The sequence below is a fragment of the Candidatus Defluviilinea gracilis genome (assembly GCF_057138825.1).
On sequence record NZ_DBNHEF010000019.1, the window covers coordinates 1 to 57671 of the forward strand.

The following is a 57671-nucleotide window of genomic DNA, read 5'->3' on the forward strand; positions in this document are numbered from 1 at the left end:
CCCATGCGCCAACGCGATGATTTGTTGTTCGCGGAGGATGCACGGAAAGCAGTTCATAGTTTAGATAGTTTGTTAGTAGGATAGTTCGGTGGTCGAGTAGTCCTGAGCGGAGCGATAGCGAAGACGAAGGACGTATCGAGACCACCACGCCGTAAAGCAATTCTTGTAACAAGATTTTGTATGCATACCTGTTGGTCTCGACTGCTTGCGCTCGACCAACGAAGTATAAAACTCAAAGGCAAACAACTTATGACACCCTCCTCCCACAACATCGGCTTCATCTCCACTCGCTTCGCAGGCACCGACGGCGTCTCGCTCGAGACGGCGAAATGGGCAACTGTGCTCGAACGACTCGGACACAAGTGTTTTTATTTCGCGGGCGAATGCGATCGGGAGCCGAATCAGTCCCACGTCGTGCCTGAAGCGTTTTATCGTCATCCCGAAATTGACAAGTTGAATCAGCAAGCCTATTCGGGCAGTTGGACCGTCACGAAAGAGGCGCGCGCGGCGCATCCTGAAATGGCGCATTTGCACAAGGATTTTTTCTCCATCTATGTCCGCCCGCCCGCGATGACGCGCCGCGTGAACGAACTCAAGGATTATTTCAAAGATCATTTGTATGAATTCGCGCGGCGATTCGATCTCGAGATCCTCATCGTCGAAAACGCAGTGACGATTCCGCTCAACCTGCCGCTCGGGCTTGCCATCACCGAGTTCATCGCCGAGACGGGCTACCCTACCATCGCGCATCATCACGATTTTCATTGGGAGCGCCAGCGTTTTCAAGTCAATTGCGTCAACGATTATCTCGCCGCCGCGTTCCCGCCGACCCTGCCCTCAATCCGACACGTGGTTATCAATTCGATTCAGGCGCAACAGATCGCTTCGCGTTACGGATTGGCGGCGCGCGTGATCCCCAACGTGATGGACTTCGATTCCCCGCCGCCCGCTTCGGACTCCTACAGTGAAACTGTGCGCGCCGACTTCGACATTCGCGACGGGGAATATTTTTTCCTCCAACCGACGCGAGTCATCCAACGCAAGGGAATCGAACATGCCATCGAACTCATGCGCCGACTCGACCTGCCCGCCAAACTCATCATCTCGCACGCCGCGGACGATGAAGGCACAGCCTACGAACAACGCGTCCGCGAGTATGCCGACCTGCTCGATGTGACCGTGCGATTCGAATCGGATCAAGTGCAAGATGAACGCGGCACGACAGCCGACGGCAAAAAGATTTATACGCTCGGCGACGTGTACCCTCATGCGGACATGGTCACGTATCCCTCCGCCATCGAAGGCTTTGGCAATGCGTTCCTCGAAGCCGTGTATTATCGCCGCTTGATCCTCGTCAACAATTACTCCATCTACGAAGTGGACATCAAGCCGAAGGGATTCCGCACCATCTGGTTCGACGGCTTCATCAGCGACAACACGCTCGCCGCAACGCGTTATGCCTTGAAAAATCCAGACCAGACGCAGGAATGGGTGGAGACAAATTACCAACTCGCCAAACGATATTTCTCGTACACCGTTCTAGAGCGTCGGTTAGAGTCCATCGTGGCAGATTGTTTGGGGTATCAGGTATGAGCGCGCCCGTACCGCAAAGTTCACTTTGCGTTTTGCGTTACGAGAAATTCGTACAACAAAGTTCACTTTGCGCTTTTGTGTTGCAAGAATTAGGCGAGTCGCAAGATAAATCTTGCGGTACGGAGGAAAGGTATTCATGAACATCGCCCTCCTCCATTACTCCGTCCCTCCCATCGTCGGCGGCGTGGAAAGCGTCATCGCCCACCACGCGCGGCTGATGTCGAACGACGGACATTCCGTGCGTTTGATCGCGGCGCGCGGCGAATCGTTGAATGAGCATATTCCACTCGTGATGATGCCGCTTGCCGACTCGCGCCATGAACGCATCCTGCAAGTGAAAGAGGGATTGGATCGCGGCGAGGTGACCAAAGAATTTGCAGTGATCCGCGACAAACTGGCGATTGAACTGCAAAAGGCTCTTTCTGGCGTGGACGTGTTGATCGCGCACAACGTCTGTTCGTTGAACAAGAATCTCGCGCTGACCGCCGCGTTTCATCAACTTCACAAATCAAACAAACTGCCGCGCCTGATTCTCTGGCATCACGACCTCGCGTGGACAACGCCGCGCTATCAGCCTGAACTTCACGAAGGCTATCCATGGAACCTGTTGAAAACCGATTGGGGCAATCTCACGCATGTCGTCGTCTCAGAATTGCGCCGCGATGAATTATCTGAACTGATGAACATCGAACCCGCTTCGATACGAGTCGTGCCTAACGGCGTGAATGTGGAAGAGTTTTACAAACTCGAAGCGTTGACCGAGTCCCTGCTTGAAAGAACAAAATTGCTGGACGCCGCGCCGATATTGCTTTTGCCTGTCCGCATAACGCCGCGCAAGAACATCGAGCTCGCTTTGAACACACTCGCCGCGTTGAAAAAAGATTTTCCCCAAGTCGCGCTGGTGGTGACGGGTCCGCTCGGTCCGCACAATGGAAACAATGTCAAGTACTTTGAAATGCTCACGAGCCTGCGTAAACGACTTGGCTTGGAAGGTTCCGTTCATTTTTTGGCGGAACTTCACGAAGGATTCCTGCCCGATGAAGTCATCGCCGATTTCTACCGCGTGGCTGACACGCTCTTCTTCCCCAGCCGCGAAGAGGGCTTCGGAATCCCGTTGCTCGAAGCCGCGTTCAGTCATCTCCCCGCGTTCTGCGCGGACATCCCCCCGCTGAAAAAACTTGGCGGAGAAGATGCTATTTTCTTTTCACCCGATGAAAAGCCTGAAGCCGTTGCGAAGTTGATCGCGCATCATTTTCAAACATCCCTGCCCGCGCGGCTCGCCATGCGCGCGCGTCAGTCATACCGTTGGGAAGCGATCTATCGTCAACACATCGCGCCGTTAATTCGTACGGCAAGGTTCACCTTGCCCACCTAACACACAATCCCAAAGTGAACTTTGGGGTACGGCGCTTGCTCGCAAAGTGAACTTTGCAGTACAGCGCTTGCTCGCAAAGTGAACTTTGCGGTACGAAAGGACACGCAATGCAAAAACAAACTGGGTTTACTCCCATTCGCACAATTCTTATCCCGTTGGTTCACGAAGGTCCTGGCATCCACGCGCTTGATTCAGCGCGGCACTTCGACGCGGAGATCATCCTCGTCGGCGTTGTCGTTGTCCCGCCCGATCAATCGTTGAGCATGGGCGCGGCTTCGGCGCGCGCGCTGCGCAAGTTGCTCCGCATCTTCGGCAAAGATCCGCGCGTGACTGCCAAGTCGCAAGTCATCGTGGATTACGAGCCGTGGAATCGCCTTTCAAAACTTGTGCAGGATGAAAAGCCCGATCTTCTCCTGCTTGAATTTGATTCACATCTCAAGGCTCTTCGCGTCTCGGCGAGCGACGTGCTCGTGCGCCCTCCGTGCGACGTGGCGTTGATCCGCGGGAAAATTTCCAGCAAGCCGAAGCAGGTTCTAGTCCCAGTGCGAGGCGGTCCGCACGCGGAGTTGGCGTTCCGCGTGGGGCTGGGACTCGAATCGAAAGGCGTCACGACTCTTCACATCCGCAGACCAGATGAATCAAAAGAAAATATCGACGCGCCGTTCAAGGGTTTGGATCGGGTGCTGAGACAAATGCCCGAGGTGGCGAAGCAGGTCGAAGTCACGGATGACGCGGCGCAAGTCATCCTGAATCATGCCAAGCAAAAGGACGTCATCATTTTAGGGACGACATCGCAACCGATGACGAGTTCCGCTTCGCTGGGGTCGGTGGCGGATCGCATCCTGCATGAGGCGAAGTGCGCGGTGATCGCGGTGAAAAGCGGAAGGCCGTTTGCGTATGAAGTGTACGACGAGATCGCGGGCGTGGACGCGATCACAATTCTGGTGGACAAATGGTTCGGCGAAAAAACATTCCATGCTGATGAGTTCAGCCGCTTGCGCGAAGAAGTGGAGTTGAAAAAGAGTCAGGGACTCACCATCAGCCTGGCGTTGCCCGCGTTGAACGAGGAGGAGACGGTGGGCAATGTGATCCGCATGATGAAAAAAGAGTTGATGCAAAACATACCCCTGCTCGATGAGATCGTGCTGATCGATTCGAATTCGACAGATCGCACGCGCGAGATCGCCGAGAAGGAGGGCGTGCCTGTTTATATTCATCAACAATTGTTGGAACGATACGGCGCGCGGCGCGGCAAAGGCGACGCGTTGTGGAAAAGTTTGTTTGTTACAAAGGGTGACATTATTGTGTGGATTGACACCGATATTGTGAACATTCATCCGCGCTTTGTGTATGGGATTGTTGGTCCGTTGTTGCGAAACCCAGACATAAAATTTGTGAAGGGCTATTACCGCCGTCCGTTGAAAGTGGGCACGAAGATGCAAGCGGGCGGCGGCGGACGAGTCACCGAGTTGACGGCGCGTCCGTTGTTGAATTTGTTTTATCCTGAACTTTCGGGAGTCGTCCAACCGCTTTCGGGCGAATATGGCGGGCGGCGCGAAGCGTTGGAACAGGCAACGTTTTATTCGGGGTACGGCGTGGAGACAGGCTTGTTGATCGATGTCTACGAACGTTACGGCTTGAACGCCATCGCGCAAGTGGATCTCTTGGAGCGCATCCATCACAATCAACACTTGGAGGCGTTGAGTAAAATGTCGTTCGCCATCATCCAGACCGTGATGCACAAATTAGAAAAACGATTCGGGCGCGAGGTGTTGGAAGATGTAAACCGTTCGATGAAGTTGATCCGCCATGACAATCGCGGCTATTTTCTGGATGTGGAGGAGATCGCCGAGCGGGCGCGTCCGCCGATGGTTGAGGTGAGGGAGTATTTGGAAGTGTTCAAGAAAACGAACGCGGGGTGAATTGCCGACTATTCCTTTTTGTTTTAACCACTGAGACACGGAGACACAGAGATAAGCAAACAAAAAAACTCCGTGACTCTGTGTCTCCGTGGTAAAAAATTTGGGGTTTTCACAAGAGCGGGATAAGTATTCGTAGGACGGGTTTTTAACCCGCCGAATGCTAGGCAGGAGAGCGTCAGGCTAAAAGCCTGACCTACGGTTGACTATTCGGTTTGGTTTGGAGTGGAAGTGGAAGGCACTTCACCCAGCCGCCTCAACAGCGGAGTCATCGTCAGTCCCTGCGCGAAGATCGAGAACGCGACCACGCCGAACGCGGCGGTGATGATCTGCTCGCGGAATGGTATCCCTTCGGGCAGACCGAGCGCGAGAGCCAGAGCCAATGCGCCGCGCAGACCTCCCCAAAATAAAACGTGCTGGTGTTTCATCTCGATTCTCAATTTGGATTTATGGAATAACAAACTCAACGGATAGATCGCCAGCGCGCGCCCAAGCGTGACCACAATAACGGCGATGACGATGACCGCCAGCGCGCTCCATAAATTTTGACTTGCCTCGCGCACGCCGATGAGAAAGAAGATGATCGAGTTGGCAATGAACGCCATGAATTCCCAAAAATCCATGATGAAGGCGCGTCCTTTGTCTGAGTAGGCGCGGGGGAGACCAAAGTTCCCGATGAGGATGCCAGTTGTCAGCGTGGAAAGAACGCCCGAGGCGTGGAAGTCGTGCGCGATCAGGAACGATCCGTATGCCGCGACCGTGCTGAGCGCGAGTTCCACGAGATGATCGTCGGTGGTACTGGTGATGAACAACGCGACGCCCGCGCACAACGCGCCGATCAATAATCCGCCGACGATAGACCATGAGGCATCCAAGAGAGTCGTTTGAATCGAAATCCCCTCGCCTGAAACGAAAGCGACCACGACGGTGAATCCCACCACCGCCACCGCGTCGTTGAACAGACTCTCCGCCTCCACCAGCAAACGCAAACGTCCATGCACGCCCGCTTCTCGAAACGTGGCAATGACCGAAACGGGATCGGTCGCCGCGATGAGGATGCCGAACAACGACGCGGTTTGCCAAGTCCAGCCTGCGAGGTAGACCATCCCTGCGCTGGTGAGCGCCGCGGAAAGGATCACGCCGACGATGGCGAAGACGAGGATGACGGGCAGGTTCCGCATCAACTCGCGCCAACGGATGAACAGAGTCGCTTCGAAGATCAACGGAGGGAGCAGAACGGTGAAGATCAAATCCTTGCTCAATTCGATCTCAGGCGTGAAGGGGAGGAACGATACAACGATCCCCGCGATCACCAAACCCACCGTGTATGGAATATGTACGCGCTGAGTCGCAATCGCCACAAGCGTTGCGATGAACAATAAAAGATAAATGCTTTCGAGCGTGAGTCCCATGGGGCGAGTATACAGGGAAATATGTAAACTAGTAAACACGTAAACATGTACACAGGTAAATACGAAACACGCAATACGCAGTACGCAATACGTAACTTGTATCTCGCTTTCCTCTTTCACCACCCCTCTTTCACTCTTTCCTTTTATGGTATCCTTGCCTTACCTCAATTCTGGAGAGCCGCATGTACGTTGCCATCGAAGGGGTCATCGGAGTTGGTAAGACGACCCTCGCCCGCCTGCTTCAACCCGCGTTCGACGCAGAAATTATTTTGGAAGTCTTTGAAGAGAACCCGTTCCTGTCCGATTTTTATTCCGACCGCGAACGATACGCCTTCCAAACGCAGATCTTCTTTTTATTGAGCCGTTATCATCAACAGCGGCGCACCATCACAGACCTTGTGACGACGGGCAAGAACGTGATCGCCGATTACACCTTCGCCAAAGATTCGCTCTTCGCCCGCATCAACATCAAGGGCGATGAACTCGACATGTATTACAAAGTGCACGAAGCACTCGCCGAAAAAATTCAGAAGCCCGATCTGCTTGTCTATTTGCAAGCCACCACTGACACGCTCATGCAACGCATCGCCCTGCGGGACCGTCCGTATGAAAGACAAATGGAACGCGCGTACATCCATGAATTGAATCTCGCCTACGACGAATTTTTCTCGAAGCCATTTGACCACACGCCCGTTTTGACAATCGACTCGAACGACTTGAACATCATCCAGAACCCCGAGCATTTGAAGCAGGTGGAAGAACGCATCCGACAAAGCCTCAGCCTGCCTCCGTTTCAACAAGCGTTGCCCCTGCCTTGACCTTGTTCGGAATGCAGACTTCAGTCTGCTAATTTATGAAAGGGCGGACTGAAGTCCGCGCTCCGAAAGTAAACTAAAAAATTATGCGCGTCACCCGAGAATCCCTTATCCGAATCGCCAAAGAGACCGCGCAAGAGCGCGCCTTCAACGACCGCGACATCATCGCCGCGTATCTGACGGGTTCGCTCGTCTCGAAAGAACACGATCCCATGATCGGCGGCGCGGCGGATATTGACATCATCTTTGTTCACAAGGATGAACCGAAGCACAGGCGCGAATTCGTCAAGTTGACTCCCGACTTCCACGTGGACATCGGTCACCGCGCCAAGGCGGAGTTCAAACGTCCGCGCGAGTTGAGGTTGGATCCATGGCTGGGCTGGGAAATGTACGATCCGATGTTACTTTATGAACGCGAGAAATTTTTCGAGTTTGTGCAAGCGGGTCTGCGCGCAGGCTTTGAATTCAACGCGCCCGCGCCTGCGTTGCAACGTTCAAGAATTTTGTTGAAAGATGCGCGCGGCATGTGGAGGGGATTGCTTGAGATCGAAGATGTGGTCACGCCGAAAGACGTTTTGCAATACATGAATTCGTTGTATCACGCGGTCAACGCGGTGGCAGAGTTGTCGGGCCCGCCGCTGGCGGAGAGGCGCGTGATGTTGGACTTTGCCGCGCGGGCGGAGGCGGCTTCACGTCCCGGCATGGAGGCGGCGCTCATCGGCTTGATGGGCGCGTCGGCGTTGGACTCATCCAAATTGGAGGCGTGGGTGCCGGAGTGGAAATCCGCGTTTGAATTGGCGATGCAGAACAACCGCGCCGAGGTGAGCATCCATGCGACGCGCGTGAATTATTACGAGAAGGCGTTCGCGGCGATGCTCGGGAGCGAGAAACCCGTCTGCGCGTTGTGGCCCCTGTTCCACACGTGGACTCTCGCCGCGGAAGTGTTGCCTGATGACGCGCTGGAGGCGTGGCGTTCCGCGTGCGGCGAATTGGGGCTGGGCTGGGTCGGCTTCGACCAGCGCGTGAGCGGACTCGATCACTTCCTCGATGAAGTGGAAGCCCTGCTCGACGAACTTGCCGCGCAGCATGGGTTGGAAACTTCGACGAGTATTTGATTTTGTAGTAGCGACTTTAGTCGCTATATTTTCAACGAATACAAGACGACTGAAGTCGTCACTACGGCATAGGAAATTATGAATCGCAACGAAGCATTATCTCTTGTTCGTGAACACGTGAAAAACGAAGGACTTGTGCGCCACATGCTTTCGGTGGAAGCGGCGATGCGATTCTACGCGGAGAAGTTCAGCGAAGACCCCGAGGTGTGGGGATTGATCGGTCTGCTTCACGACTTCGATTGGGAGATCCATCCCACGCTGGAACAACATCCGCAAGACGGAGCGCCGATGTTGCGCGAGCGCGGCGTGCCAGAGGACATTATTCAGGACATTTTGAGTCACGCGGATCATTTGAACTTGCCGCGCGATACGATGCGACGTAAAGCCATCTGCGCGTGCGATGAGATCACGGGATTAATTACCGCCGTCGCGTTGGTGAGACCGTCGAAGTCGCTGTACGATCTCGAAGCGAGTTCCGTCAAAAAGAAATGGAAGGATAAAGCCTTCGCGGCGGGCACGTCACGCGCGGAAATGGAGCACGCCGCGCAAGAGTTCGGCATCGAGTTATGGGAACACGCGGGGAATGTGATTCAAGCCATGCGACGGATCGCGCCTGAGTTGGGATTGGTGGGGAACATTCAAAATTAAATTCGCAAGGACAGACCTGTGTATCTGCTTTTTTGTTGGAGAACCATGCATCGAAAAATCATTTTCCCCTTGTTGGTCGTATTGTTTGCCTCGTGCGCGCCTCCCGCCACATTTACACCCCAACCTCCTGTTGCATTTACCCCACCAGCCAATTACCTTCCGACGATCTTCGATATTGTTGTTGAATCGACTGCTTCGCAGGAACGGTTGAACGACTCGCGCCCGAATATCATCGTCATCATGACCGACGATCAGCCGTTTCACACCATGGCATACATGCCGACAGTGATCAACGAATTGATCCCTAACGGTGTCAACTTTACGAATGCGTTCGCTACCACGCCTCTGTGTTGCCCAAGCCGCGTCAGCATTCTCACGGGGGAATATGCGCACAATCATCAAGTGCTCACCAATCGAATGCCAATGGGCGGGGCGCTGAAGTTCGATGACGCGATCACTATTGCAACTTGGATGAAGGATGCGGGGTATCGCACGGCATATTATGGAAAATATTTGAACGGTTATGATGCTCTTGAACCCAGCGGTTATGTTCCGCCGGGTTGGGACGAGTGGGGAGTCTTTCTCGGCAAGAATCTCGGTGAAAATGAAGATGCGGGTAATCTACAATATTATTCCAACTTCAGCATGTCTGAGAACGGCTTGATTGTCGAGTATCAGGGTCAGCAAGTCAATTTCGGAACGGATGTGGTAACGCAAAAATCAGTTGATTTCATCAATACGGCGCGAAACGATCCGTTCTTCCTCTTTATCGGTTACTACAACCCGCACTCGCCTTATGTCGCCGCGCCTCGCCATACTGATACTTTCCGCTCCGGCTCAGGCTGGGGTTGGTTCCAGTATCGCCCGCCAAATTTCAACGAGGAGGATATTAGCGATAAGCCCGAGTACCTGAACGACATCTCGCCTCTTTCTCCGAGGGAATTAGATGCGGCACACAAGCGGATTCTACGCTCACTCCTCTCTGTGGACGACGGTATCGCGTCTGTGCTGAAGGCGTTGGATAAAGCGGGGTTGAAAGAGAAGACCATCATCGTGTTTTTCTCCGATAACGGAGCCACCCTCGGCGATCATCGCTTTGGGGTCTCGAAGAATTGCGTGTACGAGGCTTGTGTGAAGGTTCCCTTCGTTGTGTACGCGCCAGCCTTCTTTGAAGCGCGGAGCGAGGATCGCATCATCGCCAACATTGACCTCGCCCCCACATTCATTGACTTGGCAGGAGGTTCCATCCCTGAAAGCATTGACGGGTTGAGCCTGCTCCCGTTGCTCAACAACGATCCGGTTGATTGGCGCGAGGATATTTTGCTCGAGCATTGGCCCGCCGAAGAAGGCGTTGGTTCGATGATCCCCGAGTTTTACGCGGTACGAACAATGGAGTGGAAGTATGTGGAGTACGTGACGGGTGAGAAAGAATTGTATGACCTTGTGAACGACCCATATGAGTTGGTAAATCTTGCGGGGAAAAGGGATTATCGAGACATAGAAGCCGAACTGGCGGCGAGGCTGAAAGAATTGAAAGAGGAATGAATTATTGCCGTTTAAATTTGAAAACTTCAACGCGCGTTGGAGTGACGAAGCGCGTCCCAACCCGCGACACAACCTGTTTGAAAGATCATGTCTTGCGACATGGGTTGGTCGTTTTCGAATAACTTGCCCGCGGGGTATTCAGCTCTCAATGAATAAGCGATTTGCGGACCTGTAGAATCGGATGCGATGGTCAGTAGATAGAATTTGCCCAGCGATTGCCAATCGGGTTCAAATTGAATGGCGTACCAATCACCAACAGGGAGGGCGGAGTTGTTGACGAGTTGGTTGACGAGCTCGCGCCCCTGGTCAACATCTTGCAGGATGAATTGTGTCGTTCCAGATGGATCCGCTTCGCTGGCGGTCATCCACACGCGGACTTCGCTTGCGCCGTTACATTCCAGAACGATTTCTTGTTTGAGAGTCAGTTGAGTCGATACTGGCGACGAATAGCGTTCATCGGGCGCCCAATTTTTGTAATTGGGCTGGTAGCATAGACCCGATTGATAAAATTGCGAGCCGCAATTGACATGATAGGAGAGATACATCCCTGTTGTGTAAAAGAGGAGACTCAACACGGAGAGGACGACGGGGAGAGCGCTGGGGATGCGAATCCGCTGGAGGATGGGCAGACCAGCCAGCCCGACGAAAAGAAGCGGCATGACCGTCGTGAAGTAACGTCCTTGCACGCCCTCGATGGATTTGAATCCCACCGGATTGCCGGTGATGTAGAGCAGAATGTACGTCCCGACGTATGAAACAAGAAAGACGAGGAACAATCCAGCGCGGGCGCGAGTTGGAATCGAATCGTTGTTGAGAAACAAGGCGGCGATCAGTGCGGCGGTGAAGAAATAAAAAGTCCATGCGGGGACGGGCCAGTAGGCAAAGCCGTAGATGGCGAGAGAATCCAAAAGATAACTGAACCATCTGCCGCGAATCGTTTGCGTGAGGATGGATAAAAATTCAATCGGTTGTTGCAGGATGAACAGAACTTGCCCGCGAGGGTCTGTGCCATCGGGCAAAGCGTGGAGCTGTGAATAGGCGAGCAGATTCCAGCCGACGACTTCGATTGCAAAAAACACGACGGTTGTTAGAAGCAAGAACAAGTAGCCGTGTCGCATGGTGAAACGCGAGGGAGGAATGATGAGGAAGGGAAGGACAGCCAGAGGGACGATGTTGACTTTTCCGAAAAATAAAATGAAAAATAATAGCGCGAGCCAGCCCCATTCCTTCCAACGGATTTCTTTTTGATTTGCGATGGCGATCGTTCCGCCGATGAACAGAAACGCGATGCCGTTCGAGATCGCGTCCGCGCTGATGGTGGAGGCTTGCAAAATGGCGACAGGCGACGCGGCGAAGATGGCGAGAATCCATTTGCCGAACGGAATGAATCGCACCCCCAGCCATGCGAGCGCTGTGTAACTGATGAGTCCGATCAGACGAATGACATAATACACGGGCAGGGCGGGCAGTCTTTCGCTTCTTCCAAGAAAGCGCATGACCATGGCTTGCGGCAATAACAGCGGAGGCGAATAGACCGAGCGCGTCTCGACAGTTCCATACACATAATCGTACGCGTCCATCGGCAGGCTTCCAAATTTTCCCCAGAAGTCCGCTTCCACCGCGCGGACGATGAACTGCCTGCGATACGAAAGTTCCCAATAGACGGCGGGGAATGGCGTCTTCTCTTCGTTCGGCAAAAACGCGAAGTCGGACATTTGCCAGACGCGCATGAGATGCGTCTCTTCATCGTAGCCCGCGCTGATGGGAAGCAGAAGACAAACGGCAACGCCGAAGATCAGCAACACAGCGAGCAGATAAATTTCCGCGCTGTGCAAGTGTTTGATGGGTGAAAAAAACTGGGGACGTTGTGCTTTCACTGGATCATCTCGACGACGGGACGCACGCTTCGATTCGACGGGTGAGCGGGGTCGCGCTAGCGAGGCGCTCGCAACTCCGCCTTCTTGCAAGATTCGCTATCGGCGCATCTCAGAAAGAATTTCTACCGCGCTTTTCTCGCTTTGCCAGCCTTTTCCCAATTTGTCCCCTAATTTCAGCAATCTTTCCCAAGCGTCATCATCCGATTTAATAGGAGGGGAATACATGAAGATTATCGCGGAAATTGCCTGACCGTTTTCAACTTGATCGGCAACGACGCGTAAAGCCAAAGCCTGTACGCGGGCAATTGCGCTTTCGGCGTCATTGCCATACGCCAGCGTACCCGGCAATTCTTTCACTTCCGCCAGCCAGCGACCATCTTCTTCTTGTTCGTATTGGATCGTTAGATTCATCGGATCTTGCTTTCGTTTGCATCATTATACACGTCAACACTACTCCGTCCTACTGGCAAGGAGAGTAGGGCTACTGCGCTTGAAGTTCTCTTCCACTAATCTACGCTAATCTTAGCAATTTTTTTAGCGGAAATTCGTGAGGATTAGTGGATAATGCTTTTGAAGAGCTTCTCTAATGTGATTGCTCTTCTGGGAGAGGGCTAAACCCTACTTTTTGAGATTGATTCCGTTGGGTGTGATATCAAACGCCCAGGGCTGGGATGTATCAAGGCAGTGGGTTCCGTTCGTCACCATGAAATACTCTTTGGGGTCGGGGTTCCATGCCCACAGGGAATAACATCCTACGATGAGATCGCCGATGACCAGCGATTGACCACTCGTGAGAGTATAGGGGCGGTAACCGCACACACTTTGCGGACCGTTTTGCTGTAGATTCACTGAGACATTGATCGTTCCCTTCGTGGGGTTGTCAATGCGGATCTTGATCTTCTCTCCTTCCAATGAAGCAGGCAGGAGGGTATTAATGCACGGATCACCCGCATACGGATTCGGAACAGGGCTGGGGGTGAATGTTGCCCCCAGCGTTGGCATAGGCGGGAGGGTAGCCGTGAACGCGGGTGTATTCGTCAACGTGGCTGTCGGCGGGATCGTAGCGGTCGGGATGGCGGCTTGCGTCTCTGCCACCAGCGTGGAACCTGCCGCGACGATGGTGCCTTGCAGGTCTGCCAGATTGATCGTAGGTGTAGCCTGCGGTTCACCTGCGCCACACGCGCTGACGATGAGTGTGATTGCGATAAGCATTGATAATCGTTTCATGTGGAGATGTCCTTGATGGTTGAATTATAGTTGAAACCCTCGCAGGCATCTTCCAAACAAGAAAGACACTATTGACCTCAGCGTGTTCGGCACGTAGGCAAAATAACGTATAATGCAAACATGGCAACGCCAACGCTATTTCAGGGTCCGTCACTCAGGGAGCGCAAGCGCGTCCCCATGCAGACCATTCGCGCGATTGCGAAACATATTGCGGAAACGTTCGATCCCGAGAAGATCATTCTCTTCGGCTCTCACGCCTATGGAAAGCCGACCGCCTCCAGCGATGTGGACCTGCTGGTCGTGATAGATACGCCCAAAGGGGATGAATTCGAGAAGTCGCTTGAAATTAGAAAATCACTGCCGCCGCTGAACTTCGGGCTGGATGTTGTCGTTCGTTCACAGAAGGCTATCGAAAAACGCAAGAAGTTGGGAGACTGGTTTCTGGTTGACATCACCCAAAAAGGGAAAGTTCTGTATGAACGAAGTGGCTAAAGAGTGGGTGGACAAAGCCGAGGAAGATTTCGATAGCGCGGATTTGCTCCTCCATGCGGGCGAAGCGCCGTTGTCGAGCCCTGCCTGTTTCCACTGCCAGCAGTGCGCGGAGAAATACCTCAAAGCGTTTTTGACGGACCACTTGATCCGCTTTGAACGAACCCATCGATTGGCGGATTTGCTCGGGTTGTGTATCCCTGTTGACAAGGATTTTAGAAAACTTGCAAGCGATCTGAACAGCCTGGATGGATTTGCTGTCGCCATACGATACCCTGGCGCAACAGTTTCAGCGGACCTTGCGGAAGACGCATTCGAAGCGGCGAAAAGAGTGCGCGTTTTCGTAAGAAGCAAACTCAAACTCAAGTAAGGGGAGTACGCCATGCCCGCCTCTAATTCAAAAACCTACATCGTCAACGACCAGCCGACCGAAAGGGACGCGCTCGATTTCACGCCCTACGTCGAAACCCTCGCGGACATTATCCAGACAGGCAACACGCCGTTGACCATCGGCGTGTTCGGCGGGTGGGGTTCAGGCAAGACTTCGCTGATGCGAATGGTGAAGAACCAATTGCCGAAGAAGTTCACCGTCGCATGGTTCGACGCGTGGAAGTACGACAAGGAAGAAACTCTTTGGCGCGCTTTCTTGTTAAGCGTTTTGACAGCCCTTCGAAGAGAAATAAAAGAGGGACAACCTATTGAGGACTTAGAATATTTGGAAACAATGCTTTACCGAGGCATTGAAATTGAAAAAGCAGGGGGAGTCACAATCGATCTTGCAAAACTTGGGGGCGCAGTTGCAAAAGGAGGCGTCCAACTTGCGCTTTCGTTTATTCCGGGCGGCACAGTGCTAAGTGAGTTCGTCAAAAAAGTGCAACAACTCGGCGCTGAGGCTTTGACCGACGAGGCAACCGAAGCCATTCAACGCGAACGCACAAAGATACAAATTGAACAGGTCCGCTTTCTCGAACAATTTCAAGGTAAATTTCGCATACTTATTGAACAGCATGTTTCAAACAGCGACAAAAGGCTCGTTGTTTTTGTGGACGATCTCGACCGCTGTTTGCCCGAAAAAGCGATTCAAGTGCTGGAGGCAATCAAGTTGTTCCTCGATGTGCAGGATTGCGTGTTCGTGCTCGGCATTGACCAGGACGTGATCGCGCGCGGCATCGAGATGAAATACAAGGATGTCAAAGATAAAAAGGACGCGGAGGGCAAACCGCAGTTCACCATCGAAGGCATCAAGTATCTCGAAAAGATCATTCAACTGCCGTTCCAAATCCCGCCTGTGATTCAGGACGACATGGGCAAATTCGTTGAAGGATTAAGTAACGATTGGGCGCACGAAGACTGTCACAAAGTATTCGCCGAAGGATTGGGCGACAACCCGCGCAATATCAAGCGCACGGTCAACACCTTTTTGATGCTCTCGAAACTGGCGGAGAAACGCAAAGAAAAATTGAAAGAAGCCGTCAAGCCGATCCGTTTGGCAAAAGTGGTTGCGATTCAAGCCGCGCACCCCGACTTGTTCAATTTACTCTTGAAAGAAGAGCCGCGCTATCTGCGTGAGCTCGAAGAATACTACCTCGCCGAGACCAAACTTCCAAACACCTATAAGTCTATGTCATCGGTTCCTGAAAAAGTTTTAGAAGATGCAATAGAGGGAAAGGCCGAAATCCATATTGACGATGCGACAAAGGCCGAACCCCCGCCCGCACTTGTTCCCTTCCTCTCACAACGCGGAAGCGCGGCAGTGCGGCGAATCCTCACCATGAAACACAAACCCGAAACGCAGGATGCCACCTTTGCAGGCTTGTCGACCGATGAATTGAAACTGTATTTCACCCTCACACGCAGCGCCGAAGCGCCGCAAGCCGCGCCGCCTCCCGCCGAAGTTGCAAGGCTGGTGTTCGAGCCGCAGATGGTGCGAATCCCTACTGGAAAATTTTTGATGGGAACAACCAAGGAACAAGCCGCGCAGGTCATCAAAGAAGGAGGTGAAAACTGGAAGGAATGGGTCGAATGGGAACAACCTCAACACACGGTTGAACTGTCCGAATATTTCATCGGCAAGTACCCGATCACCAACCGCGAATATCAAGCATTCCTCCGCGACGTAAAAGATCAATCCCCGCCGCGCGGTTGGGATGGCGACCAGTTCCCCGTGGAAAAAGGAGGGCATCCTGTGGTGAATGTTTCGTGGGACGATGCCAACGCGTATTGCAAATGGTTAAGCGAGAAGACGAAAAAGAATTACCGCCTGCCCACCGAAGCCGAATGGGAGAAAGCCGCGCGCGGCGAGGATGGTCGCGTCTATCCGTGGGGTAATGCGTTTGACCCGAAGAAAGCCAACACAAGCGAATCGAAGATCGGAGATACAACCGATGTTGGCAAGTTTTCAAGCAACGATCCCGCTTTGAGCGGCGATTCGCCGTATGGATGCGCCGACATGGCTGGCAATGTGTGGGAGTGGTGCAATGATTGGTTTAGCGAAAAAGAGTACCAGCGTAGCAGTCCTGTGGATCAGGATAGAACAGGCAAAAATATAAAAGACCCGCAAGGTCCAGAAAACGGTACAACTCGCTGTCTGCGCGGCGGCTCGTGGACCAACGTTGAAGACAACGCGCGTGTTGCGATCCGCTACTACGTCCGCCCGAGCAACGGGTACGACAGTATCGGTTTTCGCGTGGCGCTCCTCCCCAGCGGGTGATCTTGAATCCTGTTCGCGAAGCGTGTTTTCTGCGTTCTGTTTTTTCCTCTCGCCGAAGGCGAGTCGATTTTGAAAAAACGACTTGCCGTCATTGCGAGCCACGAAGTGGCGAAGCAATTCCCAACATTGTTTGGATGATTTTTCGTCAGCCTTTCGGCAGCGCGGAGATCAACGCGCGCAAGGCGGTATTGACCTCTTCCGTTGTCTTGAATACCTTTGCCACATCGGGATCGATCACAGCCACGAGCGGCGCGTCCTTCATGCGGCTGGCAAAGCGATTCGGCTGGGCTTTCTTGTAATCGAAACGATACTCGGAAGCCATATCGGAGACTTTATACGATTTTTTTGCGGGCATTTTTTTCATAATCTTTTATTTCATCTTTCGTCGCGCGGCGGGCGCTGATCATTCGGATCGTATCATCCATCCGTTCGACAAAACACACAAGTATGAGCCTTCTCAGGGTGGAGTAGCCGATGATGATCTCGCGATGCTCCTCCGCCGAGTGTTCCATGTCGTCGAAGATCAACGCCAGCGGATCGCTGAAAACGGTAAGCGCTTCATCGAATGCAACTTCGTGTTTGCGGAAGTTGCTGTCCGCTTTGCGAGGATCCCACGAAAACCTCATGGCGCAAGTATAACCTTATTTCTTTTTCTTCCCCTTCGAGGATTTTGTCTTCGCCGTTCTTGCCTTCTTAACCGCCTTCTTCGCCTTCGCCGAAGATTTCTTCACCGCGACCTTCTTCTTTGAAGCCGCAGACTTCTTTGCAGTCTTCTTTCCTTCTTTCCTCTTTCCACTTTCTATTTTCCCCTCCCCTACAAACCTCCCCGCCTCCCACGCCACATTGACCGAGACCACTTCCTCGCCAGGCTTCACCTCCACCACCACATCACCCTTCGTGGCGGCGCGTTTGCGTAGACTTGCCGCATCTAAGCGAGTTGATTTCGGCGCGCCCTTGCTCAAGTGGATGGTCGCCATGTGGTTCGGTTTGCCCGTCACCACACCGACGAGTTTTTCTTTTTCAGGCAGTTCCCAGGCGATCACGCCCTTGCCGTAACGTCCTTGTGTGGGGAATTCTTTTTCTTCCACGCGCTTTGCCTTGCCGTCGTTCGTGAGCAGGAACACTTCACCTTCCGACGGTAATACTTCCGCGCCGATGACTTCATCTTTATCGTCCAACTTCATGCCGTTGACGCCTGCCGCGACGAGTCCCATCGGGCGCACGTCATCTTCCTTGAAGCGGATCGCCATGCCCTGCGCGGTGACGAGGAAGATATCTTTCTTCTTGCCGTCGGTTAATCCGACAGAAATTAATCGGTCGCCTTCGTTCACTTTGACCAAGACAAATGTTTGCGACGATGGTCCTGGCAATTCACTGATCAAACTTTTCTTGATCATGCCGAATCTTGTCGTGGTCAGCACACACGTCTCTTCGGACAATGTAGATTTTCGTGACGGCAACGCGAACACTGCCGCGAGCGAATCATTTTCCGTGAGCGGCGAGACTTTGTAGAACATCGAGCCTTGCGTCAACTTTTCGGCTTGCGGAATGATATGCGCGGCAACTGCGGCGGCGCGTCCAGATTTCGCCACAAAATAGATCGTGTCTGTCGTGGCGGCTTTCACCAGCCAGCGCGGCGCGTCGTTGCCCGAATGCTTCGGCTGTTTATCGTCGGCGGTGCGCGAGACCAAGCCATCGTCGGTCACGCCGATCCACACTTGTTGTTCAGGCAGAAGGTCGCGCGCGGTCAAGGCTTTCTTCGTCGTCTTGCCGTCTTTCGACTCGCCCAGAGTCACGATCTGCGTGCGGCGGCGGTCGCCATATTGCGCTTTCACTTTCAACAGTTCGTCCGCCACAACGCCGCGCATCAACTTCGGCGATTTCAACAACGTGGTCAACTCTTTGATCACCGCGCTCACTTCTTTATATTCGGTTTCGATCTTCTTGCGTTCGAGCGCGGCGAGTCGGCGCAGTTGCAGGTCAAGGATCGCCGTCGCCTGCAACTCCGTCAGTTTGTAGCGCTTCATCAGTTTGGCGCGCGCAGTCTCCACGTCCGAGGCGGAGCGGATGATGTTGATCACTTCATCCAGATTCTTCAAGGCGACTAAATATCCTTCCAGGATGTGCGCCCGCGCTTTGGCTTTTGCCAGATCGAATTCAGCGCGCCTCTTTATGACGGTCAGCCTGTGTTCCACGTAGACGCGGAGCGCCTGCTTCAACGTTAACGTGCGCGGCTCGCCGTCCACCAGCGCGAGCAGGTTGATGCTGAATGTGGTTTGCATCGGCGTGCGTTTGTAGAGGTCGCGCAAGACGACATCGGGATCGGCGTTCTTCGTCATCTCCAACACGATGCGCATGCCCTGACGATCCGACTCGTCGCGCAGATCGGACAAGCCTTCGAGATAGCCATCGCGCGCGAGATCGGCGATGCGCTCGATGAGACTCGACTTGTTGACCATGTACGGCAGTTCGGTAACGATGATGCGATTCTTGCCGCGCTCCATCTCTTCAACGTGCGCCTTCGCCTGCACGGTGACACGTCCGCGCCCCGAGCCGTACGCGGCTTCGATGCCCTCTTCGTCTTTTTCCTGCACGATGAGTCCGCCCGTCGGGAAGTCTGGTCCCTGCACGAACTTCATCAATTGCTCCACGTCAATGTCGTCGAGTTTCTCCCACTTTTCGATCATGTAGACGAGGGCGTCCACAACTTCACTCAGGTTATGAGGCGGGATCGAAGTCGCCATGCCCACCGCGATACCCGTCGCGCCGTTGACCAGCAGATTCGGAATCGCGGAAGGTAAAACGTTCGGTTCGGTTAATGTGTCGTCGAAGTTGGGAGTGAAGTTGACGGTCTCTTTGTTGAGGTCGAACAAAATATCGAGCGCGGCGTTGGTGAGACGCGCTTCGGTGTAACGCATCGCCGCGGGCGGGTCGCCGTCCACAGAACCAAAATTCCCCTGACCATCCACGAGCATGGTGCGCATCGAAAAATCCTGCGCCATGCGCGCCATCGCTTCGTACACCGCCGAGTCGCCGTGCGGATGATATTTACCCAACACTTCACCGACAATTCTCGCAGATTTTTTATACGCCGAGTCCGCGCGGATGCCCATATCGTACATCGCGTAAAGGATGCGGCGTTGCACAGGTTTGAGTCCATCGCGCGCGTCGGGCAGGGCGCGCGCCACGATCACGCTCATCGCATAATCGAGGTACGCCTGTTGCATTTCGGTGTCAATGTCTATTTTGCGGATTAGTCCAAGTTCCATAGTTGCTCCAAATTTTTAAACACGAAGGACACGAAGTACACAAAGGTTTTAACTTCGTGTCCTTTGTGCCCTTGGTGGTCGAGTCTCTTTGAAAGTATGTTCTATTGCGGGGACAATCTTACGGGGAAAGAGAGGATGCGTCAAGGAACGATGCTCATTGTTGAACGGAATCGCTCATGGGATGTAGGAGAGGGATTTGGTCACACACTGTCCGCGCAAATCTGAGTCGGTGCATAGGGTGATCGAAATGGACATGTTGTGCGAGTTCAGGTTGAACGGGAAGGTGGGCGTGCTGATGCGCACTGTGCCGCCCTGGATCAAATAATCGGCGGGTTCCTGCGCTCCGCCGCAACCGTCTACGAAAGTGAAATCGTTCGCGGTGGCAGAGCGGAAAGTGGTTGTGTCGAGGTCGCGCACGGTGAGGCTGACGGATTCGAAAAGCTGGTCGCTGATGCTCTTCAGGCGAATATCGGACCAGAAGTCGTTGGAGCATTTGCCCATGCCCAGATAAGTGATTTCGAAATCTGCGGGTCGAGCGAAGGGGGGCGTTTGCACAAGAAGCATTGCGTAGTTGCCGGTAACCGATGCGTATTCGCCGGACATCCAGCAAAATTCCGCGCCCACATCCGGGTTGCGCACGTACCAATATTTGCCGGTGGCGTGCCGACCGACGATCTCGGTGGTTTCGCCCACAAGCAAAATGCCCACTTTCTCATACTCTTTTCCCGGGCCCATCCTGCAAAACGTATCCACAACGACGGAAATCATGGGTTTCTCTGGCGTGGTTGTGAACTCGATCGTCGGCGTGAGAGTCGGCGTATCGGTCGGCGCGGGGCTGGGGCTTGCCCCGATCAACGGCAACGCGGATGCCGTATCTTGAATCTGGATCGCGGCAATCGTTTCGACGATGGCAGTCTGCGCCGCGTTCGGATCTGTGGTAGGGACAGATGGAACCGTTCCTCCGCAGGCGAGCGACGCCAGCAGTAGGGCTGTGATGAAAAGTTTGAAGGAGGAGTTCGTAGGCATGGGTTTCCTTTGGTTACCCCAATGATAATACCATTCCCGATTCAATTGAAAAGTTTGGCTATCCATCTTAAGAGTGTGGGAAATCCATGAGAGGCAAATGGGATGTGTGGCGTGTAATTTTGTTTGCCGCCAATTTGCCAACACCTGGGCGCTCTCGAAGATCGAGCGAGGTAGTTCGCGCTATAATTCAAGCGAGCGATCGAAATGAAAAAGACAAGACAGGATGCCGCCCCCATCTTCATCGGCGAATTGAACGGGACTCGCCTGGGAGACTTCCGCCTCGCCGCCTCCGACTTCGGCCTGGTCGCGGTTGAGTGGGCGGAATCGCAGGGGGAGTTTGATTCTTATCTAGCGCGATTCAGCCGTCCCGTCGTGGAAGATGCGAAACGCGTCCAGCCGTACGCGAAGGAACTCGCCGAATACATCGATGGGAAACGTCGCGCCTTCACCATCCCTGTGGATTGGACTCTCTTTACCCCGTTCCAGCGCGAGGCGTTGCAAGCCGTGTTCCGCATCCCCTATGGCGAAACGCGCACATATCTCGACATTGCCCAGCAGATCAACCGTCCGCATGCGTCTCGGGCGGTGGGAGGGGCGAACGCCATGAACCCGATGCCGCTGGTGATTCCCTGTCATCGCGTGATCGGCATGGATGGCAAACTTCGCGGCTATGGCGGCGGGCAGGGGTTGAAAACCAAAGAATGGCTGTTGCAAATGGAAGGCGCGGTGTTCGCGTAAGATCATCTTTTGATACAATCTTTTTGCAAAGACTTTATCGGTCATAAGACAAAACCTTCGTTGGACGCTGACCGCGAAGCGCGCAGAAGGCGCAGATTGTTTCTCTCTTTTCATCAGCGTGAATCAGCGTTCACCTGCGTCCTAAAAATTATTTCCGATGGCGTCTATACTACAACGATGAGGCAACCATGGCAAAACCAACCTTCAAATGGGACGATCCCTTTCTGCTCAACGACCAATTAACTAACGAGGAACGCGTGATCAGTGAAATCGCGCACAGGTATTGCCAGGAAAGATTACAGCCGCGCATCCTGGAGGCGAACCGCAAGGAGATCTTCCACCGCGAAATCATGGATGAGATGGGACAGTTGGGATTCCTAGGCTCAACCATTCCCGAAGAATACGGCGGCGCGGGGTTGAATCATGTGGCATACGGATTGATGGCGCGCGAAGTGGAGCGGGTGGACAGCGGCTACCGTTCCGCGATGTCGGTGCAGAGTTCGTTGGTGATGTATCCGATTCACACGTATGGGACCGATGAGCAAAAGAAAAAATATCTCCCGAATTTGGCAAGCGGAAAGTGGATCGGTTGCTTTGGCTTAACCGAACCGAATCACGGGAGCGACCCTGCCAGCATGGAGACCCGCGCCAAAAAAGTAGACGGCGGTTTCATTCTCCAAGGCAACAAGATGTGGATTACCAACTCGCCCATCGCAGATGTGTTCGTGGTGTGGGCAAAACTTGATGGCGAGATTCGCGGCTTCATTTTGGAAAAAGGGATGAAGGGACTCTCCGCGCCGAAGATCGAGGGCAAGTTCAGCCTGCGAGCGAGCGCGACAGGCGAGATCGTGATGAACGAAGTATTCGTGCCTGAGGAAAATATGTTCCCGAATGTGAAAGGCTTGGGAGGTCCGTTCGGGTGTTTGAACAAGGCGCGTTATGGAATTGCGTGGGGCGCGTTGGGCGCGGCGGAATTTTGCTGGCACGCGGCGCGGCAATACACGTTGGACCGTCCGCAGTTTGGGCGTCCGTTGGCGGCGAATCAGATCATTCAATTGAAGTTGGCGAACATGATGACGGAGATCACGCTGGGATTACAAGCCGCGTTGCGCGTGGGACGCTTGATTGACGAAGGCAAGTCCACGCCTGAGATGATCTCGCTGATCAAACGCAATTCATGCGGCAAAGCGCTGGATATTGCAAGAATGTCGCGCGATATGCACGGCGGCAACGGCGTCTCGGATGAGTTCCATGTGATTCGACATGCGATGAATCTTGAAGCGGTCAACACCTATGAGGGCACGCATGATATTCATGCGTTGATTTTAGGAAGAGCGCAGACGGGGATTCAGGCGTTTTCGTGATTGGACGATGGACGACTGACCATGGACAATGGTCTATCGTCTATCGTCTATCGTCCATGGTCTTTTTTCACTGCCGCGAAGCCCAGACCATTCGCCCCCAGATGTGTTCCGATCACGGCGGTGACATTCACAAACAAAATATCACGCGGAACAAATTCGGGTTGACGTTCCATCACGTTGTTCAATAATCCTTTTGCGCGCGCGGGGGCGTTGGTGTGCAGGATCGCCAGCCGTTCCATTTCTCCCATTTCTAAAAGCAAGTTCAACATCCGTTCATCGGATTGTTTTGTGGTTCGCGTCGCGCCGATGGGTTTGACGTGACCCTCTTTTATTTCGACCACTGGCTTGATGGATAACAATCCGCCCAAATGCGCGACCACGCCTGGGACGCGTCCACTGCGTTTGAGATTCTCCAGCGTGTCGAGCGCGGCGAAAACGGATAACCGCTTGCGAGTCGATTCGATGGCGTCGAGCGCGGCTGGCAGACCGAGTTCGGCTGATTCGGCGGCGGCGAGGACTTGAAAACCGAGTCCCAGCGAGAGCGAGCCGCTGTCTATGATGGTGATCTTGTTGGGGAAGTCAACCGCCGCCTGGCGCGCGGAGTTGAGGATGGCGGTCAACGTCCCTGCGGCGTGGATGGAGAGGATGTGCCCACAGCCGCGCGAGAGGAGGGAATCGTAGCGGGAGGCGAAATCGCCGATCGAAGGCGAGGCAGTTGTCGGGTAGGGGTGAAGCGAGGCGAGTCGGTTGTAAAAATCTTCGCGCGAGAGTCCAATTCCATCCGCGTATTCTTTTCCCTCGAGAATCAAAATGGAGGGGATGACTTCAAGTTCGTGTTGTTCGATGAGGTCATTGGGGAGGTCGCACGTTGAGTCGGTGACGATGCCGAGTTTCATTACAGCCCCCGATATTGACGGTTCCAGTCCATGAGAAAACGGTAGGCGATCACAAGCCCGCAAACGATGGCGATCCAAAATTCCGCGCCGCGCAGGTTGAGGAGCCAATACAGCGGCGCAAGGAATAAGCCGGCGATCAGGCTGGCGCGCGCGCGATGGCGGAGGATCGCCAGCATTGCCGCCAACAAGACGATGCCGGAAAAGAAGGCGAGCGCGTTCAGCGCGAGAACGGCGCCGCCGAAGGTTGCCAGCCCCATGCCGCCGCGGAATTGCGCAAAGAGGGGCCAGCAGTGACCAATGACCGCCAACGCGCCGGTGAGAGCGATGACCCAGGTTTCACCCGAATATCGATACGCCAGCCATGTTGGAATAAATCCTTTGGCGATATCGAGAACGAACACGAGCGCGCCCCAGCCGAAGCCCGCCTGCCGTGCTGTGTTCGTTGCCCCCGCGTGACCCGAGCCGCCGTCGCGCACATCTACCCCTTTGGCGAAGCGAGTGACCCACACGGCAAAAGGGAGGGAGCCGCAGAGATAACCGAGAATGGGGAGGAGAATCGAAAGGATGGGCATGCGCGCGAGTATAGCACACGCCTTTTGTCACTCAAGCGGGTTGTTCCGCGCTTGAGTATTGGAATATTTCACTCCGAAAACAGGGGCGGGTTTGGAGGCATGGTCGCCATGCTCCAGGTTGTGAAATGGGTGGGACCGTCCTTGGTGTAGGAGAACAAGAGCACCCATCCGCCGTTTTGTAATTGTCCCCACACATCCGAAGCGGAAGGATGATACTGGATGATGGTTGCCGTTTTGCCTTCCTCAAGACGGGTACTTGTCAGTTCGCTATCCGCTTTGGGTTCTTTGCGCACATCCTGTGTGATGACCACGCTCACGTTCATCGGCAGGATGGGGAACGGTTCGAGGCGCTCCATCTGCACCCACGCATCGTTCCGCGTCACGAACGGATAAAAGATATCGCCTTTTGGCGTGTTGGGCCAGATGGTGGTCTTGTTTTTGGTGTTCCAGGATACCAACACGAATTTATGCACGAGATCGGGGCGGGTGAAATAGTTCTCGACGCTGGCATTCCCAGGCGAGTTGAAATCCATGGTGTGTACCTTGCCCCAGCCGTTGGAGATCGCCTCCAGGGTGACGATGTTGCCGCCCATGGTCAGGCTTTCCATTTGAGGGAAGCCCGCCCCGTTGAACAATGCCGTGCCGGAGGATTTGAGGTACGTCAGTTTGCCGTTGTTGTTCCCGTTCAAGTCGTTGATGAATCGCTCCCAGGCGCCATCCACCGGGGTGCGGATTGTGCCTGTGCCCTCCTTGGGGATCGGAAACATTGGCAAAATTTCAGGGGTTTGCTTGGTGTATCCCCAATCGGGGCTGACCGTGCGCGAACGGAAGTTGTACAGCGCGAGTTGGTGATCGTGCTTGACGCGGAAATATTGCACGTGTTGCGACTGCGGGGGCGCGGCGAGAACAATCGTGCCCACCGGTGTGAAGGTGGGGTCAAGCGTGAATGTGGGACGCGGCGTGGGGGTGAGCGTTAGCGTTGGCGGCAGGGTGGGAATCGACGCCTGTGTTTGTGTGAACGCGGCTCCGGCGGTCTGTTGCATATACAGTTGGATCGCATTCGAGTCCGCCGGAACGACCACCGGCGTTGCCAGCCCGGACGGCACACACGCCAGCATCGCGCCCAGCGCGAGAATTCCAAATAGTATTTTTTTCTTCATTCCAAAACGATTTCCTTGACGCGCCCCACCTCTCCGCTCTGCAAACGGACTTTGATGCCGTGCGGATGGTTCGGCGATTTGGTCAATATATCTTTGACGATGCCTTTCGTCAACTTCCCCGTTCGCTGATCTTGTTTCTGGACGACAAGCACGATCATTCCGACCTTGAGGCTGGTTCGGTTATTCCCATTCATTTTTTCCACTCGTTCAAAAACACGGTGAAATCAAGTTCCCCGGGCGAGTGACCCAAGTCGGTGAGGATCGCGGCGGCTTCACTGCGGTGTTGCGTGCCGTGATTCACGAGATGGATGTGGCAATGCCAAATGATTCTATCGCGCTGAATACCCGAAGAGGCTGTATAGCGTAGATGGCTGTCCATATCTTCATCGCTCAGGCGATTGAGGTAGGCTCGCATCAATTCTTCCTCTTCGCGGAATTTTTGTTCAAGCGATTCAAAAGTTGGGAAGTCTGTTGCCACAAGATCTTGATCTTCGGTGACGATCTGTGTTTCAAATAACACGCGCCAGATACGTTCCGCATCCACGGTGTGGACCAACGTTCCGCGCAGACCGCCGAACGGAAAGGATGCGGGCGCGGTGAATTGTTCGGGAGTCACACCCGCGCTCGCGGCGAGGATCTTCTTGTTCGCCCAGTAGTTGTATTCGTAGAGGAAGAGGATGTCGGGGAGATTCATGGTTGTACCTATGGCATGTCACCCTGAGGGAGCGATAGCGACCGAAGGGTCTCTGCTCGTTGGGGAGGAGATGCTTCGCTATCGCTCAGCATGACACACCTACATGTCACCCTGAGGGAGCGATAGCGACCGAAGGGTCTCTTGCTCGGCGTGGAGGAGACCCTTCGCTATTGCTCAGGGTGACATAGCGTTAATTCATTTATACCATTCAAGGCTTATATCTTTCCATTCTGGATTTTCAGCCTCGATCAATGCAATCTTCTTGGCGCGGCGCCAGCCTTTGATTTGTTTCTCTCGCGCAAGCGCGGCGTGTACATTACTTGTTTCTTCGTAGTATACCAATTTGGTGATGTTGTACTTGCTTGTAAACCCCGCGACAAGTTTGTTCTTGTGTTCATACACGCGGCGTTCGAGATTGTTGGTGACGCCTGTGTAGAGAGTCTTTGATCTATTTGTCATGATGTAGACAAAGTAGGATTTCATAATTCACTTCTAGCCATGTCACCCTGAGGGAGTGGCGCCTCGCGCCACGACCGAAGGGTCTCTGCTCGCTGTGGAGGAGATGCTTCGCTGGCGCTCAGCATGACATGATTGGGATGGGTTTTGTGATCGAAGGGTCTCTGCATGGCGTGGAGGAGACCCTTCGCTATCGCTCAGGGTGACATGCGCAATTATGGTGTGGGAGTCAAACTCGGTGTGGGCGTGTCGGTGGGCGGGGCGAGGGTTGGGGTTTCGGAGGGAGTCGAAGTGGGCGCGTCGGTTGGGGGGAGCGGGGTGAGGCTGGGAGTGAGAGTCGGTTCGGGGGTTGGGGTAGGCAGGTTGAGGGTCAGAGTGACGCGTTTTTCGGCGTAGAATTCCTCTCCGTTTTGGAGATAGATCCGAAGCGTGATCTTGTTCGAGGTCACGTCTTTTAAATCCCATTTGAAGATGGTGTCCGATTCAATTTTGTTGTCGCCTTGCGCGAGAGTCGTCCAGTCGTTGGGATCGTCGCCGTCCCCGACTTCGAGACGCCAGCCAGTGAAACCGCCTTTGGTGACGTCGATCGTGCCTTTGATGACCAGATTCGAATCAGTGATGGTGTCATTATCATTGAAATTAGAGAATTCGAGAATGGGGCGCGGATCGTCGGCGGAACATTCGCGGTCGGGCGCGAAGAACGGGTTGCGCGGCATATCGTGCGACTCGAGCCAATCTTTGCCGTCGCCACTGCGAAGCCACTTGCGACCCCACTCATCTTTGACGTTCATCACGAGTTCTTCTTTGTCGAAATCGGGACAAGCGTTGCCCGCGATGAGACCCGTCCACGTGTCAAGTTCGGTTTGGCGGAGGAGGTCTTGCGACGCGGGCAGGGGCGGCTGGTCGCTTGCGTAGAATTCACTGCGTTGACCGCCCTTGCACCAGTTCGACGGCTCGGCGCCTGAAACCGCGCAGATGATTTTTTCGGTGATGCCTTGCGGGATAACGAATGAGGAGGGAGTGTTGTTGGGACTCACAAGCGGCACAGCGTATTGCATGAACGCAGACCAGATCGGCGCCGCGCCTGTTGTGCCAGACGTGTTGATCATCGGAGTGTAATCGGCATTGCCGACCCACACGCCAGTGGCGAGATCGGGAGTGTAGCCGAGAGTCCAGTTGTCGTAGACGTTGACACCGTCCGCGCCGCGCGGATCGCCCGCCGTCCCTGTTTTTGCCGCGGCTTGGAAGGGGAGATTCAACACGGAGTTGGGTCCGAACATCCACGAACGCGCTTGGTTGTCGGAGAGGATGGATGAAATGAGGAAGGCGTGTTCAGGGCGGATGACTTGTTCGGCTTGCGGCGGTTGGTATTCGTAGATGACGTTGCCTTCAAAATCAACGATCTTGAGGATCGCAACGGGCGGAAGTTTTTTTCCGCCATTCGCAAACACGGAAAAAGCGGAGGTCATTTCCAACAGACTCACTTCGCCGCCGCCGAGCGTGAGCGCGAGACCGTATTGATCGCCTGTGAGACTCGTGATGCCGAGTCTTTTTGCCATGGCGATCATGCCGTCTTCTTCGGGCGTGTTCGGGTTGTCGTACACGCCGACGAATTCCAACGCTTTCACAGCGGGGATGTTGAACGAGTTGGATAACGCAGTCCGCACGGTCATGGGACCGTGAAATTTTCCGTCGTAGTTGACGGGCGAGTACGGCGGATTCGCCCCGTCGGGGAAATCGGTCGGCACATCCCAGATGAGAGTCGAGGGCGTCCATCCTTTTTCAAACGCGGCGAGATACGTGATGGGCTTGATCGAAGAGCCTGGCTGACGCGTCGCGCTATCCGCCATGTTGATCTGTCCCGCGATCGCGTCGTTGTTGAAGTCGGGCGAGCCGACCATCGCAAGGATTTCTCCCGTCGAAGGTTTGATCGAGACGAGCGCGCCGTTCTTCGCGTTCTTGTCCACGAGACCCGCGAGTTGTTCGGTGACGAGTCTCTGCGCTTCATCTTGCAACTTCGGGTCGAGCGTGGTGTAAACGATGAAACCCGAGCGATAGATGGTCTGCGCGTCGTATTGTTTTTCCAACTCGGCGCGGACGAAGTTGACCCAATGCGGATATTTCGTGTTGATGTTCGGCGAGTTGAAGACGCGGCTCTTGATCTCGTCCGCCGCCTGCACCGCCGCCACTTGGTCCACGCAGATCGGTGTTTCGCTGTTGCTGACGGTGATGCAATCCTCCGATTGACTCAATCCGAACATCAGCACCAACACTTGTTGCTGGCGGACGAGCGTCGCATCGCGGTTTGAATAAATGTCGTAGACCGATGGCGATTGCGGCAATCCTGCAAGAAAAGACGCTTCGGCAAGAGTCAACTGATTCGCGGTCTTGCCAAAATATGTTTCGGACGCGGCTTCGATCCCGTAGGCGAGGTTGCCGTAATAAATTTCGTTGAGATACAACTCAAGGATTTCATCTTTGGAATAACGCCGCGTAATTTCGGCGGCAAGGATGATCTCGCGTACTTTGCGGCGATACGTCCGCTGGGCGCGTTCTTCGGGCGAAAGCAGTAACGCGCGCGCGAGTTGCTGTGTGATCGTGGACGCGCCTCCGCCCTGCCCGTCGGTCTGATAATTTTTCCACAATGCGCGGATGAGCGCCCACGGGTCGAAGCCGGGATGTGTGTAAAAGTCTTTGTCTTCGGTGGCGATCGTCGCGGCGACAAGCGCGGGGGAAATTTTGTCGAGCGTCACATACGTTCTGCGTCCCGCGGTGGGATCGAGAATCTCGTACAGCAAATTTCCGTTGCGGTCCAAGATGCGAGTCGTTTCAAATTGCGACGCGCGGTTCTTGAGATCGTCCACGCTGGGCAATGTCCGCGCGATGGAATAGTATGTGTAGATTCCGACCGAGCCGACGACGATGGCGAGGATGACGATGCCGAACAATGCCAACACGGCGGCGCGTCCCAAACATCCGCCAGTTTTTTTCCAGTTGATGGATCTCCAATCGAAGGATGTGGACGCGGCTTTGCGCGGTTGACTCGGCGGCGACACGCGTCGCGTCTCGGTCATTCCACGCGGACGGCTGGCACGCTCATACGCGACGGGCGATACGCGCGTCCCATCCATGTCCACTTCGTTGACGCGGCGCGGAAGCGGCATGTTATTTTCATCCAACGGGATGTGGCGCGGTTCGGAATTCTCATCTCCGAAGAGGAGCGTGTCCGCGGGGTCGAAGTAGGGCGGCGGCGTCTTCTTTGCCGCGCTTGCCTTCGTCGTCCCTTGCTCATCCACCTTCGGCTCGATGGGAGTCTCGGCGCGGGTCTCGGCTTCGGAGTCGAGTAATTTTTTTATTCGGCGTTTGTTTTCTTCATTTTCGGGAGGCATAGTCTTATTTTATTTCCAACTCAACTGTGAAATCTATTTTAGCTGGAACACCTAACATTTCTCTGGTTTCCAAGTATTCAGATTCGGTCATCGGACCATACACTTTATCATTCTTCATATCTACAATAAACCAGTTCGCTTTTGTTGTGTCGACATCAAAAGGACTTTTCTGGGAATATTGCTTCGCTAATATATATCTTTTGTTCCAACCATATGCAAAGACCATCGGTGGCACTTTACAAGACGCAGAATTTGAGTTTTCAATTTTCTTGACTACACACGCTTGTACAATATCATCGGCTGCCCATACCGCATAGTCATTATCTAAATCCTGTTCATAGAGCAATCCAATTCCGCCAGGGATGCAAGCTAACAGGATTAACAAGAATATAGAAAGAAAGGTAATCTGAATTGTTCGTGAGCAATTTTTCATTTACGCTTTGTTACACTTTATTTCAGTTTGCTCACCATCAACACCGTCCACCTGCCGCGGTGACAGACTTCGTCGTTTTGGTTTTTAATTTCCACGGCAATCGTCACCGAACCGCCGCCGATGCGTGGAAGCGCTTTGGCTTCGACAGTTTCCATCTCCACATAAATTGAATCGCCGATAAAAACGGGTTTGACGAACTTCCATTCGTTGATCTCGCGGAATGCGATGACCGTTCCATCCAACATCCCTGTTTGCCACGCGAGACCCAGAGCATACGACAATCCAAGCACGCCATGCGCGATCTGCTTCCCGAACGGAGTCGTCTTGCTGAATTCGGGATCGGTGTGGATGCGGTTATCGTCACCCGTCAACGCGGCGAACTGCATGATGTCGGCTTCGGTGATCGTCCGTTTATCTGTGACCGTCTTTTGCCCCACTTGGAATTCTTCAAAATATTTGCCCATGATTTCTCCTCTTTGATTCTTACTTCGGTGGTCGAGTGCGCCGAAGGCGCGTATCGAGACCACAGGTATTCAAGAATACATCTTGTAACAAAATTTGTTATGCCTAGCTGTGGTTTCGATACGACCTGCGACGATCGCGCAGGTCTACTCAACCACCGAATTTCTTTTGAAGCGGGTGGTCTCGATACGTCCCGCGATGCTTCGTCTTCGGGCTTAGCCCTCCGCTCAGCGCGCGGAACTACTTGACCATCAAACTACACAACTAACAAACTATCCAACTACCAAAACTACCCAACTAAATTATACCCTTTGACCTCCCGCCCTTCTCACACTACAATACCGCCCTATGCGCGATTGGTCACTTGCCACTGGCGACCCGCTTTGCCTCACCCTCGCGGCGGATTCACGTCTCTCCATCCCCGACTACCTCAACGATCACATCTGGGAACTCGAATTCGGCGGCGCAGAGCCAGCCTCGCTTGCGCTTCACACCACGTATGGCTTGCGCGCCAAAGCGATGCGCATCTTCCACCGATTCAGCGAAGGCAAAAAATCCGTCAGCGACCCGAAAGCGTTCGCGCTCCCGCCCACCGTTCGCCGTTTTTATCCAAACTTCCTCATCGTTGACTACTCGCCATTACCCAACATTGACGTATCCACCGAATACTGGGTTCCACAATCCAACGCGGTGTGTGGGCGCGTCACGGTTGCCAACAAATCCAACGCGAATCGAAAAATAAAACTCGAACTCTGCGCGGTGCTGGTCGCGATAGACGGGCAAAGCATGTCCGCCGCGCAGGCGCAGATGGTCAACATCCTCGGAGGACAAACAGGCGGACTCTTCCCCGTCCTCTTTATGACGGGCGGACCCGCTCACGGCGCGGGACCTCATCCCTCGCTTCTTCTCGACCTTGAGCTTGGTCCAGGCGCGACGCGTCAACTCACGTGGACTCAAGCCGCGACGGATCGGTTGCAGACCTCCTTTGAACTCGCGCGTCAAACGGCGGCGCGTCCGTGGGAAGCCGAACGCGCGCGGCTCGAACTGCTCAACGCGAGTCAGACAATTGACATCCGCACCGCCGACAAAGAATGGGACGCGGCGTTCGCGTTGAGTCAATCTACCGCGTTTGGATTATTCTTCCCTCCGAACGAACATTTGCCGAACCCTTCGTTCGTCTCTTCGCGCGGACCTGACAACGGCTACTCGCCCAAAGGCGACGGCACCGACTACCCCGCCTCGTGGAACGGACAATCTCCCTTCGACGCGTATTATCTTTCGGATGTTTTGCCCGCCTCGCAAGCCGCGCAGGATTTGTTGAAAAATTTTCTCGCGGTTCAAAATGACGACGGCGCGATAGACGGCAAGATCGGCTTGGCGGGTCAACGCGGACGGTATCTCTCCGCGCCGTTGTTTGCCAGCCTTGCATGGAAACTATATGAAAGAAATGAAGACAAAGATTTTCTAAAACACGTTTTCTCGCAATTGCAAAAATTTTTCTGGTCGTGGTTCTCGCCCGAATACGACGATGACCGCGACGGCATCCCGCAATGGAAACATGTTTTGCAAACGGGCTTTGAAGATAATCCGCTGTTCGATCAGTGGCATGAATGGTCGTTGGGAGTGAATATCTCGCAAGTCCACAGCCCCGCGCTGGAAGCGATGCTCTACAACGAAGCCGCGTGTTTGATCAAAATAGCAGAATTACTCGAAGAACATAACTCGCTCACGTTACTTCACGAGCAAGCCGCGAAACTGCGCGCGTCCATCGAGTCCACGTGGCAGGCGCGGACGGGTTTGTATCACTACCGCGAACGCGGCACGGGGTTGAGTCTCGCGGGGAAAGTTCTCGTCAGGCAACAAGGCTCGGGGACGGCGGTGACGAAGATCAAGTTCGAGGGACAGATCCGCTTGCTAGTGGAGATCCAGACCCAAAGCGCGGCGGCGAAGCGTCCGCAGATCCGCATTCATCAATTTTCCACGAAGCCCGCCGACGAGATCATCGAAAGCGGCGACTATCAATGGCGCAGTGGCGGCGCGGTGTACACCACGAAAAAAACATATTCGAAACTTGCGAAGGTTTCGGTGCGCGGACTCAGCGATGAGGACACGGTCATCATCAGCACGCTCGATTACACCACCGAAGATCACACGCTGTTCGCGCCGTTGTGGGCGGGAGCGCCAGACGAGGCGCGCGCGCAACACATGATCGGGCGCGCGCTGTTGGACGCGTCACGTTTTTATCGTCCGTATGGAGTGCCTGCCTGCCCTTCATTGACTCAACCCGAAGCGGAAACCGTTTCGCAATCGGTTCATCTCCCTTGGAATCTTTTTGTGTGCGAAGGCTTGCTGAGATACGGATTCCGCGCGGACGCGGCGCGGCTGTTCGCGCACAACATGACGGCGGTCATCCAAAGCCTGAAACTGAATCGCGCCTTCCACGCGCGCTACCACGCCGAGCGCGGCACAGGCATCGGCGAACGCAACGCCCTCAGCGGACTCGCGCCCGTCGGTTTATTTTTGAAAATTTTAGGAGTTGAAATCCATTCACCCACGCGCGTAAAACTCGAAGGCGAAAATCCCTTCCCCTGGGATGTGACGATCCAATTCAAAGGCTTGAAAGTAATTCGAGGTCAGAAGAAAACGGAAGTTGTATTCGCGAATGGCAAGTCTGTGACGGTGGAGGGAGGCGAGTCGGCGGTGGTGGAGGTGTAGGTGACTTGGATGGTTGGAGATCGGGAAGATATCATCCCAATCTTGATTCTTTTGGTATAAAATTGTATAAAACCCATCGACTGGGGAAATAAAAAATGACAAAACCAAACGAAACACTCTGGGAAATTGAGCCTCATACAAAAGCAAAGCATGAAATATTGCAAAGGTATTTGAGTGCATGGTTCCCAATTCTCGGGTCGAAAATTCCTCGTATTGTTTATATTGATGGTTTTTGTGGACCAGGAAAATATCTTGCGGGTGAGGATGGTTCCCCCATCATTGCGCTAAAAGAAGCATTGAAGCAACCTGTGTTAGCAAATTCAGAAGTGGTTTTTTTGTTCGTTGACGAGCGGGGGGATCGTATTCATCATCTAGAAAATGAAATATCGTTATTGAAGAAACCTGGTAACTTTCCAAGCAATTTTCATGTTTGGTGCAGGGTTAATGAGTTTGAAAATACACTCACAGAGATTCTTGATAAGATACAGCGAGATGGACATCGGCTAGCCCCGACTTTCGCTTTTATTGACCCTTTTGGATTCAAAGGGGCACCATTTGCTTTAGTAAAAAGGCTCTTAGCAAACCAAAGAACTGAAGTCTTCATAAACATAATGATTGACTACGTAAATCGATTTGCATTGCATCCTTCCCCCGTTGATCGTCAACATATCAAAGACCTGCTTGGAGCATCCGACTCGGAAATTGATCAGGTTGTTAATACTCAAGACCGTGTTTTAGCTTTTCGGCAACTTTATCAGGACAAACTTCATAAACACGCTAAATTTGTGCGATATTTTGAAATGCGTGATCATCGAAACAAAATCATTTATTATCTGTTCTTTGCAAGTAATCATCCTCTCGGACACGCGAAAATGAAAGAAGCATTTTGGAATGTGGATAATCAAAGCGGATATAGATTTTCTGATCGCACCGACCCAAATCAACCAGTTCTTTTTGAACTTGATCCGTCTGATAATTTAGCACAAGAATTAAAAAGGCGGTTCATTGGAACAACACAATCTGCTGGGAAAATCATCTCATTTGTTGAGGATGAAACACCTTATATTTCATCCCAAGCCCGAAAAGCGCTGAATAATTTAGAAAACGGGAATGAAATATCAGTTGATGCCATTAAAACTGATGGAACAAAGAGAAGAAAAGGTTCATTTCCCGAAGGCGTAATAATCCACTTTTAATGTTTTTTAGAACATTTATACTATAATTGAATTAAAATATTGTTTTTCACGGAGGTGAAATGGCTACCCAATCTCGGATCGAGTGGACAGAATCCACTTGGAATCCGCTAACTGGCTGTACGAAAATCAGTCCTGGCTGTAAGTACTGCTACGCCGAAAGAATGGCGAAACGTCTTCAAGCAATGAATCAACCCAACTATGTCAATGGTTTCAAGTTGACCATGCACGAGCATGTGCTTGAAAAGCCATTGGAATGGAAGACCCCTCAGGTTATTTTTGTCAATTCAATGAGCGACTTATTCCACAAGGACGTACCTTTGGAATTTATTCAGCGCGTCTTTGATACGATGAAACGCGCTCATTGGCACCAGTTTCAGGTCTTGACGAAACGCTCTGAACGTTTGGCTGAACTTAGCCCTTACCTAGAATGGACTGACAATATTTGGATGGGTGTTAGTGTTGAAAACGAAAAGTACACTTTTAGAATTGACGACTTGCGGAAAACTGGAGCAAAGATAAAGTTTCTATCTGTTGAGCCGTTGATTGGTCCGATATCGAAAATGAATTTGAAGGGAATAAATTGGGTCATTGTTGGCGGTGAATCGGGACCAGGCGCGCGTCCGCTGGAAAGAGAATGGGTTGTTAATATCCGCGACCAATGCTTGAAAGCAAAAGTACCTTTCTTCTTCAAACAATGGGGCGGGGTGCAGAAGAAAAAGACAGGCAGATTACTCGATGGAAGAACTTGGGATCAGATGCCTGTGGATATAAATTTGGCGAGGGCATAAAAGAAAAGGCGGTGATGAACCGCCTTTTTTCATTGGTCATTATTCGTTTATTTATCCTGTTACCCCGCTAAGGGCAGAAAAACTTCCTGACGGACAATATCCGCCGCGTAAGCAAGCGCCGCCTTCACCGATTCCTTGTTCAACTGCGGATATGAATCAATGATCTCATCGAAAGACATGCCGTCCGCAACACTTCCGACGATCATCGAAACGGGAATTCGCGTCCCTGTGATGCACGGTTCGCCGTGATGAATCTCAGGGTCAACGGAGATAAATTTGTGCCAGTCAATTCTCATGCGGTGCTCCTTGCGTTGTGGTGATTATACCTCTTTGTGCGAGGTGTAGTTTCTTGGGGGTATAATTTTCGAGAGACATGCAATGACCGAATTAGAGAAAATTATTTTGAGTGAAATCTCAACTCTGCCAGAGACGCGCTTACGCGATGTGTTGAGATATATTCGATTCATCAAACTGGGGTTGGCAGATAGCGATGAAATCAAAAAGCGTTTCGAACGATCTTTGAAACGCGTGCGCGCACGGGCGAAGAAACTCAACATTACACAAGAGGATATTGATGCTGAGGTTCGAGCGGTGCGCGAGGGTAGATAGAAAGTTCGTACTGAGGGCGGAGTTTCTGGAATTAGGGCTTAGATTCGGTGTTTCGTCTAGTTATTGCATTTCCGATGAATTTACCCACAAAGTAAATCACAGCACCAATAAGTAGAAATCCCAAAAGATCATCTTCAAAATTCATACCAAGCAGGATTCCTATAAAAGTCCCTGCTGCCATGGAAAGAAACGCCCAAAACTGACCTTTTAGAATGGCTACTAGAGCAAGTATTCCAAGTATTATGAATGGACCAGTCGAATCGTTCATATGTGCCTCCGTGGACTCAAAGGTATTGTTATGATTGTTGTGGAAGTTTAGCTAGAATTTGAAACTTTATTCGATTCACGGACTCCGAATATTCCTTGACTTCTCCTTTCACGCCTAAGCCTAGTGATGCGGCAAATATTCCTATTCCGCCTTGTGATTTATCATCTTCTCCTATGGTTAGGAGAATATCAAAGTCAATTTGTGTAACCAGCGGCTGCTCGTCTGTTTCATCATCACTTATGAAAGTTTTATATCCCTTTATGTCATCGTCCCATTGAAGATGTTGTGGATTAACAATCGCACCTTTTTTCTTCGCGAGTTCCTGTGCCTGTGACACCCCACTTATTATCTCTAAAATAGTTTGTGCGATGAAATCGCCTAATTTCATTTGATTCATTTTTCTACCTCCTTCCAATTTGGAAAGCCGTGATATAAACGCTGAATTTTTATGTCAACCGTAGTGAGTATAGCATGTTAATTTGTGCTGAAAATATCCCTGCAACATTATCCCCTTTTGCCACCATCTTAATGTGATTTCGGGTAACAATCGGCAAAACGCCAATAACGATTGGACACTTGCCATCTCACAACTATCCTGTATACTTTTGTAAAGCCATGTACTTCCTTGCTTGTCGTCTTCGCCGTTTAGAAGAAATAGGGTAACACCATGACAACTCCAACTACAAATTACGACGAAACCAGCGATACTTTGTATATTTCATTCGCCCCAAGCGAGAAGGCAACTGGCGTCGAACTGAATGAACACATTCTTCTCCGCATTGACAAGGAGAAGCGTAAGGCGGTTGGCGTCACCCTCCTGAATTATTCTGTCCTCGTTCAACGGGCGGATTTCGGTCCGCGCAGTTTTCCGCTCACGGGGCTGACGCAGTTATCCGATGAAACTCGCGAAATTGTTCTCTCTATTTTGGGAACTTCGCCAGTGAGGGAGATTCTGTCCCTCTCAACGTACACCCCATCTTTTACCGAATCGATTCCCATCACACTTCTTCATCTTCCAGCATCGCAAGCCGCGTAATTAGCAAAATTCCTTCAAAATGCCAATAAGGAAATCCCTTATTGGCATTTTAGGCTTATAATGCCAATAAGAAAGCCTTTTATTGGCATAAACCCGTGAATCCACAAGATTTCGTCTCCCCCGCCGCAGGACAGGCAATCCGAAGCCCAAAGGGATATTGGGCATTCATCCCCGCGTCTCTGCCTCCCGCCCTAAACTGGACCGCGGGACTCGTCTCGCTGGCTGGCGAAGCGGAACGCGCGCTGGCGGAACTTTCGACGGTCGGAAAATCCTTCCCCGCGCCGCACGTGCTGACCAGTTCATTCATCAGGCAGGAAGCGGTCATGTCCTCGCGCATCGAGGGGACACAAGCCACCTTGGAGGAAATCTATCAATACGAAGCGGGAGTCCCTGCCACACAACCCAAGTCTGATGCGAGAGAAGTCCATAATTATGTGTCCGCGCTCGATCATGGAATAGCGCGATTGAACACACTGCCCGTCAGCCTGCGATTGATCCGTGAATTGCACGAGCAATTGATGAATGGCGTGCGCGGCGACCTGTGGACGCCTGGCGAATTCCGCCGCTCACAAAACTGGATCGGCCCTGCGGGAAGCACGCTTGAGTCTGCTCCTTACGTGCCGCCTCCTGTGGATGAGATGCTCGAGTCGCTCAATCGACTGGAACGATACATCCACGCGCCTTCGGATATTCCGCCCATCGCGCGGGTTGGGTTGATTCACTATCAGTTCGAAGCGATTCATCCTTTCCTTGATGGCAATGGGCGCGTGGGGCGACTGCTCATCGTTCTTCTGTTATGCCAATGGGAATTGTTGCCTCAGCCTTTGCTGTATTTGAGCCATTACTTCGAGAGACATCGAAGCGAGTATTACGCCCGCCTGCTTGGGGTCAGTCAGCAGGGCAAATGGGAGGAATGGCTCACATTTTTTCTGGTCGGCGTGCGCGACCAATCGCGTGACGCGACCATCCGTATTCAGAGATTGCAAACCTTACGGGAAACATACTATTCGAAATTTGCGGCTGAACGCAAGACCGCTCAACTCCAACAATTGGTGGATTTTCTCATCGGGCATCCCATTGTCACCATCTCACAAGCGCAGACCGCGTTGAAAGTAAAAGATTTCAAAACCGCTCAAAGATATATCGCCAAAATGCAAGAGGCTAAGATATTAACCGAGATCACAGGCAAATCGCGCTATCGGCTGTTCCGCGCGAATGAACTATTGAGAGCGATTGAAGAGCCAGTCGGCTGAGTGTTCGGCTTGCCATCTCGCAACTATCCTGTATACTGTTGATATAGAACACCGCCCGCAGGTTTTTTCGCAGGATCAAGTTGAGTCAACCCAACCTGCGGAACGTTTCAGGATGTGGAGGTCCCCATGAACGACATCAAACATCTCATGCTTGCCGTTGTGCAGGAACAAGACCACGAAGCTGCCACACGCGCCCTCGAAAAATTGAACGTGCCTGTGGCGTTCTTCGCCAGCGCGGGCGGATTCCTCGGTCGGCGCAACGCGACCCTGCTCATCGGTCTGCACAAAGGACGCGAGGAAGAGGCGATCAAAGCGCTCGAGGACTCGTGCCGCCAGCGGATCGAATATCTCACTCTTCCGCTCGAAGGCTCGCCTCTGCCGATGCCCGCGCCCGTCCCCGTCACCGTCGGCGGCGCGACGATCTTCGCGTTACCTGTGGAACGATTTGAAGAAATATAGATGCGTAGGGCGCGTTCTCTAACGCGCCATCGGCGTTAGAGAACGCCGACTATACGCGATAGGAGTTATCCCATGAAAATGATCATCCTCATCATCAAAGACAGCGACTCGGACCACGTGACGCAAGCCCTCACCACGGCGGACTATCGCGTCACGCGCGTCGCCTCCACGGGCGGATTCCTCCGCAGTGGAGTCGTCACCCTGCTCCTCGGCGTGGACGACGACCGTGTCGACTCTGCCATCGCGCTGATCCGCGAGAAGATGGGCAAATCCACATCGGACGAAAAACGCGCCACGTTGTTCGTTGTCCCTGTAGAGAAGTTCGAGCAGGTATAAGAAGTTAAACCTAGCCACAGAGTTCTCAGAGAAAAATCTCAAATTCCCTGCGCGCTCTGTGGCTAATCCATGTTGAGGTTATCTATGAATAAACGCATACGCATTTTCACCGCGATCATCATTCTCGTATTATCCATCCTCGCGTGCGGAGTCCCCTCGAACGGCGCAGACAGCCCCCCGTCCGCGACGGAACCGCCTTCATCGAGCGATCAAGTCGCCACCGTAGTCGCATCCACCATGCAGGCGTTGACTCCCGTGTCTCCCGATTCTCCAACGCCGCAACCAGCAGGCTTACTTCCACACTCGCTTTATTTCGTCAACAATGACAACGCGGGCATCGCGCAAGTCTTTCGACTCGAAACCGACGGAAAGACAACCACGCAGATCACGTTCGAGCCGAGCGCCGTCGGTCATTATGACGTCTCTCGTATAGACGGAAGCGTTGTGTATGTGTCGAACAATCAATTACTGCTCATCAATGCCGATGGTTCAGGCCGGCGTGTGCTGGTAGATGGCGGACCCGTGGACCCGGATTACCGATATGCCGAGGGAATCAACAACCCCGCCTTTTCACCGGACGGGCAGACGATTGCCTTCGGGCATAGAGGCTTGGTTCTATATGCGGTGTCAACGGGCGTTTCCAATATGGTGTTGGAAAACGTGACCGGCGACATCAGCGGCGGTCTTGGACCCGGTCAAATGTACGTCCCGCAACGATACTCACCCGATGGAATGATGATCCTCATTACAGTCGCCATTCCAAACAGCGACGGCGTCTCGTCTGGAATCTATTACCCTGCCGCAGATTTGCTCCTGCCTGTGAATGGTGAAGACGGCGCGGCAGTCTGCTGTGGCGAACAAGGCTGGGCTTGGGATAGTTCGGCGTTATATGCGGGCGTCTCGTCTGTTGGGATGTTTGGCTCCGGTCTGTGGCGGATAGACGCGTCCAGCGGGAATATGATCACCCTTCTGCCTACCGAATCGGGCGGCAGTTATAACCTCGCTTCGAATCCGTATCTCGCGCCCGACGGTCAACTGTATTACTTTTTTGCCAATGCGCCTGCAACCGAGGAGTTCGTCAGCCGCGCGCCGTTGCAAATTGTCCGCTCGGCTCCCGATGGCGTAACGGGCAGAACGGTCTTATTGCCCGAAACCTTTGAACTCATGAACGAAGCCCTCTGGGCGCCCGACGCCAGTTTTGTCATCGCGGCAATCGCGCCCTCCGATCAAATTTATCAAGGCGGCGCGCTCGAACTTTTTTACACGCACGCCGAAGCGGGCTTCCTCACGCTCGCGCCGTTCGGTCAGCAACTCAAATGGGGTCCGTAAAACTTTTCGGCGGCATCGAGGGCGGCGGCACAAAATTCAACTGCGTCGTGGGAACCTCTCCCGACGACATTCGCCGCGAGGAGCGCTTCGCCACCACAACCCCAGACGCAACGCTGGATAAAGCGATTCGATTCTTCCAACAAGCCGAAGCGGATTTTGGCAGACTCTCTTCATTGGGGATTGCGTGCTTCGGTCCTGCCGACGTTCAGCCTGCCTCGCCCACCTTCGGCTTTATCCTCCCGACGACAAAACCCCACTGGTCGAATTTCAACGTAGTCGGCAAGATACGATCCGCATTCGACATTCCCATCGCCTTCGACACCGACGTCAACGGCGCGGCATTCGGCGAGTGGACATGGGGCGCCGCGCAAGGCTTGGACACGTTCATCTACTTGACGATTGGCACAGGCATCGGCGGAGGCGGACTCGTCAACGGCAAACTCCTGCACGGACTCCTCCACCCCGAAATGGGACACATCCGCATCCCGCATGACAAATCGCGTGATCCGTTTGAGGGAATCTGTCCGTTTCACAAAGATTGTTTCGAGGGGCTGGCGTCGGGTCCCGCCATCGAAAAACGTTGGGGTCAAAAAGGCGAAACGCTCCCGCCTGAACATCCCGCTTGGGATCTGGAAGCGCGCTACATCGCGCTGGCTCTCGCAAATTTCATCGTGACTCTTTCTCCTCAACGCATCATCATCGGCGGCGGAGTTTCAGGGCAAAAGTTTCTATTCCCCATGATCCGCGATCAGGTGAAAACAATCTTGAACAAATATGTACAATCATCGGCAGTCGCGGAAAATATTGACGCGTACATCGTCCCACCCGCGCTGGGGACTCGTTCGGGAGTGTTAGGCGCGATCGCGTTGGCGCAAAAGGCATGAACAAGAAACCTTGCGAAGGTTCACAACCTTCGCAAGGTTTTCTTCATTATGGAGCGCTAACTTCAGCAGGCAATAGCGAACAAACAAATTGATAGAATTCGCTCGCCGCTTTATATGCCTTTTGATATTCCTCCTCAGTTGGCTCCAGAGTTTCCCCAGGATAGCGATACGCTGTCGCGTATGGTGAGACTTGTTCAGCAACATCGAACCACGAAGTGAACTTTGGCTCCACTTCTGATGCCATCGTTACCAGTAAGCGCAAATCATGTGTCTTTTCAAAAGAGAGGTCGTGGTAAACAAGCCAGCCTTTGATGACCTTCTCCGCTGTTTGCTGGCAATGATAGATTGCCGTATCTAAATAGGAGTCTTTGCCGCGCGCAAGTTTTTTCGCGGACAGCAGATCGCGCCGCGCTTTCATCACCCATTTACGCGTGAGTGTGCGTTTCGCGTCCATACAGCAGTTTGCCTTCGCGCGTAATTTGCGCTTCTAACGAAGCCTTCACCGAAACAAATCGTTCGAATTCACTCCGCGTTTTCACCAACACATCCACAGGCGCCTTCACGCCCCGTAAGCTTCGCTGTGCCCGCACCGCCCGCTGGATGGGTTTTTGGCGGCTATTCTTTACGATCACAAGCAGATCCATGTCGCTACCCGATCGAGGTTCGCCCCAAGCGTGTGAACCAAAGAGGTAAATGGTTTCAGGTTGAAACTCATTCACCAAACGTTCCACCACTTCTTTTCGCAAAGCAACAGGTATCTTTTTCATGTTTTTTGAAATTATAGCACGCAAGGATATCCCGTAGTATAGATCATCCCGCAGTTCAACTGCGGGACAACATAACTTTCATCCTAACACAAAATTATCAATCAACCTTGTCTTGCCAATGAAGACTGCCATCGAGAGCAATGTCTTTCCTCGAATCACATCCAACTCTTCGAGCAAGTCGTAATCGGCGCAGGAGATGTATTGTGGTTCAGCCAGCGGCTCGCTCGCCAACACCTCTTTCATCTTTCCTCTTACTTTCTCTGCATCCCTCTCGCCTGCCTCATACAGTTCCTTCGCCGCGCTCAACGAACGGAATAACACCGTCGCGGCTTTGCGTTGGTCGGCGCCCAAGTACACGTTGCGGCTCGACATCGCCAAGCCGTCAGGTTCGCGCGTCGTTGGGCAAACGATAATCTCGACGGGGAAATTCAGATCGCGCACCATTCGGCGGATGACGGCAACTTGTTGCGCGTCCTTTTGACCGAAGTATGCCTTGTGCGGCTGGACGGCGTTGAACAACTTAGCCACAACGGTTGTCACACCTTTGAAGTGACCTGGTCGCATCGCCCCTTCGAGCGGACGGGTCATCGCTTCGACCTCCACCCACGTCTGGAAGCCCGTAGGATACATGCTCTCCGCTGACGGAGTCCACACAAGGTCGGTGAACGGCTCGATCAGGTGTAAATCACGCTCTAAATCACGGGGATACTTGGCGAGGTCTTCCTTCGGTCCGAACTGAGTCGGGTTGACGAAGATGGAGACCACGACGCGCTGGCACTCGTCCCTTGCGCGGCGGATGAGCGAGAGATGCCCGTCGTGGAGGAATCCCATCGTAGGGACCAGACCAACCGTCCCGTCGAAAGAGAGGCGGGTTTCCCTTAGTTCATCCAGTGTAGAGACTGTTCGCATATCCGTAACTTCCCTTGTTGACAGGAGTAGAAAATCTGTGCTAAACTTAGCCTACAAATCAGTCAAAGGAGACTCAAATGGCTTTTTCATACACCAACTCAAAAGGCAATACCTACTTCCTGCACACCAAGAAGTCGCTGACTTCGACAGGCAAGGAACGCACCCTCTTCTACTTCTCGAAGGAATTGAAGGAAGCCGAAGCGCTCGACGCCGTTCCCGCAGGCTACACCGTCGCTGAGATGAAGACGGGCATGCTCGTCCTCAAGAAGGCAACCGCCAGCTAGGAAGACGCAGGGTTCATCGAAGTATAACCCTGTTTATTCAACGCTCAGCCCGCGGGGTTGGGCGCACAACCAAATACTTTTAGATAAAAAAGGAGACTAACATGACACGCACACAAGCATCTAAAAGACCTACCACACAGAAAGTGAGGGAGACATGCCAGCGCTAAACCGAGTTCAGTTGATTGGCAACCTGGGGAAGGATCCCGAAAGCAAGTTCACCCCTACGGGGAAGAAAGTGGCTCATTTCAGCATCGCCGTCAATAACCGCTGGAAAGGCAAGGATGGCGAGAGCAAGGAATACACGGAATGGGTCAACGTGGAAGCATGGGGACGGCTCGGCGAGATCTGCCAGCAATACCTGAAGAAGGGAAGTCTCGTCTACATTGAAGGTCGCTTGAAGACCGACAAGTACGAAGACAAAGGCGAGACCAAGTACTTCACCAAGGTGGTTGCGCTCACGATGCAGATGCTCGACCGTAAACCCAGCGATGAACCCGTAATGACGGTGGAAGAAGAAGCCGCAGATTACGAGGCGTAAAACAAGAATTGACGACCTGAAAGGGTCGTCAATTTTTTTAACCGCTAAGCGCGCTAAGAACGCAAAGTTTAAAAGATTTCGGTTCTACCGTTTATAACGGGATAACTCTTTTCAAACACAAAGGACACGACGGTCACAAAGGAAAAACCTGTGAAATCAAGGCTCTTTCCCCCCTTTGTGTACTTGGTGTCCTTCGTGTTAAGGCTCTTTCCCGTTAATTACGGGAGAGCCAAGATTTCTTAGGGCGCCTTGCGCTCTTCGCGGTTCAATGGTTTTCTTTATTTCTTCGCCTTCGACTCAGCGGGAAAACCATGCATATGTGCCAGTAGATTGCAGGGTGATACGAGCATGGGTATCATCAACCAAAACCAATGGGATCATGGTCCATTCTGCGTCGCTGGTAGAAGGAACCTCTACCGTGTACGAAGCATTGCCATCAAAGCCAGCGGGAATTTCAAAGGTGAGTTCCACTTTGCTTCCAAAGGGAAGTTCATTCACGATCTTGCCCTGTTGCAACAAGGTGACGGAAACGCCTCCGAGGGGTGTGCCGAGGCTATCAACTCCGTTTTGCAATTGAGAAACATCTACGGGATTGAGCAGGACGGAATATCCGCATAATCCCGTAAAGCGGAGCCAATGTCCGTCTCTCGTGACAGCGTCAACAACGTTCGAGGCGCAGGGCAGGGTAAACTCTTGTCCCCATTCGATCAAGAGTATTTCAGAAGAATTTCCCTTGTCCGTTGTGTTGGATGATTTCTCGGTGTTCTGCTCTTCTGGCGCAGGTGTGGGGAGTCCGCTTTCGATGTTGGTATGCGAATCTTCGGCGTTGTAATTTTGCACGGTGTCAAAATCTGCTCCTCCGTCGAGGGAATCGGTTCCCGCTCCGCCATCGAGTTGATCGTCGCCGGCGTTGCCGTTCAATGCGTCGTTTCCGTTCCCGCCATTGAGAGTGTCGTTGCCGTTACCGCCGTCGAGGTTGTTATCCACATCGTTCCCGGTGATCTGATCGTCCGAGCCGGAGCCGATTACGTTCTTGAACCAACCGTTGAGCGTGAGCAACAAACCGCCGCCCACATCTTGTTGGCTGGAATTGCTCAAGTCAATGGTAACGGAGTTTCCAAACAGGCTGAAATCGAGGGTGTCTTCACCGTTGGAGGTCAGGCTCAGGATGCCGGTGGCGCCCACACTAAACTTGAACACGTTGACGCCCGCGCCCCCGTCAGCGGTATCGCCGGCTTCATTGGTCCCTGTGACGACGATCTCATCGTCGCCCGCTCCGGCATCAAGCGTGTCCACTCCGGACCCGGTCTTGAGCGTGTCATTCCCATCGCCGCCTGTGAGCGTATCGTTGCCCGCGCCGCCATCGAGGGTATCGTTTCCGTCTCCGCCGGTGAGCGTGTTGTTCGAGTTGTTGCCGGTCAACGTATCGTTGCCATTCCCGCCGGTGACATTTTCAACTTGCGCGGAAGTCATGTTAAGCGTCAGGTTGGAGTTGACCGTCTGATTGCCGGTCAATGCGAGATTTACCGCCATATCGTTGGTGGAACCGGTAAACGTGAGTAAATCTGTCCCGCCGCCGACGGCTTCAGTGAGCGTGTCGGCGCCGAGAGATGTATTGGTGTTGAAAGCATAGGTGTCGTTGCCTGTGCCGCCTATGAGCGTGTCGTTGCCTGCGCCGCCGGTCATGGTGTCGTTCCCAGTGCCTCCCGAAAGCGCATTATTGAGGGCGTTACCGGTCAAGGTGTCGTTGCCATTACCTGAGGTGATATTTTCAACTTGAGCGGCAGTGAGGTTGAGCGTCAGGTTTGAATTGACGGTCTGATTGCCGGTCGTTTCCAGGTTGACGGTTAAGTCATTGTTTGAGCCGGCGAAGTTGAGACGATCCGTCCCGCCGCCCGTTGATTCGCTGACCGTATCTGTGCCGAGGGCGGAATCAGTGTCGAAGGCGAAGGAATCGTTACCAGTTCCTCCGATGAGCGTATCATTGCCCGCGCCGCCGGTCAGCGCGTCATTTCCTGAGGCGCCGTTCAACGTATCGTTTCCATTCCCGCCGGAGAGGGTGTTGTTCAAGGTGTTGCCGGTGATGGTGTCGCCGTTGTTTCCGCCGGTGACATTTTCAACTTGCGCCGAAGTGAGGTTGAGCGTCAGGTTGGAGTTGACGGTTTGATTGCCCGTGGTCGCCAGATTAACCGTCACGGCGTTGTTGGAGCCGGTGAAATTAAGCGTGTCTGTCCCGCCGCCCGAGGCTTCGGTGACCGTATCCGTTCCCAGCGCGGTGTTGGTGTTGAAAGCATATGTATCGTTGCCGGAATCCCCAGTGAGCGAATCGTTTCCGGCATTGCCTGTCAGAGAATCGTTGCCCGCGCCGCCGGAGAGAGTGTCATTCCCGTTGCCACCCGCTAGAGTGTCATTCCCAGCATCGCCGGTCAGTGTATCGTTTCCATTTCCGCTGGAGAGGGAATTGTTCAATGTGTTGCCGGTGATGGCGTCGTTTCCATTCCCACCGGTGACATTTTCAACTTGTGTCGAAGTGAGGTTAAGCGTCAAGTTGGAATTGACGGTTTGGTTGCCCGTCGTGGCGAGGTTGACGGTCACATCGTTGTTAGAGCCGGAGAAGGTGAGCCGATCCGTCCCGCCACCTGAGGCTTCGGTGACGGCATCAGTTCCGAGGGCTGAATCGGTGTCGAAGGCGTAGGTGTCGTTGCCAGTTCCCCCGGCGAGAGAATCGTTTCCTGCGCCGCCGGTGAGGGTGTCGTTGCCCGCGCCGCCGACCAGCGAGTCGTTCCCGCCTCCGCCGTTGACGGTATCGTTGCCTGCGAGGGCATCCACCGTGTCATCGGCGCCATCGCAGGTGATGGTGTTATTGCCTGAGGTTGCGGAGGGCGAACAGATTGCGAGGACTGCCTGTTGCGCGGGGATCGCCACGAACAGGAGCGCGAGCGAGACCGAGATCAGCCCGCGCCAATAAAAAGACAAATGCTTCATGATAAGAAACTCTCCAAAACTGAAATAAAAAAAGATAAAGCAAACGCATGGATATAATTTATCATTTACCCGTCCCACGGTAGTTTACAGGGGCTTTGCCAGAACCTAACAATCCAGTCATTTTATTCATAGGCATACCTTGCAGAAGCGTTGCGGTCGCTTGTAAAGTGATGAATCAAAAAGGACAACCTTGCGGCTGTCCTTTTAATCCTTGTATTATCAGTATTTACGAAGGTTCAGGCGACAGTTCGATTTGCTTGGCAAATTATGCCGCCTGCCTAGACGCAGCGCAGACGCCGCAGATTACGAGGCGTAAAATAAAAATTGACGACCTGAAAGGGTCGTCAATTTTTTAACCGTAACTTTCAAAACACATCTCCCAACCTTTCCTGATTGAAAACAGATATAACAAGGGTGTAAATTCCAAAGTCAAGATTTACCAGTAGAATGCCGTCGCGCTTAAATCCATTTCACTCATTCAAGAGGGAAACCATGCACGGCAAGTCAAATTACATTCGCGTCACACCTGCCCTGGCGGGCGGTGCCAGGGAACGAAAACCATTCTTCTTTGTTCTTTTCATTTTCATACTCGCTCTCGCCACACCTGTTCTAGCAGACTATCTCGGACCGAATCGCACGGTTACTGAAACGACCAGCGTGTGCAAAGTGGTTTTGTATGAATGCCAATATGTGGCTTCCAAAGACCTGTGGAAGTACAAGAAAGTGGACGATTGGTCGTGCTCCAACGAAGGCAAACCATGGCAGGGAGTTGACAACTACGATGGTGAGTGCGGACCATTCAGCGATGGTCGCACACAATGGGGCAAAGAAGAAATACTTCAAACTGTTACCACCACCCATCCCGAAGCTACAATTGCTTCTGCGTTGCAAGGATGTAATCTCAACAATGGCTGGTGCAACACTACTTCCGAACTATCCTTGAATGGAACAGAACCCCTGTCAGGATACAGCATCCTCGCCGTCGAAGGCTCGTTGAATGGACAAACTTTTGCCTGTTCAGGAGACAATTGCAGTGTATCCTTGAACGAAGGGAATAACGATTTCACCTTTTGGGCTTTATCCTCATGGGGCGATAGTTCGAGCATGGGAACTTTCTCTGCGAAGGTGGATACGGTTCTTCCGACATTAGGTTTGAACATCACCACAACAAGCGGGTCAAACGGCTGGTATGTTTCTCCAACTTCTCTCACAGCAACAGGCTCTGACTCAACTTCTGGCTTATCAAGTGTCTTCCTTTCAGTCGACAATGGAGCGTGGATTCCTTCCACTACCCTCAATGAAGGTGTATACAATGTCCTTGTTCAAGCAGAAGATAACGCAGGGAACATCTCCTCTTCTTCAACGATTATTTCTGTGGATACGACCACCCCAACGGTTGATGTATCCGTAAATGGAACAATAGGAAGCAATGGGTGGTATAGTTCGGGGATGCAAGTCTCAGCGACTGCCAACGATGCAACTTCTGGAGTTGGTTCACTGGAAGCCAGTTTAGATGGCGGGGGTTATCAGGCTTATAACTCTCCCGTCTCGTTCGCGGATGGCTATCACACGGTTCAGTTCAAAGCAGTGGACAACGCAGGAAATGAAACGGAAACCTCCGCGCAAGAGTTTTATGTGGACACGATTGCCCCAGCCATTGATCTGCCCGCTGAATGGGAGGTAAATGACACGATTACCTACAAAGTGCAGGATGATGGCAGTGGGCTGTCTGCGCTGCGGGTTGTCATCGAAGATGAAGGTGAGAAGTTTGCTAAAGTTGCGTGGAACGAGACGGTTTCAGGGAACAAGTTCAAAGGGGAGATCATATGGAATGGGAAGTTCAAGGATGGAACGGTTGCCCCGCCTGGTGAATATCTGGTATGGGTCAAGGTAACCGATGTTGCGGGCAATGAACGTATTGGATTGGGAAGAGTCATTGTTCCCTCTTTGTTCAGTTTGCTTTCGCCCAGTCAATCGTCTACAGAAATTCCTACTCCGCCTGCAGATTTGTTTGATTCTGACAATTTATCTCCAACAATATCGAATCCTGATCCTTCGACTTCGCCCAGTACAAGCTTTGGCGGGTCGACAACTCCAACGAATTCTTCAAGCGTTCAATCGCTGACACTTTCCTCTGGAACAGCCTCCACTTCCACTACAACATCAACCAATGTATTGTGGGGAGCAACAGCCGCCGCATTGATTGGCTGGGCAACTGCCACTGCTTTGGAAGAACGCAAAAAACGTCAACAGCAGGAACAAGCCCAAGTCGGCGAAGCCTCGCTTCAGAGAGAGCAAGTCAAAGCCCACGCCAGTCGAGATGAATATCCACCGATGACCCGCCAGGAGAAGGAACTCGCCCAACAGCGCAAAGAATTGCAAAAGATATGGGACGCCAACGGCGCGGCGGTCTATGAGGCGAACCGGGAATATCAAGCGAAGCATGGCAAGGAAATGGATGCGGCAACCAGAAGCAAGGCGATCAAGGATGCGACTAGGAATGGCGTCTTTAATGCCGAGGCATATGTGTCCAATTTGGAAGCGGAGAAGACGAGGCGAGACGCGCAAAACGAACGCATGGCGGACAAGATGACGCGCTTTGAGAAGGAAGAGGAAGCCCGTTGGCAAGCGCAACAAAAAGCGGCAGAGGAGAAGCAGAAAGCCGAAGAGTTGCAGGCGGGTCTCACCGCGTACTATGCCGCCACCAAGCCCCCCAAGCAGAAAGAAAAGGAAGGTGAGCCAAAAGTCAGCGCTGCGCTTGCCTGGGACAACGATCCGCCCCCATCCAAGTGGAGTACCTTTTGGCAAGGAGTTACGAATTGGTGGAATAATCTATTTGTTATTAAGCAACCAACACCCACTCCAGATGTCAGCGCTATTCAGACTCAGGCGGCAAAAACTTTCATAGCTCAACTCACACAAACTGCTCAGGCGACACCGACTTCCACGCCTACAGCCATGCCGACTTTTACATTGACACCTACTCCAACACCTACGATCTTTCCATTAGGTTATATTACCGATAACAATGTCAGGTTTAGATCGGGTCCTAGTTTGAAAGACAGTTATATAGAGTTGCTATGCGGCACTGAAGTCAAGATTGATACCCAAAAGAAAGAAGCGGATGGGAAAGTGTGGCAACAAGTGACGTACAATGGTATTAATGGTTGGATTGCTAGTGATTATTTAAGTGATGAAACCCCAGTTTGTGCCAATTTTGCAGCCAAATATGCTAAATACCCTGGCGCAGGTGAAACTGTGCAAATCACACGCCTACCTTTCGAACACTCGAATCCAACCTTACTATCATCTTGGTGGGGCTTTGGAAATACGGAATTTGCTCGGGATCATAAATATGAATTTTATAAACATACAACTGGTCTCCATTCTGGACTGGACTGGGGTGTTCCCTTTGGAACTCCGCTTGTATGGAACGGCAATACGTATGGCACGATCGTAGATAACGGCACTAAAAAACAGTATGCCTATCTCAAAATAGACGATTACATAGTAGTAAGAGCTGAGGGGTTTGATTTCATATATGGGCACATCTCAGATCGTCAAGTTAATATTGGTGATGTTATAAAACCAGGCCAAGTTATCGGCAGTTCAGGAATAGCTACCGGCGGGGATGCACATTTGCATTACGAGATTCGGCCCGTACCGGATGCTAATGGCATGAAGAGCTCTTTTGTTATCAACCCATTAACCTTCTTCACTCAAGATTTACAAAACCAATGGATTGTATTATTCGCAAATGACTACTATCTTCCAGGTGATGATCCGTTGAGTCTTGGATACTATAGAAACGTACCTATCCAGCCATAAAAGTTCTTCAGGTAACAACTATGAATATTTACTTCAAGCCGATTTTGCTATGTAGCATAATTATCTTCTTGCTTTCATGTCAAAATCTAGGCAATAGCCAACAAGCAAAACCTACATTCACGCCTACAAACCAGAATTCCGTCTCCCAATCTAGTACCAGTTCGCCTTTCTTAGAGATTACTTCACAGATTTTGGTGTTACATGAAAATACTGTTGGTAATTCTTTTACAGATACTGTAGTAGATATGGGCTGGCTTCTCGATGGTCGAATATATTATGGAATTGGAGATCCAACTTTATACAACCTAAACCTAGTAAACAAACCTGCAGAAATCAATTGGTATTCCTATGACTCACAAAATAAACTGGGTCGGCAAATTGATAATCCGTACGGTTTATTTGCCAACGACTTCGTTAGTTCCATGGCGCAAAACAGAGTAGAACTGTTATCCATGACTGTTTCTCCTAGTAAAGCAAAAGCAATTTACACCCGACTACCAATTGGGTATTTGAGACCAACGCCTCTCCCTCATCACTACTTTGATCCATCGGAAATTTGGGTAGCGACAAATGATTTGCAAGAAACATCCCCATTGTTGGGTCAACCTGCAAATTGGTATGATTGTGGCATCGGGCTTTCTAATGCCAGTTCATGGTTTTATGATGAAACTTTGGCTATAGGATCATGCCAATTCAATTATGGTATTACAGGAGTTTACTTTATTGCAGACCTGATTGAAAGAAGCTTCCAGTTTCTCAACTTTACATTGCCAAGCGGTGAATATATTCCGACTGAACAAATCGCTATTGCTCACAGCAACCCAAGTCTAGCTTTCTCGGCATCTGGTCTTTGGGTAGTGCCTGCTGAACTAAATGAAAGAAAAATCAATACCGAATTGACTAACTTAAATTTAATTTTTAATGATCGACCTGCTGTTGCTCCTATGTGGTCTTTTGATGATAAGTGGATTTATTATTGGACATTCGATCCATTATCTAAAATTGACGAAGACGCACCAATAGAAAATCATTATTGGTGGTTGGAGAGGATTGACCCTGCTACCAAACAACAAGAAATAGTACTTAGTGTTGACGACCTTATTTCAGTCGTTGGTATTGAAAGGTACCGGTTGAGTACGCCTTTTGGGCTTGGAAATCCTTGGAAGATATCTCCTGATGGCGAACAATTATTACTATTCTTAAGCGAAACTTTTGATTCCCCAGCCACACTTTTTCTTTTTTCTTGGCAACAACAAGTAAGGTAATCCTATCTAGTCCAGCAAACCGCATAAGAAAGTGATTATGCATCTATGAAAAACTTCTCGAAAAGACGCTTGCTACCAATTTTATTTCTCTGTGTATTTGCCATCTCGTTATGGAAATTCGCGTTTGCTATACCATTGTTAGTCGTTCTCTTCGTCTGTTTCAGCCTTGTCATATCTATTTCATCCATTATCAAGAAACACAAGCAAAGTGAAAGCCCAAGCCTCGAAATCGTCAAAGAGATTCTGGTTTTGATTTTCACCCTTGCGCTTGCCATGTTGCTGGGCGGAATGGCGGGAATGTACGCGAATCATTATGCTGCCCAACGCTTTGGCATCATTCCAGGCATTCTCTCTGCGCTGGTAGCGAGTTTTGTGATTGGGTATATCGTCCGCTGGGGAATAGGGAAGACTATCTCAAGGAGCGAAAAACAATTTTCGCCGCGCTGATCGGCTAGGCAACCGCAGCAAGATCAGGACGCTAATAAAAAAAAATGGATGGGCAGGTAATTCACAAAAAACCTGCCCATCCATCGTTTAATGTGGATTTACTTCTTCGACTTCTTCTTTACAGTCTTTGTTTTCGCAACTTTCTTTTTGACAGTTGCCTTCTTTGCCTTTGATTTTTTCTCCACTGGCAGTTTCTCCAACTCGTCCACCATGCGGCTCAGCACATCGAAGCCGCCCTGCCAGAATTTTGGATCACGGATGTTCACACCCGCGTCGCCCAGGATCTTTGCAGGGGCTTCCGATCCGCCAGCGGACAGGATCTTGAGATACTTCGGCTTGAACGATTCACCTTCCGCTTTGTATTGTTCGTAGAGCGCGAACACCAGCAGTTGACCGAACGCATACGCATACACATAGAACGGGGTGTGATAGATGTGTGGAATCGAAACCCATTCCCATTTGAAATCGTCGCTCACCTCAACCGCATCGCCGAACTGTTCTTTGAGGTTCGCCAAATACGCGGCGGAGAGTTCGTCCACCGAGGCGTTCTTCTGCGCCATCTCATGCGCTTCGCGTTCGAAGAGGGCGAAATAGATCTGACGCAGGATGGTGGCAAAAGCGTCGTCCATTTGCTTGAACAAGATATCCCGTCGGACCGATTCGTCTTTTTCCTCCGAGAGCAATTTTTCGGTGAGCATCATCTCGCCGAAGGTGGAGGCGGTTTCAGCCAGCGGAAGAGACGAGTGGAAGGTAAACGTAGTGTGATGCGAGGCGAGCATCGCGTGGATGGCGTGCCCCAACTCGTGAGCGAGAGTCGCCACGTCGCGCGCGCGTCCCGTGTAATTCATCAGCACGAATGGCGTGTCTTCGGGGTTGATCGAAGCGCAGAACGCGCCTCCCTGCTTGCCCTTGCGGACCTCGCTATCGAGATGGTCTTTGTCGAAGACGCGCTTGGCGAGTTCGCCGATCTTCGGGTCGAACGCGCCGAACGATTCGATGACCATGTTCGCGGCGGCATTGAAATCGAATGCCTTGTCCGACTTGGCAACGGGCGCATAAATATCGTAACGGCGAAGTTTACCCACGCCGAGATGTTTCGCCTTCATCTTGAAATAGCGCTGGAAGACTTTCGCGTTCTTCTTCGTGACCTCGAGCAACGCGTTCACCGCTTCATCAGGCACATCGTTCGCCAAATTCCGCACCGACATCGCGCTCTTGAACTTGCGCATGTTGATGTTTTCATTATGCCAGTCGCGCGCGCGAGTCTGGTACATCTGCCCAAGGATCGGACCATCCTCGCCATAGACGCGATACATTTCTTGATACGCCGCCGCGCGCATTTTGGGGTCGCCACCCTGAATGAACGGTTGCAGTTGCGCGCGAGTCAATTCTTGAACCTTGCCGTTCACCCTCAACTTGAAGACGTATCGATTCGTGATCGCGTCATACAAGTTGATCAGCGCGTTCGAGCCTGTCACATCTTTGAGGTTGACAACCTTCTCTTCTGGCTCAGTCAATGTGTGCGGTTTGAAGTGGCGCATCTCTTCGAGATAATAACGATACGCGCCTGATGCGTTCATCAAGCGTTCGGCGTTCGCCTCGTCCACGTCTTTCCACCACAGATTGAAAAAGAGTATGCGGTTCTGCATCTCGGCAACAAATTGTTGCACGCGTCCCATCAGGCTTTGCGCGTTTTGGTTTTGTGTGTCTTCTGCAAATGACAGTCCCGCAAACGCATAGATTCGATTCACGATCTTCGATGTCGCTTCGGAGGCGCGCACTACTTCGAGAAATGTTTCGGGGTCAATTTCGGGATTGAGTTTGTTGCGCACGCCCTCGAACGACGTGACTTGTTCTTCCACGTTGTCGAACGCGGCGTTCAGTTCGGGGCTATCGAAGCCCGTGAAGAGTTCGTCCAGATTCCATTTTTTGATCTTGTATGCCATGAATTATTCTCCTTGATTTATGTCGTTGCGAGTCTTCGAGAAGCAATCTCCTCGCAATAAACTTTTTTGTTTTTACCATAAACTCGAATGTTTTCGTAGATGCTCTAGTAGCATCATTGCGAGTTTTTGAGAAGCACTCTTCTCTACGCTGAGGAGATTGCTTCGGGCATCCTTCGACTTCGCTACGCTCCGCTCAGGACGCCCTCGCAATGACATATCGTTTACAAACTCGACCTGATGTGCACGATATCCCCATCTTTCACGGGATATTCCTTCCCTTCGAGTCTCAACTTCCCCTTCGACTTCGCTTCATTCATCCCCCCGAGGCTGATGAGGTCGTCGTACGCCACCACCTCCGCCCGAACGAAACCCTTCGCCAGATCGGTGTGGATCTCGCCCGCCGACTCTTGCGCCGTCGCGCCGCGCTTCGTCTCCCACGCGCGGACCTCGTCCTCGCCGACGGTGAAGAACGATTGCACTTGGAGCAGATCATACGATAGCCAGATCATCTTGTTGAGGCTGAGTTCTTTGATGCCGTATTCCTGCATGAACATCTCGGCATCCTCCGCTGAAAGTTGCGCGATCTCCATTTCGAGTTTGCCCATCAACGCCACCGAAGGGACATCAAGTTGCATTTCAGGCGCGGACTGTCCCTCGCTCAAGTTGAACACGACCAACACGGGCTTGCGCGAGAGCAAACCGAACGATGAAAGTTCCTTCACATCCTCTTGCGAATATTCCAGCTTGCGGAGCGGTGTGCCGTTGTTCAACGCTTCATGCAGGCGAGTGAACAGCACAGTTTGTTTTTCGTTCAAGGCTTTATCGGTGCCGCCTTTTTTGCGTTCGTCAACCAATCGTTCCAGTTTGCGTTCGACGGCGATGAGATCGTTGAGCAACAATTCGCTCAGCATGGAATCCACATCGCGCTTGGCGTCCACGCTTCCGTTGGGGTGCATCACCAAGTCGCTTTCAAACGCGCGGACGACGAGCAGAAAGCCGTCCATCTGCGCGAGTTGATTCAGCAGTTGCCCGGAGATGCCGCTTTTGGCGGACCCAGTTTCAAGTCCCGCAATATCCGCGTACGTCATCTTGGCGTAGATCGTCTTCTTCGGGTTGAACATCTTCGAGAGCGCGTCCACGCGCGGGTCTGGCACATCCACTACCGAGGTGTGGACTTCGAAGCGTCCCGCCGAGGCGGTCGTCGGCGCGTTGCCGCGCGTCACCGCGTTGAAGATGGTTGTCTTTCCTGATTGAGGCAGTCCGATAATTCCGAGTTTCATCTTGTCCTTTATGTGGAGCAAGATGCCATCTTGCTCTACAGGTTATGAGTGGTATACTTGCGCTCGTCCCGCTAAAGCAGGAGCAACGAATTAGCCGAAGTGGCGGAATAGGCAGACGCGCACGACTCAAAATCGTGTTCCCTCCGGGAATGAGGGTTCGATTCCCTCCTTCGGCACTTGAATTATACCAACGCCCGTCATCCAATGGCGGGCGTTTCTCTTTCCGGCTTTAGGGTTGTATCCAATGGAAATCCCGCGCCGGGTTAATACATCTCATCGTTTCGAGCCGCTATGGAAATTACTACGATTACTTTGATCGTCCTGCAATTGATCTTTCTCGAAGGCATACTTTCAATTGATAATGCCGCCGTGTTAGGGGCGATGGTAACGCCCTTGCCCGATGACAAGCCGATCCCGTGGCCCCGCCGGCTGGCTCGTATCGGCGAGCGGTTGAATCCCATACTTGGTTACCAGCGTCTCGCCGCCCTGCGCGTGGGCTTGTTAGGCGCGTATGTGGGGCGCGGCGCAATGTTGTTCATCACAAGTTTTCTGATCGAAAACCCATGGGTGAGGATCGTCGGCGCGGCGTATCTGATCCGCCTGGCGTTTAACGAACTGGGGGATACCACACCCGGCGTCGAAACCGAAGAGGAAAAACAAGAAGCCATGCGAGGCGTGTCGTTTTGGGGCGTGGTGCTTACGGTCGAGCTGATGGATTTGGTCTTTAGCATTGACAATGTGATCGCCGCAGTTTCGCTTTCCGATGAGCTGTGGGTGGTGATGCTTGGTGTGGGGATCGGTATTCTCACCATGCGCTTCGCGGCAGGGTTGTTCAGTTTTGCCGTACAGCGATTTCCCGTGCTCAAGCCCGCCGCATACATTTTGATCCTCAATATTGGAATTCAATTGATCCTCGAACAGGTCTGGAAGATCGAGATCTCGGATTGGACCCGTTTCTTCATTTCGGTTGCGATCATCCTGATTTCTCTGCTGTATGCGCGGAGCGTCACCCTCCAGAAATTGCAATTCATCCTCGATTGGCTGTCGTTCTTAATGGGATGGATCAACAAACTGGTGGATTGGCTTCTGACGCCGTTCAACTGGTTCTTTCAAAAGGCGATCAACGGCTTTAGGGTTTCAAAAGTGGAAGGCGCAAAATAAATACTTGCTTGACATCCCCTTAACAGACGAATACACTTGGCTTGGTTGGGGAGTAGCCATGGCGTCTTTGACGCCACCGGGTCGTCGTCATGACATTGACGCGCAGCGCGCCATCGGCGACTCGAAACGTGCAGGCATGACGTTTGGCGAGACCATCACAAAATAGGTGTGATGGTCTCGTTTTAATTCTGGAGCATCACAGCG

Annotated in this window: 53 protein-coding genes, 1 tRNA gene and 1 pseudogene; 29 read left to right on the plus strand and 26 right to left on the minus strand. The window is 52.4% G+C overall.

Features of this window, described 5'->3' with window-relative positions:
- Positions 1–249: 249 nt before the first annotated feature.
- The 3 genes from AC16KF_RS01965 to AC16KF_RS01975 all read left to right on the plus strand — a co-directional run bounded on the left by AC16KF_RS01965 (position 250) and on the right by AC16KF_RS01975 (position 4890).
- On the plus strand, positions 250–1593 hold the full coding sequence (locus AC16KF_RS01965; RefSeq protein ID WP_484035605.1) for a glycosyltransferase family 1 protein: 1344 nt from the start codon (positions 250–252) through the stop codon (positions 1591–1593).
- Between the two features lie 136 nt (positions 1594–1729).
- Entirely contained in the window at positions 1730–2968 is a 1239-nt protein-coding gene (locus tag AC16KF_RS01970) for a glycosyltransferase family 4 protein (RefSeq protein WP_484035606.1), read from the plus strand.
- A gap of 107 nt (positions 2969–3075) precedes the next feature.
- Positions 3076–4890 (plus strand): glucosyl-3-phosphoglycerate synthase, encoded by a 1815-nt coding sequence (locus AC16KF_RS01975; protein ID WP_484035607.1) that lies wholly within the window; start codon positions 3076–3078, stop codon positions 4888–4890.
- 203 nt (positions 4891–5093) lie between these two features.
- Here AC16KF_RS01975 and AC16KF_RS01980 read toward each other — a convergent pair whose 3' ends face one another.
- Entirely contained in the window at positions 5094–6299 is a 1206-nt protein-coding gene (locus AC16KF_RS01980; RefSeq protein WP_484035608.1) for a cation:proton antiporter, read from the minus strand.
- Between the two features lie 182 nt (positions 6300–6481).
- On the opposite strand from AC16KF_RS01980, the gene AC16KF_RS01985 reads away from it, so the two are divergent.
- The 4 genes from AC16KF_RS01985 to AC16KF_RS02000 all read left to right on the plus strand — a co-directional run bounded on the left by AC16KF_RS01985 (position 6482) and on the right by AC16KF_RS02000 (position 10422).
- Positions 6482–7117: a deoxynucleoside kinase gene (locus AC16KF_RS01985; protein ID WP_484035609.1), complete on the plus strand. Its 636-nt coding sequence runs from the start codon at positions 6482–6484 to the stop codon at positions 7115–7117.
- Between the two features lie 83 nt (positions 7118–7200).
- Complete coding sequence (locus AC16KF_RS01990) at positions 7201–8229, plus strand: hypothetical protein (RefSeq protein WP_484035610.1); 1029 nt, start codon at positions 7201–7203, stop codon at positions 8227–8229.
- A gap of 78 nt (positions 8230–8307) precedes the next feature.
- Positions 8308–8877, plus strand: a complete 570-nt coding sequence (locus AC16KF_RS01995; RefSeq protein WP_484035611.1) for an HDIG domain-containing metalloprotein — start codon at positions 8308–8310, stop codon at positions 8875–8877.
- A gap of 45 nt (positions 8878–8922) precedes the next feature.
- Positions 8923–10422, plus strand: a complete 1500-nt coding sequence (locus tag AC16KF_RS02000) for a sulfatase family protein (RefSeq protein WP_484035612.1) — start codon at positions 8923–8925, stop codon at positions 10420–10422.
- A 26-nt stretch (positions 10423–10448) separates the two neighbouring features.
- Here AC16KF_RS02000 and AC16KF_RS02005 read toward each other — a convergent pair whose 3' ends face one another.
- The 3 genes and pseudogenes from AC16KF_RS02005 to AC16KF_RS02015 form a co-directional block, all read right to left on the minus strand.
- Positions 10449–12299 carry a DUF2142 domain-containing protein gene (locus AC16KF_RS02005; RefSeq protein WP_484035613.1) on the minus strand — a complete coding sequence of 617 codons (1851 nt, stop codon included), beginning with the start codon at positions 12297–12299 and terminating at the stop codon, positions 10449–10451.
- Positions 12300–12545: 246 nt separating this feature from the next.
- A pseudogene (locus AC16KF_RS02010) lies at positions 12546–12710 on the minus strand (type II toxin-antitoxin system HicB family antitoxin); the annotation flags it as partial.
- A gap of 207 nt (positions 12711–12917) precedes the next feature.
- On the minus strand, positions 12918–13526 hold the full coding sequence (locus AC16KF_RS02015) for a hypothetical protein (protein ID WP_484035614.1): 609 nt from the start codon (positions 13524–13526) through the stop codon (positions 12918–12920).
- 120 nt (positions 13527–13646) lie between these two features.
- Here AC16KF_RS02015 and AC16KF_RS02020 point away from each other — a divergent pair, with 120 nt between their 5' ends.
- The 3 genes from AC16KF_RS02020 to AC16KF_RS02030 are packed head-to-tail and all read left to right on the plus strand — an operon-like array spanning position 13647 to position 16725.
- On the plus strand, positions 13647–14018 hold the full coding sequence (locus AC16KF_RS02020; RefSeq protein ID WP_484035615.1) for a nucleotidyltransferase domain-containing protein: 372 nt from the start codon (positions 13647–13649) through the stop codon (positions 14016–14018).
- On the plus strand, positions 14002–14385 hold the full coding sequence (locus tag AC16KF_RS02025) for a HEPN domain-containing protein (protein ID WP_484035616.1): 384 nt from the start codon (positions 14002–14004) through the stop codon (positions 14383–14385). The genes AC16KF_RS02020 and AC16KF_RS02025 overlap by 17 nt, the downstream gene beginning before the upstream one ends.
- A gap of 12 nt (positions 14386–14397) precedes the next feature.
- Complete coding sequence (locus tag AC16KF_RS02030) at positions 14398–16725, plus strand: SUMF1/EgtB/PvdO family nonheme iron enzyme (protein WP_484035617.1); 2328 nt, start codon at positions 14398–14400, stop codon at positions 16723–16725.
- Between the two features lie 145 nt (positions 16726–16870).
- On the opposite strand, the gene AC16KF_RS02035 is transcribed toward AC16KF_RS02030, so the two are convergent.
- The 4 genes from AC16KF_RS02035 to AC16KF_RS02050 all read right to left on the minus strand — a co-directional run bounded on the left by AC16KF_RS02035 (position 16871) and on the right by AC16KF_RS02050 (position 21020).
- The gene (locus AC16KF_RS02035; protein WP_484035618.1) at positions 16871–17080 is read right to left on the minus strand and encodes a hypothetical protein; all 210 of its coding nucleotides are present in this window, start codon (positions 17078–17080) and stop codon (positions 16871–16873) included.
- Positions 17058–17351 carry a BrnT family toxin gene (locus AC16KF_RS02040; RefSeq protein ID WP_484035619.1) on the minus strand — a complete coding sequence of 98 codons (294 nt, stop codon included), beginning with the start codon at positions 17349–17351 and terminating at the stop codon, positions 17058–17060. The genes AC16KF_RS02035 and AC16KF_RS02040 overlap by 23 nt, the downstream gene beginning before the upstream one ends.
- Positions 17352–17366: 15 nt before the next feature.
- Complete coding sequence (gene gyrA, locus AC16KF_RS02045; RefSeq protein WP_484035620.1) at positions 17367–19994, minus strand: DNA gyrase subunit A; 2628 nt, start codon at positions 19992–19994, stop codon at positions 17367–17369.
- 174 nt (positions 19995–20168) lie between these two features.
- Positions 20169–21020, minus strand: a complete 852-nt coding sequence (locus tag AC16KF_RS02050) for an SH3 domain-containing protein (protein WP_484035621.1) — start codon at positions 21018–21020, stop codon at positions 20169–20171.
- A gap of 204 nt (positions 21021–21224) precedes the next feature.
- Here AC16KF_RS02050 and AC16KF_RS02055 point away from each other — a divergent pair, with 204 nt between their 5' ends.
- Entirely contained in the window at positions 21225–21758 is a 534-nt protein-coding gene (locus AC16KF_RS02055) for a methylated-DNA--[protein]-cysteine S-methyltransferase (RefSeq protein WP_484035622.1), read from the plus strand.
- A 188-nt stretch (positions 21759–21946) separates the two neighbouring features.
- Complete coding sequence (locus tag AC16KF_RS02060; protein WP_484035623.1) at positions 21947–23122, plus strand: acyl-CoA dehydrogenase; 1176 nt, start codon at positions 21947–21949, stop codon at positions 23120–23122.
- Positions 23123–23169: 47 nt separating this feature from the next.
- Here AC16KF_RS02060 and AC16KF_RS02065 read toward each other — a convergent pair whose 3' ends face one another.
- The 9 genes from AC16KF_RS02065 to AC16KF_RS02105 all read right to left on the minus strand — a co-directional run bounded on the left by AC16KF_RS02065 (position 23170) and on the right by AC16KF_RS02105 (position 31186).
- Positions 23170–24018 (minus strand): DegV family protein, encoded by an 849-nt coding sequence (locus AC16KF_RS02065; protein ID WP_484035624.1) that lies wholly within the window; start codon positions 24016–24018, stop codon positions 23170–23172.
- Positions 24018–24590 carry a glycerol-3-phosphate acyltransferase gene (locus AC16KF_RS02070; protein WP_484035625.1) on the minus strand — a complete coding sequence of 191 codons (573 nt, stop codon included), beginning with the start codon at positions 24588–24590 and terminating at the stop codon, positions 24018–24020. Before AC16KF_RS02070 ends, AC16KF_RS02065 begins: the two co-directional genes overlap by 1 nt.
- A 68-nt stretch (positions 24591–24658) precedes the next feature.
- Positions 24659–25750, minus strand: a complete 1092-nt coding sequence (locus tag AC16KF_RS02075; protein WP_484035626.1) for a hypothetical protein — start codon at positions 25748–25750, stop codon at positions 24659–24661.
- Positions 25747–25944 carry a YwbE family protein gene (locus tag AC16KF_RS02080; protein ID WP_484035627.1) on the minus strand — a complete coding sequence of 66 codons (198 nt, stop codon included), beginning with the start codon at positions 25942–25944 and terminating at the stop codon, positions 25747–25749. Before AC16KF_RS02080 ends, AC16KF_RS02075 begins: the two co-directional genes overlap by 4 nt.
- Entirely contained in the window at positions 25941–26444 is a 504-nt protein-coding gene (locus AC16KF_RS02085) for a DinB family protein (protein WP_484035628.1), read from the minus strand. Before AC16KF_RS02085 ends, AC16KF_RS02080 begins: the two co-directional genes overlap by 4 nt.
- Positions 26445–26639: 195 nt before the next feature.
- Entirely contained in the window at positions 26640–26927 is a 288-nt protein-coding gene (locus AC16KF_RS02090; protein WP_484035629.1) for a GIY-YIG nuclease family protein, read from the minus strand.
- 188 nt (positions 26928–27115) lie between these two features.
- Positions 27116–30289 carry a transglycosylase domain-containing protein gene (locus AC16KF_RS02095; RefSeq protein ID WP_484035630.1) on the minus strand — a complete coding sequence of 1058 codons (3174 nt, stop codon included), beginning with the start codon at positions 30287–30289 and terminating at the stop codon, positions 27116–27118.
- Positions 30290–30293: 4 nt separating this feature from the next.
- Complete coding sequence (locus AC16KF_RS02100) at positions 30294–30635, minus strand: DUF3997 domain-containing protein (protein WP_484035631.1); 342 nt, start codon at positions 30633–30635, stop codon at positions 30294–30296.
- A gap of 104 nt (positions 30636–30739) precedes the next feature.
- Positions 30740–31186 carry a MaoC/PaaZ C-terminal domain-containing protein gene (locus AC16KF_RS02105; protein ID WP_484035632.1) on the minus strand — a complete coding sequence of 149 codons (447 nt, stop codon included), beginning with the start codon at positions 31184–31186 and terminating at the stop codon, positions 30740–30742.
- Between the two features lie 346 nt (positions 31187–31532).
- Between AC16KF_RS02105 and AC16KF_RS02110 the strand changes: the two genes are divergently transcribed.
- The 3 genes from AC16KF_RS02110 to AC16KF_RS02120 all read left to right on the plus strand — a co-directional run bounded on the left by AC16KF_RS02110 (position 31533) and on the right by AC16KF_RS02120 (position 35883).
- Positions 31533–33899, plus strand: coding sequence for an MGH1-like glycoside hydrolase domain-containing protein (locus AC16KF_RS02110; RefSeq protein WP_484035633.1), 2367 nt, complete (start codon positions 31533–31535; stop codon positions 33897–33899).
- Positions 33900–33994: 95 nt separating this feature from the next.
- On the plus strand, positions 33995–35095 hold the full coding sequence (locus AC16KF_RS02115) for a three-Cys-motif partner protein TcmP (RefSeq protein WP_484035634.1): 1101 nt from the start codon (positions 33995–33997) through the stop codon (positions 35093–35095).
- A gap of 59 nt (positions 35096–35154) precedes the next feature.
- Positions 35155–35883, plus strand: coding sequence for a DUF5131 family protein (locus AC16KF_RS02120; RefSeq protein ID WP_484035635.1), 729 nt, complete (start codon positions 35155–35157; stop codon positions 35881–35883).
- A 59-nt stretch (positions 35884–35942) separates the two neighbouring features.
- On the opposite strand, the gene AC16KF_RS02125 is transcribed toward AC16KF_RS02120, so the two are convergent.
- On the minus strand, positions 35943–36179 hold the full coding sequence (locus AC16KF_RS02125) for a DUF433 domain-containing protein (RefSeq protein ID WP_484035636.1): 237 nt from the start codon (positions 36177–36179) through the stop codon (positions 35943–35945).
- An 82-nt stretch (positions 36180–36261) separates the two neighbouring features.
- On the opposite strand from AC16KF_RS02125, the gene AC16KF_RS02130 reads away from it, so the two are divergent.
- Positions 36262–36492, plus strand: a complete 231-nt coding sequence (locus AC16KF_RS02130; RefSeq protein ID WP_484035637.1) for a hypothetical protein — start codon at positions 36262–36264, stop codon at positions 36490–36492.
- A gap of 31 nt (positions 36493–36523) precedes the next feature.
- Here AC16KF_RS02130 and AC16KF_RS02135 read toward each other — a convergent pair whose 3' ends face one another.
- Positions 36524–36760, minus strand: a complete 237-nt coding sequence (locus AC16KF_RS02135; RefSeq protein WP_484035638.1) for a hypothetical protein — start codon at positions 36758–36760, stop codon at positions 36524–36526.
- A 28-nt stretch (positions 36761–36788) separates the two neighbouring features.
- Positions 36789–37157, minus strand: a complete 369-nt coding sequence (locus AC16KF_RS02140) for a hypothetical protein (protein ID WP_484035639.1) — start codon at positions 37155–37157, stop codon at positions 36789–36791.
- A gap of 270 nt (positions 37158–37427) precedes the next feature.
- Here AC16KF_RS02140 and AC16KF_RS02145 point away from each other — a divergent pair, with 270 nt between their 5' ends.
- The 6 genes from AC16KF_RS02145 (at position 37428) to AC16KF_RS02170 (ending at position 42057) form a co-directional block, all read left to right on the plus strand.
- Positions 37428–37796 (plus strand): DUF2283 domain-containing protein, encoded by a 369-nt coding sequence (locus AC16KF_RS02145; protein WP_484035640.1) that lies wholly within the window; start codon positions 37428–37430, stop codon positions 37794–37796.
- 95 nt (positions 37797–37891) lie between these two features.
- Positions 37892–39049: a Fic family protein gene (locus AC16KF_RS02150; protein ID WP_484035641.1), complete on the plus strand. Its 1158-nt coding sequence runs from the start codon at positions 37892–37894 to the stop codon at positions 39047–39049.
- 126 nt (positions 39050–39175) lie between these two features.
- Positions 39176–39508: a cyclic-di-AMP receptor gene (locus AC16KF_RS02155; RefSeq protein WP_484035642.1), complete on the plus strand. Its 333-nt coding sequence runs from the start codon at positions 39176–39178 to the stop codon at positions 39506–39508.
- A 72-nt stretch (positions 39509–39580) separates the two neighbouring features.
- Entirely contained in the window at positions 39581–39844 is a 264-nt protein-coding gene (locus AC16KF_RS02160; RefSeq protein WP_484035643.1) for a cyclic-di-AMP receptor, read from the plus strand.
- Positions 39845–39928: 84 nt separating this feature from the next.
- Positions 39929–41173 carry a TolB family protein gene (locus tag AC16KF_RS02165; protein ID WP_484035644.1) on the plus strand — a complete coding sequence of 415 codons (1245 nt, stop codon included), beginning with the start codon at positions 39929–39931 and terminating at the stop codon, positions 41171–41173.
- Positions 41161–42057, plus strand: coding sequence for an ROK family protein (locus AC16KF_RS02170; protein ID WP_484035645.1), 897 nt, complete (start codon positions 41161–41163; stop codon positions 42055–42057). Before AC16KF_RS02165 ends, AC16KF_RS02170 begins: the two co-directional genes overlap by 13 nt.
- A 46-nt stretch (positions 42058–42103) precedes the next feature.
- Here the strand turns inward: AC16KF_RS02170 and AC16KF_RS02175 are convergent, their stop codons facing one another.
- From AC16KF_RS02175 to panC, 3 genes are all read right to left on the minus strand, one after another.
- Positions 42104–42475, minus strand: a complete 372-nt coding sequence (locus AC16KF_RS02175; RefSeq protein ID WP_484035646.1) for a HEPN domain-containing protein — start codon at positions 42473–42475, stop codon at positions 42104–42106.
- Positions 42476–42482: 7 nt separating this feature from the next.
- Entirely contained in the window at positions 42483–42824 is a 342-nt protein-coding gene (locus AC16KF_RS02180; RefSeq protein WP_484035647.1) for a nucleotidyltransferase domain-containing protein, read from the minus strand.
- Between the two features lie 78 nt (positions 42825–42902).
- Positions 42903–43733, minus strand: coding sequence for a pantoate--beta-alanine ligase (gene panC / locus AC16KF_RS02185; RefSeq protein WP_484035648.1), 831 nt, complete (start codon positions 43731–43733; stop codon positions 42903–42905).
- Between the two features lie 77 nt (positions 43734–43810).
- On the opposite strand from panC, the gene AC16KF_RS02190 reads away from it, so the two are divergent.
- Positions 43811–44017: a hypothetical protein gene (locus tag AC16KF_RS02190; protein ID WP_484035649.1), complete on the plus strand. Its 207-nt coding sequence runs from the start codon at positions 43811–43813 to the stop codon at positions 44015–44017.
- A gap of 154 nt (positions 44018–44171) precedes the next feature.
- The gene (locus AC16KF_RS02195) at positions 44172–44555 is read left to right on the plus strand and encodes a single-stranded DNA-binding protein (RefSeq protein ID WP_484035650.1); all 384 of its coding nucleotides are present in this window, start codon (positions 44172–44174) and stop codon (positions 44553–44555) included.
- A 297-nt stretch (positions 44556–44852) separates the two neighbouring features.
- On the opposite strand, the gene AC16KF_RS02200 is transcribed toward AC16KF_RS02195, so the two are convergent.
- Positions 44853–47540, minus strand: coding sequence for a beta strand repeat-containing protein (locus AC16KF_RS02200; protein WP_484035651.1), 2688 nt, complete (start codon positions 47538–47540; stop codon positions 44853–44855).
- A gap of 492 nt (positions 47541–48032) precedes the next feature.
- On the opposite strand from AC16KF_RS02200, the gene AC16KF_RS02205 reads away from it, so the two are divergent.
- Genes AC16KF_RS02205 through AC16KF_RS02215 form a run of 3 tightly spaced genes read left to right on the plus strand, consistent with a single transcriptional unit; the run spans position 48033 to position 53080 of the window.
- Complete coding sequence (locus AC16KF_RS02205; RefSeq protein ID WP_484035652.1) at positions 48033–51368, plus strand: OmpL47-type beta-barrel domain-containing protein; 3336 nt, start codon at positions 48033–48035, stop codon at positions 51366–51368.
- A gap of 20 nt (positions 51369–51388) precedes the next feature.
- Positions 51389–52633 carry a hypothetical protein gene (locus AC16KF_RS02210; RefSeq protein WP_484035653.1) on the plus strand — a complete coding sequence of 415 codons (1245 nt, stop codon included), beginning with the start codon at positions 51389–51391 and terminating at the stop codon, positions 52631–52633.
- A 45-nt stretch (positions 52634–52678) separates the two neighbouring features.
- On the plus strand, positions 52679–53080 hold the full coding sequence (locus AC16KF_RS02215; protein ID WP_484035654.1) for a hypothetical protein: 402 nt from the start codon (positions 52679–52681) through the stop codon (positions 53078–53080).
- 98 nt (positions 53081–53178) lie between these two features.
- Here the strand turns inward: AC16KF_RS02215 and AC16KF_RS02220 are convergent, their stop codons facing one another.
- The gene (locus AC16KF_RS02220; RefSeq protein ID WP_484035655.1) at positions 53179–55026 is read right to left on the minus strand and encodes a M3 family oligoendopeptidase; all 1848 of its coding nucleotides are present in this window, start codon (positions 55024–55026) and stop codon (positions 53179–53181) included.
- Positions 55027–55247: 221 nt separating this feature from the next.
- Positions 55248–56306 (minus strand): redox-regulated ATPase YchF, encoded by a 1059-nt coding sequence (gene ychF / locus AC16KF_RS02225; RefSeq protein ID WP_484035656.1) that lies wholly within the window; start codon positions 56304–56306, stop codon positions 55248–55250.
- A gap of 93 nt (positions 56307–56399) precedes the next feature.
- Here ychF and AC16KF_RS02230 point away from each other — a divergent pair.
- Both AC16KF_RS02230 and AC16KF_RS02235 read left to right on the plus strand, forming a co-directional pair.
- Positions 56400–56482: transfer RNA gene (locus AC16KF_RS02230), tRNA-Leu, on the plus strand.
- A 115-nt stretch (positions 56483–56597) separates the two neighbouring features.
- Complete coding sequence (locus AC16KF_RS02235; protein ID WP_484035657.1) at positions 56598–57467, plus strand: TerC family protein; 870 nt, start codon at positions 56598–56600, stop codon at positions 57465–57467.
- Positions 57468–57671 lie beyond the last annotated feature (204 nt).

Excerpts from the sequence above, each read along its gene's own strand:
- AC16KF_RS01965 (WP_484035605.1), top strand. The coding sequence starts at position 250 with ATGACACCCTCCTCCCACAACATCGGCTTCATCTCCACTCGCTTCGCA.
- AC16KF_RS01970 (WP_484035606.1), top strand. The coding sequence starts at position 1,730 with ATGAACATCGCCCTCCTCCATTACTCCGTCCCTCCCATCGTCGGCGGC.
- AC16KF_RS01975 (WP_484035607.1), top strand. The coding sequence starts at position 3,076 with ATGCAAAAACAAACTGGGTTTACTCCCATTCGCACAATTCTTATCCCG.
- AC16KF_RS01980 (WP_484035608.1), bottom strand. The coding sequence starts at position 6,299 with ATGGGACTCACGCTCGAAAGCATTTATCTTTTATTGTTCATCGCAACG.
- AC16KF_RS01985 (WP_484035609.1), top strand. The coding sequence starts at position 6,482 with ATGTACGTTGCCATCGAAGGGGTCATCGGAGTTGGTAAGACGACCCTC.
- AC16KF_RS01990 (WP_484035610.1), top strand. The coding sequence starts at position 7,201 with ATGCGCGTCACCCGAGAATCCCTTATCCGAATCGCCAAAGAGACCGCG.
- AC16KF_RS01995 (WP_484035611.1), top strand. The coding sequence starts at position 8,308 with ATGAATCGCAACGAAGCATTATCTCTTGTTCGTGAACACGTGAAAAAC.
- AC16KF_RS02000 (WP_484035612.1), top strand. The coding sequence starts at position 8,923 with ATGCATCGAAAAATCATTTTCCCCTTGTTGGTCGTATTGTTTGCCTCG.
- AC16KF_RS02015 (WP_484035614.1), bottom strand. The coding sequence starts at position 13,526 with ATGAAACGATTATCAATGCTTATCGCAATCACACTCATCGTCAGCGCG.
- AC16KF_RS02020 (WP_484035615.1), top strand. The coding sequence starts at position 13,647 with ATGGCAACGCCAACGCTATTTCAGGGTCCGTCACTCAGGGAGCGCAAG.
- AC16KF_RS02025 (WP_484035616.1), top strand. The coding sequence starts at position 14,002 with ATGAACGAAGTGGCTAAAGAGTGGGTGGACAAAGCCGAGGAAGATTTC.
- AC16KF_RS02030 (WP_484035617.1), top strand. The coding sequence starts at position 14,398 with ATGCCCGCCTCTAATTCAAAAACCTACATCGTCAACGACCAGCCGACC.
- AC16KF_RS02035 (WP_484035618.1), bottom strand. The coding sequence starts at position 17,080 with ATGCCCGCAAAAAAATCGTATAAAGTCTCCGATATGGCTTCCGAGTAT.
- AC16KF_RS02040 (WP_484035619.1), bottom strand. The coding sequence starts at position 17,351 with ATGAGGTTTTCGTGGGATCCTCGCAAAGCGGACAGCAACTTCCGCAAA.
- gyrA (WP_484035620.1), bottom strand. The coding sequence starts at position 19,994 with ATGGAACTTGGACTAATCCGCAAAATAGACATTGACACCGAAATGCAA.
- AC16KF_RS02050 (WP_484035621.1), bottom strand. The coding sequence starts at position 21,020 with ATGCCTACGAACTCCTCCTTCAAACTTTTCATCACAGCCCTACTGCTG.
- AC16KF_RS02055 (WP_484035622.1), top strand. The coding sequence starts at position 21,225 with ATGAAAAAGACAAGACAGGATGCCGCCCCCATCTTCATCGGCGAATTG.
- AC16KF_RS02060 (WP_484035623.1), top strand. The coding sequence starts at position 21,947 with ATGGCAAAACCAACCTTCAAATGGGACGATCCCTTTCTGCTCAACGAC.
- AC16KF_RS02065 (WP_484035624.1), bottom strand. The coding sequence starts at position 24,018 with ATGAAACTCGGCATCGTCACCGACTCAACGTGCGACCTCCCCAATGAC.
- AC16KF_RS02070 (WP_484035625.1), bottom strand. The coding sequence starts at position 24,590 with ATGCCCATCCTTTCGATTCTCCTCCCCATTCTCGGTTATCTCTGCGGC.
- AC16KF_RS02075 (WP_484035626.1), bottom strand. The coding sequence starts at position 25,750 with ATGAAGAAAAAAATACTATTTGGAATTCTCGCGCTGGGCGCGATGCTG.
- AC16KF_RS02080 (WP_484035627.1), bottom strand. The coding sequence starts at position 25,944 with ATGAATGGGAATAACCGAACCAGCCTCAAGGTCGGAATGATCGTGCTT.
- AC16KF_RS02085 (WP_484035628.1), bottom strand. The coding sequence starts at position 26,444 with ATGAATCTCCCCGACATCCTCTTCCTCTACGAATACAACTACTGGGCG.
- AC16KF_RS02090 (WP_484035629.1), bottom strand. The coding sequence starts at position 26,927 with ATGAAATCCTACTTTGTCTACATCATGACAAATAGATCAAAGACTCTC.
- AC16KF_RS02095 (WP_484035630.1), bottom strand. The coding sequence starts at position 30,289 with ATGCCTCCCGAAAATGAAGAAAACAAACGCCGAATAAAAAAATTACTC.
- AC16KF_RS02105 (WP_484035632.1), bottom strand. The coding sequence starts at position 31,186 with ATGGGCAAATATTTTGAAGAATTCCAAGTGGGGCAAAAGACGGTCACA.
- AC16KF_RS02110 (WP_484035633.1), top strand. The coding sequence starts at position 31,533 with ATGCGCGATTGGTCACTTGCCACTGGCGACCCGCTTTGCCTCACCCTC.
- AC16KF_RS02115 (WP_484035634.1), top strand. The coding sequence starts at position 33,995 with ATGACAAAACCAAACGAAACACTCTGGGAAATTGAGCCTCATACAAAA.
- AC16KF_RS02120 (WP_484035635.1), top strand. The coding sequence starts at position 35,155 with ATGGCTACCCAATCTCGGATCGAGTGGACAGAATCCACTTGGAATCCG.
- AC16KF_RS02125 (WP_484035636.1), bottom strand. The coding sequence starts at position 36,179 with ATGAGAATTGACTGGCACAAATTTATCTCCGTTGACCCTGAGATTCAT.
- AC16KF_RS02130 (WP_484035637.1), top strand. The coding sequence starts at position 36,262 with ATGACCGAATTAGAGAAAATTATTTTGAGTGAAATCTCAACTCTGCCA.
- AC16KF_RS02135 (WP_484035638.1), bottom strand. The coding sequence starts at position 36,760 with ATGAACGATTCGACTGGTCCATTCATAATACTTGGAATACTTGCTCTA.
- AC16KF_RS02140 (WP_484035639.1), bottom strand. The coding sequence starts at position 37,157 with ATGAATCAAATGAAATTAGGCGATTTCATCGCACAAACTATTTTAGAG.
- AC16KF_RS02145 (WP_484035640.1), top strand. The coding sequence starts at position 37,428 with ATGACAACTCCAACTACAAATTACGACGAAACCAGCGATACTTTGTAT.
- AC16KF_RS02155 (WP_484035642.1), top strand. The coding sequence starts at position 39,176 with ATGAACGACATCAAACATCTCATGCTTGCCGTTGTGCAGGAACAAGAC.
- AC16KF_RS02160 (WP_484035643.1), top strand. The coding sequence starts at position 39,581 with ATGAAAATGATCATCCTCATCATCAAAGACAGCGACTCGGACCACGTG.
- AC16KF_RS02165 (WP_484035644.1), top strand. The coding sequence starts at position 39,929 with ATGAATAAACGCATACGCATTTTCACCGCGATCATCATTCTCGTATTA.
- AC16KF_RS02170 (WP_484035645.1), top strand. The coding sequence starts at position 41,161 with ATGGGGTCCGTAAAACTTTTCGGCGGCATCGAGGGCGGCGGCACAAAA.
- AC16KF_RS02175 (WP_484035646.1), bottom strand. The coding sequence starts at position 42,475 with ATGAAAGCGCGGCGCGATCTGCTGTCCGCGAAAAAACTTGCGCGCGGC.
- AC16KF_RS02180 (WP_484035647.1), bottom strand. The coding sequence starts at position 42,824 with ATGAAAAAGATACCTGTTGCTTTGCGAAAAGAAGTGGTGGAACGTTTG.
- panC (WP_484035648.1), bottom strand. The coding sequence starts at position 43,733 with ATGCGAACAGTCTCTACACTGGATGAACTAAGGGAAACCCGCCTCTCT.
- AC16KF_RS02190 (WP_484035649.1), top strand. The coding sequence starts at position 43,811 with ATGGCTTTTTCATACACCAACTCAAAAGGCAATACCTACTTCCTGCAC.
- AC16KF_RS02195 (WP_484035650.1), top strand. The coding sequence starts at position 44,172 with ATGCCAGCGCTAAACCGAGTTCAGTTGATTGGCAACCTGGGGAAGGAT.
- AC16KF_RS02200 (WP_484035651.1), bottom strand. The coding sequence starts at position 47,540 with ATGAAGCATTTGTCTTTTTATTGGCGCGGGCTGATCTCGGTCTCGCTC.
- AC16KF_RS02205 (WP_484035652.1), top strand. The coding sequence starts at position 48,033 with ATGCACGGCAAGTCAAATTACATTCGCGTCACACCTGCCCTGGCGGGC.
- AC16KF_RS02210 (WP_484035653.1), top strand. The coding sequence starts at position 51,389 with ATGAATATTTACTTCAAGCCGATTTTGCTATGTAGCATAATTATCTTC.
- AC16KF_RS02215 (WP_484035654.1), top strand. The coding sequence starts at position 52,679 with ATGAAAAACTTCTCGAAAAGACGCTTGCTACCAATTTTATTTCTCTGT.
- AC16KF_RS02220 (WP_484035655.1), bottom strand. The coding sequence starts at position 55,026 with ATGGCATACAAGATCAAAAAATGGAATCTGGACGAACTCTTCACGGGC.
- ychF (WP_484035656.1), bottom strand. The coding sequence starts at position 56,306 with ATGAAACTCGGAATTATCGGACTGCCTCAATCAGGAAAGACAACCATC.
- AC16KF_RS02235 (WP_484035657.1), top strand. The coding sequence starts at position 56,598 with ATGGAAATTACTACGATTACTTTGATCGTCCTGCAATTGATCTTTCTC.